General features: G+C 73.3%; 48 protein-coding genes, 5 tRNA genes and 1 riboswitch (1 of these 54 cut by a window edge). Of the genes, 22 read left to right on the forward strand and 31 right to left on the reverse strand.

The genetic code is table 11. The annotated features are described in order from the left end of the window. Window positions 1-323 carry the 5' end (the start) of a Leu/Phe/Val dehydrogenase gene (locus BMY40_RS25230; RefSeq protein ID WP_425443168.1) on the reverse strand. Its footprint begins 850 nt before the window's first position, so 323 of the gene's 1,173 nt are visible here — the first part of the coding sequence; its start codon is at window positions 321-323; the stop codon falls past the left edge of the window. Window positions 324-526: 203 nt separating this feature from the next. Between BMY40_RS25230 and BMY40_RS25235 the strand changes: the two genes are divergently transcribed. Both BMY40_RS25235 and bldC read left to right on the forward strand, forming a co-directional pair. Further along, window positions 527-1,387 (forward strand): DUF8083 family protein, encoded by an 861-nt coding sequence (locus BMY40_RS25235; protein ID WP_093663098.1) that lies wholly within the window; start codon window positions 527-529, stop codon window positions 1,385-1,387. Between the two features lie 511 nt (window positions 1,388-1,898). Then, the gene (gene bldC / locus BMY40_RS25240) at window positions 1,899-2,105 is read left to right on the forward strand and encodes a developmental transcriptional regulator BldC (protein WP_020869672.1); all 207 of its coding nucleotides are present in this window, start codon (window positions 1,899-1,901) and stop codon (window positions 2,103-2,105) included. 631 nt (window positions 2,106-2,736) lie between these two features. Here the strand turns inward: bldC and BMY40_RS28800 are convergent. The 3 genes from BMY40_RS28800 to hrpA form a co-directional block, all read right to left on the reverse strand. Beyond that, complete coding sequence (locus tag BMY40_RS28800; protein ID WP_093663099.1) at window positions 2,737-3,018, reverse strand: DUF6274 family protein; 282 nt, start codon at window positions 3,016-3,018, stop codon at window positions 2,737-2,739. Between the two features lie 132 nt (window positions 3,019-3,150). Beyond that, a tRNA-Asp gene (locus BMY40_RS25250) sits at window positions 3,151-3,225 on the reverse strand. A 93-nt stretch (window positions 3,226-3,318) separates the two neighbouring features. Next, on the reverse strand, window positions 3,319-7,365 hold the full coding sequence (gene hrpA, locus BMY40_RS25255; RefSeq protein ID WP_093663100.1) for an ATP-dependent RNA helicase HrpA: 4,047 nt from the start codon (window positions 7,363-7,365) through the stop codon (window positions 3,319-3,321). 106 nt (window positions 7,366-7,471) lie between these two features. On the opposite strand from hrpA, the gene BMY40_RS25260 reads away from it, so the two are divergent. Next, window positions 7,472-8,674, forward strand: coding sequence for a DUF3533 domain-containing protein (locus BMY40_RS25260; RefSeq protein ID WP_093663101.1), 1,203 nt, complete (start codon window positions 7,472-7,474; stop codon window positions 8,672-8,674). 25 nt (window positions 8,675-8,699) lie between these two features. On the opposite strand, the gene BMY40_RS25265 is transcribed toward BMY40_RS25260, so the two are convergent. The 5 genes from BMY40_RS25265 to BMY40_RS25285 form a co-directional block, all read right to left on the reverse strand. Continuing rightward, window positions 8,700-9,242: a DUF2087 domain-containing protein gene (locus tag BMY40_RS25265; RefSeq protein ID WP_093663102.1), complete on the reverse strand. Its 543-nt coding sequence runs from the start codon at window positions 9,240-9,242 to the stop codon at window positions 8,700-8,702. A gap of 209 nt (window positions 9,243-9,451) precedes the next feature. Next, window positions 9,452-9,525: transfer RNA gene (locus BMY40_RS25270), tRNA-Phe, on the reverse strand. A 4-nt stretch (window positions 9,526-9,529) separates the two neighbouring features. After that, window positions 9,530-9,604, reverse strand: a tRNA-Asp gene (locus tag BMY40_RS25275). Between the two features lie 38 nt (window positions 9,605-9,642). Then, window positions 9,643-9,715, reverse strand: a tRNA-Glu gene (locus BMY40_RS25280). Window positions 9,716-9,829: 114 nt separating this feature from the next. Beyond that, a complete protein-coding gene (locus tag BMY40_RS25285; RefSeq protein WP_093663103.1) occupies window positions 9,830-11,497 on the reverse strand; it encodes a metallophosphoesterase family protein in 1,668 nt (555 codons plus the stop codon). A 141-nt stretch (window positions 11,498-11,638) separates the two neighbouring features. On the opposite strand from BMY40_RS25285, the gene BMY40_RS25290 reads away from it, so the two are divergent. The 8 genes from BMY40_RS25290 (at window position 11,639) to BMY40_RS28165 (ending at window position 17,077) form a co-directional block, all read left to right on the forward strand. Then, window positions 11,639-12,001: a metallopeptidase family protein gene (locus tag BMY40_RS25290; protein ID WP_218158319.1), complete on the forward strand. Its 363-nt coding sequence runs from the start codon at window positions 11,639-11,641 to the stop codon at window positions 11,999-12,001. Next, the gene (locus tag BMY40_RS25295; protein WP_177214129.1) at window positions 11,998-12,519 is read left to right on the forward strand and encodes a FluC/FEX family fluoride channel; all 522 of its coding nucleotides are present in this window, start codon (window positions 11,998-12,000) and stop codon (window positions 12,517-12,519) included. Before BMY40_RS25290 ends, BMY40_RS25295 begins: the two co-directional genes overlap by 4 nt. Continuing rightward, window positions 12,516-12,890 carry a fluoride efflux transporter CrcB gene (gene crcB, locus BMY40_RS25300; RefSeq protein WP_093663140.1) on the forward strand — a complete coding sequence of 125 codons (375 nt, stop codon included), beginning with the start codon at window positions 12,516-12,518 and terminating at the stop codon, window positions 12,888-12,890. The genes BMY40_RS25295 and crcB overlap by 4 nt, the downstream gene beginning before the upstream one ends. A gap of 54 nt (window positions 12,891-12,944) precedes the next feature. Next, window positions 12,945-13,718 (forward strand): hypothetical protein, encoded by a 774-nt coding sequence (locus tag BMY40_RS28160; protein WP_093663105.1) that lies wholly within the window; start codon window positions 12,945-12,947, stop codon window positions 13,716-13,718. Window positions 13,719-13,969: 251 nt separating this feature from the next. Continuing rightward, complete coding sequence (locus tag BMY40_RS25310) at window positions 13,970-15,961, forward strand: DEAD/DEAH box helicase (protein ID WP_093663106.1); 1,992 nt, start codon at window positions 13,970-13,972, stop codon at window positions 15,959-15,961. A 208-nt stretch (window positions 15,962-16,169) separates the two neighbouring features. Then, window positions 16,170-16,242: transfer RNA gene (locus tag BMY40_RS25315), tRNA-Lys, on the forward strand. Between the two features lie 247 nt (window positions 16,243-16,489). Continuing rightward, window positions 16,490-16,846 carry a PRC-barrel domain-containing protein gene (locus BMY40_RS25320; RefSeq protein WP_093663107.1) on the forward strand — a complete coding sequence of 119 codons (357 nt, stop codon included), beginning with the start codon at window positions 16,490-16,492 and terminating at the stop codon, window positions 16,844-16,846. Between the two features lie 69 nt (window positions 16,847-16,915). Next, a complete protein-coding gene (locus BMY40_RS28165; RefSeq protein WP_177214130.1) occupies window positions 16,916-17,077 on the forward strand; it encodes a hypothetical protein in 162 nt (53 codons plus the stop codon). Window positions 17,078-17,123: 46 nt separating this feature from the next. Here the strand turns inward: BMY40_RS28165 and BMY40_RS25325 are convergent, their stop codons facing one another. From BMY40_RS25325 to BMY40_RS25380, 12 genes are all read right to left on the reverse strand, one after another. Beyond that, window positions 17,124-17,906, reverse strand: a complete 783-nt coding sequence (locus BMY40_RS25325) for a hypothetical protein (RefSeq protein ID WP_093663108.1) — start codon at window positions 17,904-17,906, stop codon at window positions 17,124-17,126. 35 nt (window positions 17,907-17,941) lie between these two features. Continuing rightward, window positions 17,942-18,472, reverse strand: coding sequence for a hypothetical protein (locus BMY40_RS25330; RefSeq protein WP_093663109.1), 531 nt, complete (start codon window positions 18,470-18,472; stop codon window positions 17,942-17,944). Beyond that, window positions 18,469-19,776, reverse strand: coding sequence for an MCE family protein (locus BMY40_RS25335; protein WP_093663110.1), 1,308 nt, complete (start codon window positions 19,774-19,776; stop codon window positions 18,469-18,471). Before BMY40_RS25335 ends, BMY40_RS25330 begins: the two co-directional genes overlap by 4 nt. Beyond that, window positions 19,773-21,191, reverse strand: coding sequence for an MCE family protein (locus BMY40_RS25340; RefSeq protein WP_093663111.1), 1,419 nt, complete (start codon window positions 21,189-21,191; stop codon window positions 19,773-19,775). Before BMY40_RS25340 ends, BMY40_RS25335 begins: the two co-directional genes overlap by 4 nt. Further along, window positions 21,188-22,315, reverse strand: a complete 1,128-nt coding sequence (locus BMY40_RS25345; RefSeq protein ID WP_093663141.1) for an MCE family protein — start codon at window positions 22,313-22,315, stop codon at window positions 21,188-21,190. The genes BMY40_RS25340 and BMY40_RS25345 overlap by 4 nt, the downstream gene beginning before the upstream one ends. Window positions 22,316-22,437: 122 nt before the next feature. Beyond that, window positions 22,438-23,445 carry an MCE family protein gene (locus tag BMY40_RS25350; protein WP_093663142.1) on the reverse strand — a complete coding sequence of 336 codons (1,008 nt, stop codon included), beginning with the start codon at window positions 23,443-23,445 and terminating at the stop codon, window positions 22,438-22,440. Then, on the reverse strand, window positions 23,442-24,542 hold the full coding sequence (locus BMY40_RS25355) for an MCE family protein (RefSeq protein ID WP_093663112.1): 1,101 nt from the start codon (window positions 24,540-24,542) through the stop codon (window positions 23,442-23,444). The genes BMY40_RS25350 and BMY40_RS25355 overlap by 4 nt, the downstream gene beginning before the upstream one ends. Beyond that, window positions 24,539-25,813, reverse strand: coding sequence for an MCE family protein (locus BMY40_RS25360; RefSeq protein ID WP_093663113.1), 1,275 nt, complete (start codon window positions 25,811-25,813; stop codon window positions 24,539-24,541). The genes BMY40_RS25355 and BMY40_RS25360 overlap by 4 nt, the downstream gene beginning before the upstream one ends. Window positions 25,814-25,816: 3 nt before the next feature. Further along, window positions 25,817-26,593: an MlaE family ABC transporter permease gene (locus BMY40_RS25365; protein ID WP_093663114.1), complete on the reverse strand. Its 777-nt coding sequence runs from the start codon at window positions 26,591-26,593 to the stop codon at window positions 25,817-25,819. 173 nt (window positions 26,594-26,766) lie between these two features. Next, window positions 26,767-27,537 (reverse strand): MlaE family ABC transporter permease, encoded by a 771-nt coding sequence (locus BMY40_RS25370; RefSeq protein WP_093663115.1) that lies wholly within the window; start codon window positions 27,535-27,537, stop codon window positions 26,767-26,769. Next, complete coding sequence (locus BMY40_RS25375) at window positions 27,534-28,496, reverse strand: ABC transporter ATP-binding protein (RefSeq protein ID WP_093663116.1); 963 nt, start codon at window positions 28,494-28,496, stop codon at window positions 27,534-27,536. Before BMY40_RS25375 ends, BMY40_RS25370 begins: the two co-directional genes overlap by 4 nt. Window positions 28,497-28,612: 116 nt before the next feature. After that, window positions 28,613-29,740 carry an RNA polymerase sigma factor gene (locus BMY40_RS25380; RefSeq protein ID WP_245770314.1) on the reverse strand — a complete coding sequence of 376 codons (1,128 nt, stop codon included), beginning with the start codon at window positions 29,738-29,740 and terminating at the stop codon, window positions 28,613-28,615. Window positions 29,741-29,982: 242 nt separating this feature from the next. Between BMY40_RS25380 and BMY40_RS25385 the strand changes: the two genes are divergently transcribed. The 3 genes from BMY40_RS25385 to BMY40_RS25395 all read left to right on the forward strand — a co-directional run bounded on the left by BMY40_RS25385 (window position 29,983) and on the right by BMY40_RS25395 (window position 34,116). After that, a complete protein-coding gene (locus BMY40_RS25385) occupies window positions 29,983-31,338 on the forward strand; it encodes an APC family permease (RefSeq protein WP_093663117.1) in 1,356 nt (451 codons plus the stop codon). 133 nt (window positions 31,339-31,471) lie between these two features. After that, a complete protein-coding gene (locus BMY40_RS25390; RefSeq protein WP_245770315.1) occupies window positions 31,472-32,644 on the forward strand; it encodes a PP2C family protein-serine/threonine phosphatase in 1,173 nt (390 codons plus the stop codon). Window positions 32,645-32,870: 226 nt separating this feature from the next. Then, a riboswitch (cyclic di-AMP (ydaO/yuaA leader) is annotated at window positions 32,871-33,048 on the forward strand. 12 nt (window positions 33,049-33,060) lie between these two features. After that, entirely contained in the window at window positions 33,061-34,116 is a 1,056-nt protein-coding gene (locus BMY40_RS25395; protein ID WP_245770316.1) for a M23 family metallopeptidase, read from the forward strand. Window positions 34,117-34,265: 149 nt separating this feature from the next. Here BMY40_RS25395 and BMY40_RS25400 read toward each other — a convergent pair whose 3' ends face one another. Beyond that, window positions 34,266-35,036, reverse strand: coding sequence for an antibiotic biosynthesis monooxygenase family protein (locus BMY40_RS25400; RefSeq protein WP_093663118.1), 771 nt, complete (start codon window positions 35,034-35,036; stop codon window positions 34,266-34,268). A 223-nt stretch (window positions 35,037-35,259) separates the two neighbouring features. On the opposite strand from BMY40_RS25400, the gene BMY40_RS25405 reads away from it, so the two are divergent. Next, complete coding sequence (locus BMY40_RS25405; protein WP_093663119.1) at window positions 35,260-35,970, forward strand: hypothetical protein; 711 nt, start codon at window positions 35,260-35,262, stop codon at window positions 35,968-35,970. Window positions 35,971-36,022: 52 nt separating this feature from the next. Here the strand turns inward: BMY40_RS25405 and BMY40_RS25410 are convergent, their stop codons facing one another. From BMY40_RS25410 to BMY40_RS25420, 3 genes are read right to left on the reverse strand one after another with little or no spacing between them, the layout of a single operon-like run. Then, window positions 36,023-36,511 carry a glutathione peroxidase gene (locus BMY40_RS25410; protein ID WP_093663120.1) on the reverse strand — a complete coding sequence of 163 codons (489 nt, stop codon included), beginning with the start codon at window positions 36,509-36,511 and terminating at the stop codon, window positions 36,023-36,025. A gap of 9 nt (window positions 36,512-36,520) precedes the next feature. Continuing rightward, window positions 36,521-36,742 carry a DUF397 domain-containing protein gene (locus BMY40_RS25415; RefSeq protein ID WP_093663121.1) on the reverse strand — a complete coding sequence of 74 codons (222 nt, stop codon included), beginning with the start codon at window positions 36,740-36,742 and terminating at the stop codon, window positions 36,521-36,523. Then, window positions 36,742-37,587, reverse strand: coding sequence for a helix-turn-helix domain-containing protein (locus BMY40_RS25420; protein WP_093663122.1), 846 nt, complete (start codon window positions 37,585-37,587; stop codon window positions 36,742-36,744). Before BMY40_RS25420 ends, BMY40_RS25415 begins: the two co-directional genes overlap by 1 nt. Window positions 37,588-37,774: 187 nt before the next feature. Here BMY40_RS25420 and BMY40_RS25425 point away from each other — a divergent pair, with 187 nt between their 5' ends. The 3 genes from BMY40_RS25425 to BMY40_RS25435 all read left to right on the forward strand — a co-directional run bounded on the left by BMY40_RS25425 (window position 37,775) and on the right by BMY40_RS25435 (window position 40,188). Then, window positions 37,775-38,428, forward strand: a complete 654-nt coding sequence (locus BMY40_RS25425) for an ATP-binding protein (protein ID WP_093663123.1) — start codon at window positions 37,775-37,777, stop codon at window positions 38,426-38,428. Further along, window positions 38,419-38,988 (forward strand): hypothetical protein, encoded by a 570-nt coding sequence (locus BMY40_RS25430; RefSeq protein WP_093663124.1) that lies wholly within the window; start codon window positions 38,419-38,421, stop codon window positions 38,986-38,988. Before BMY40_RS25425 ends, BMY40_RS25430 begins: the two co-directional genes overlap by 10 nt. A gap of 72 nt (window positions 38,989-39,060) precedes the next feature. Beyond that, window positions 39,061-40,188, forward strand: a complete 1,128-nt coding sequence (locus BMY40_RS25435; protein ID WP_093663125.1) for an MrcB family domain-containing protein — start codon at window positions 39,061-39,063, stop codon at window positions 40,186-40,188. Between the two features lie 112 nt (window positions 40,189-40,300). On the opposite strand, the gene trmB is transcribed toward BMY40_RS25435, so the two are convergent. After that, complete coding sequence (gene trmB, locus BMY40_RS25440; RefSeq protein WP_093663126.1) at window positions 40,301-41,035, reverse strand: tRNA (guanosine(46)-N7)-methyltransferase TrmB; 735 nt, start codon at window positions 41,033-41,035, stop codon at window positions 40,301-40,303. A gap of 293 nt (window positions 41,036-41,328) precedes the next feature. Between trmB and BMY40_RS25445 the strand changes: the two genes are divergently transcribed. After that, complete coding sequence (locus tag BMY40_RS25445; RefSeq protein WP_093663144.1) at window positions 41,329-42,144, forward strand: SAM-dependent methyltransferase; 816 nt, start codon at window positions 41,329-41,331, stop codon at window positions 42,142-42,144. 59 nt (window positions 42,145-42,203) lie between these two features. Here BMY40_RS25445 and lhgO read toward each other — a convergent pair whose 3' ends face one another. Continuing rightward, window positions 42,204-43,403, reverse strand: a complete 1,200-nt coding sequence (lhgO, locus tag BMY40_RS25450; protein ID WP_245770319.1) for an L-2-hydroxyglutarate oxidase — start codon at window positions 43,401-43,403, stop codon at window positions 42,204-42,206. A 328-nt stretch (window positions 43,404-43,731) separates the two neighbouring features. Next, complete coding sequence (locus tag BMY40_RS25455) at window positions 43,732-45,243, reverse strand: NsdA family TPR-like regulatory protein (protein ID WP_093663127.1); 1,512 nt, start codon at window positions 45,241-45,243, stop codon at window positions 43,732-43,734. Window positions 45,244-45,946: 703 nt separating this feature from the next. Here BMY40_RS25455 and BMY40_RS25460 point away from each other — a divergent pair. Beyond that, a complete protein-coding gene (locus BMY40_RS25460; RefSeq protein WP_093663128.1) occupies window positions 45,947-48,172 on the forward strand; it encodes an asparagine synthase-related protein in 2,226 nt (741 codons plus the stop codon). Between the two features lie 47 nt (window positions 48,173-48,219). Here the strand turns inward: BMY40_RS25460 and BMY40_RS29010 are convergent, their stop codons facing one another. Together BMY40_RS29010 and BMY40_RS25470 are read right to left on the reverse strand one after the other, a co-directional pair. Then, window positions 48,220-50,082, reverse strand: a complete 1,863-nt coding sequence (locus BMY40_RS29010; protein ID WP_093663146.1) for an NPCBM/NEW2 domain-containing protein — start codon at window positions 50,080-50,082, stop codon at window positions 48,220-48,222. A gap of 409 nt (window positions 50,083-50,491) precedes the next feature. Continuing rightward, on the reverse strand, window positions 50,492-51,358 hold the full coding sequence (locus tag BMY40_RS25470; protein ID WP_093663129.1) for a TetR/AcrR family transcriptional regulator: 867 nt from the start codon (window positions 51,356-51,358) through the stop codon (window positions 50,492-50,494). Between the two features lie 383 nt (window positions 51,359-51,741). Here BMY40_RS25470 and BMY40_RS25475 point away from each other — a divergent pair, with 383 nt between their 5' ends. Together BMY40_RS25475 and BMY40_RS25480 are read left to right on the forward strand one after the other, a co-directional pair. After that, complete coding sequence (locus tag BMY40_RS25475) at window positions 51,742-53,094, forward strand: NAD(P)/FAD-dependent oxidoreductase (protein ID WP_245770321.1); 1,353 nt, start codon at window positions 51,742-51,744, stop codon at window positions 53,092-53,094. Between the two features lie 181 nt (window positions 53,095-53,275). Further along, a complete protein-coding gene (locus BMY40_RS25480; RefSeq protein WP_093663131.1) occupies window positions 53,276-55,048 on the forward strand; it encodes a SpoIIE family protein phosphatase in 1,773 nt (590 codons plus the stop codon). Here the strand turns inward: BMY40_RS25480 and BMY40_RS25485 are convergent. After that, window positions 55,045-56,391, reverse strand: a complete 1,347-nt coding sequence (locus BMY40_RS25485) for an MFS transporter (protein WP_093663132.1) — start codon at window positions 56,389-56,391, stop codon at window positions 55,045-55,047. The two genes, BMY40_RS25480 and BMY40_RS25485, sit on opposite strands and share 4 nt — an antisense overlap. Window positions 56,392-56,549: the final 158 nt, after the last annotated feature.

Raw genomic sequence — 56,549 nt, forward strand, 5'->3', positions numbered from 1 at the left:
AGCCCGGCGAGCGCGTTCTTGTACGACATGCCGCGGGCGAGGTTGAGCGCGTCCCTGACGGCGGCCTCCTCCGGGTCCTCCTCGGAGGCGTACGCGTGGAAGCGGGTGCCGCCCAGGGCCGGGCCCAGGGCCGTGGAGTGGATGGCGATGACCGCCTTCAGGCCGGTCTCGCGGTCCTGGCAGAGGACGACCTGCTCATGCCCGCCCTGCTCGGAGTGGAACAGGGTGTGCAGGACCGAACCGGTGGTGTGCTGCGCGCTCACGGCGCTCTCTGAGCCGTCTCGGTGTCCGTCGACGCTGACGGCGGGACGTACGTCAGTCACGGTGGTGACTCCTGTATGTCGCGGAGGGGTGCCTTTCCAGCATCCTCCCGCTTGTGGCGGGGGGACGCGGGGCGGGCCGGTTGGCATGAGGGTACGGCCTGACGGCCCCCGGGAGTACGGGTGTGCAGTTGCGGTGCCACGATCAGGGTATTGAACTGCCGTTGTCCGCCCCCTCGGCCCGCTGTTCCGGGAGGAAGAATCCCTTGGCCCTCACTACTCCGGTGGCCGTCCCGTACGCGTCCTACCTGCGGGTCTACGAGCCGCTGGCCGCCTTTCCCGAGCCGGAGCGCTCCCACTGGGCCCGCTACGCCCGCCGCGGGAGCCTGCCGGGGGCGCAGGACGAGCTGCGCCGGTCGCTGGCGGACCTGGTGCCGGTGCCGCCCGTGGTGGTGCCGGTGCGTGAGAGCGCGGACGCCTTCGTGGCCGAGGTGGACGGGGTGCTGTGCGTCTGCCCCTGGCGGACCAGGCTGCGGGGCTGGCAGGCGCTGGCCGGACTCGGCGACGAGCTGCCGGCGCCGGTGCTGGACGCGGCGGTGCCGCCGGTGGTGCGGCGCGAGGCGGCGGCGGACTACGACCGCTGGCGGGAGCGGAATCCGGACGCCCGGCCGTGGATCCGCTCGGCGACCTGGCACGTGCCGGTGCGCTGGTTCGTGCTCTTCGCGGACGAGGAGCGCGAGTACGGCAAGGGGGCGGGCGGCGGCGCCGGCGGCGCGGGGGAGGGGCTCGTCCTGCGCTACCGCACCCCGATGGTGCAGGCGCGGCGGCGGGTGGCGCGCGCGCTGAAGGTGCTGCGCGAGGAGCTGGAGGACAGCCCGCTGGTCGACGGGCTGGTGGACGTCGGGCGCTGGCTGGAGGAGTTCCACCCGCGGTCGATGGTGGAGCTGGACTACGGCGGACTGGTGTATACCATCCCGGAGGAGCAGCTGGCCTCGGACCACTCCGCGGCCGACACCGCGGAGGGGCTGGCGGCGCTGCGGGAGGGCGACGGCGAGCGCGCGAGCGCGGTCTACGAGCGGCTGACCGAGCGCTGGCGGGCGGTACGGCACCGCGGGCTGGCCAGTTGAGGCGTTCCGCGGGCGCGGCCCCGGGGCATCGGGTCGCCCCGTGCGCCGCGAACCGGTTCGTTCCTGTCCGTTCCGGACCTTCGCACCGAGGGCGCTTCAAGGTGACCGACCGCACTTACCGGGGTCTTGCCCTGAAGGGCACCTCTCGTGCCAAAATAGGACAAGGAGTCCGGAGGGGGCTTCATCCGTCCAACTAAGGTCGGATCCATCGGTATTGCGCTCCTTTCCAGGGGGCTGGAGAGGTCCGCTCACGTTGTAACCGATCGTCACGATGGCGTGACCGTCCGTTATGACACGGTCCATCGGCTTCCGTCGAGGTTGGACACCTGAGAGGGCAATTCCGTCGGTTTGGCCGACGTGGCTGGACAGATGGTGTAGTTGTAGTGCCGAGGACAAGCCGTTCGTCCTATAACCGACTCGGCCCGCGTCCGCCATTTCGGGCAACGCGGGTCAAGGTGCAGAATTTAGAGGAAAGAACCGTGATGGTTCGGTTCTCCCGAGGAGGCCGCTCATGACCGCTCGCACCCCTGATGCCGAGCCGCTGCTGACCCCGGCTGAGGTTGCCACCATGTTCCGTGTGGACCCGAAGACGGTCACGCGCTGGGCCAAGGCAGGCAAGCTCACGTCCATCCGCACGCTCGGAGGGCACCGCCGCTACCGCGAGGCGGAGGTGCGCGCTCTGCTCGCGGGCATCCCGCAGCAGCGCAGCGAGGGTTGAACAACCCCGTGAATCGGGCGTGACGGGCCCCCATCCCGCTTCGCCGCCCGACTCTGTACCACCTTTCGGGCCGGTGTTCCCCCATGCGGCCTGAACGTCGATCGCGCTGGACTCCGCCGGGTCCAGCGCGATCTCCGCGTACCCCCTCGCTTCTTCGCGTCGTCGTCGCGCCGCAGGGCCCCTTGCCCGGAACCCGTTCCGGGCAAGGGGCCCTGCCGTGTTCCAGCCGGCCCTGCTCCGCGCCCGGTCCGCCGCCGCCGGCCGGAGGGGTCACGGGGGTGCGGGAGACGCCCGGAGGGCCCTGCGAGGCCCGTCCGCGGGGCCCCGGGCGGGGGGCGTGCGGAAGCATCGGGAGGGGCGCTCGGATGCAGTGCAATTGCACATATTAAATTTACCCGATGTAGGAAGGGGTTGAATTCCTTCCTCTGATCAACCGATTCGGTGACTCCCGTCACATGGCATGGGTCTTGCCTGCCCCAACTACCGTACGGTAATGGGAAATAAGCGTACGACGCCCGGTAATCGGACCTTCGGCCGGGTGCCGGTGCGCGCCCGGCCGCCGCTCGTGCGCCGCAGGGCCGCAGCCCGGTCGCGCGGGCGGTGCCGCGACCGGAGGGCCCGTCAGGTCCGCTCAGGCGCCGTCGGGCCCCGTCGGGCCCGGCCGGGTCCGACGAGGCGGCTCGAGGCCCTGTCCGGGCCGCACGAGCGGTGCGGGCGGTTCCGGGCGCGGGACGGAGGAAGGGGCCGCGGACGGTCCGCCGGGAGGCTCGCCCGCCGGCTCCATCGCCAGCCGCTGCAGCCGGTGGCAGACCGGGCAGTGCCGGGTGGCGTGGCCGTAACGGGTCGCGGCGGACAGATGGGCCCGCAGCAGGGCCCGTGTCTCGTGCCGCGGATACTCCGGAGTCGTCGGCATCGCGCCCACCTCCCTGTAGCAGGGGTACCCGCGGCCTGAGGAGCCGTCAAGACCGCCTGCGCGCCCGGGACGTCCGGGAGCGCGCAAAACGGCCAGTGGCCCGGATCCGCTGGGGATCCGGGCCACTCGATGCGGTCCTGACGGGATTTGAACCCGCGGCCTCCACCTTGACAGGGTGGCGAGCACTCCAAACTGCTCCACAGGACCTGGAAGCCGCAGCCGGGGCGCTCCCCGAGCTGCGAGAAGGACTCTACAGCAGCTCAGGGGCGCAAAGCGAACTCACCCAGAGTGCCGCTCCCGCTACCGGGCCGCCGGCGCCGCCGCGTCCACCGCCTTCACGATGCGCTTGTCCGAGACCGGATACGCCGTGCCCAGGGCGTGCGCGAAGTAGCTGACCCGCAGTTCCTCGATCATCCAGCGGATCTCCCGGGCCTCCCGCGGCACCGGCCGCCCCGGCGGGAACTGCTCCAGCAGCCACTCGTACTCGTCCCGCATCTCCTTCGCCTTCGCCATCCGGGCGCGGTCCCGGTCGGCATTGGTCGGGAGCTGCTGGAGACGGCGGTCCACGGCCGTCAGATAGCGCAGCAGGTCCGGCAGGCGCCGGGCCCCGTGGGCGGTCACGAAGCCCGGGCCGACCAGCTCCGTCAGCTGCTGCCGCACATCCGCGAGGTTCGGCGCCAGCGTCGGACTGACCGACAGCGGGGGCGACTTCATCCGCCGCTCGCACGACTGCCAGGCGGCGAGCACCTCGCGCACCTGCCGCACCGTCGCCACCGTCGCGTCGGTGATGTCGGCGCGCACGGCGTCGAAGAGCTTGCGGAAGCCCTCCTCGTCCCAGGCCGGGCCGCCGTGCGCCGCGATCAGCCGGTCGGCGGCGGCCGTCACGCAGTCGTCGAACAGCGCCTGGACGCTGCCGTGCGGGGAGGCGGCGAGGGAGAGCCTGTCCTGGTTGGTGAGCTTGGACTGGGCGAACTTGGCCGGATTGGAGGGGAGGTTGAGCAGGATCAGGCGGCGCGTGCCGCGCCACATCGCCTCGCGCTGCTCGTCCTCGGTGTCGAAGAGCCTCACGGACACCGAGCCGCCGTCGTCCACCAGCGCCGGGTACGCCTTGACCGGCTGGCCGGCCCGCCGGGTCTCGAAGGTGCGCGGCAGGGCGCCGATGGTCCAGGAGGTCAGCCCGGTGCGCTGCTCCAGGCCGGCGCCGGAGCCCTCACCGCCCTTCTCGCGGGCGGAGTCGAACGCCTTGGACAGCGCGGCCCGGGTGCGCGGCCGCAGGGCGTCCCTCAGCTCCTCCAGGTCCTTGCTCTCGGCGTCGCCGGACACCTTGCGGCGGCGCTCGTCCACGACCCGGAAGGTGATCTTCAGGTGGTCGGGGACCTTGGAGAGGTCGAAGTCGTCCGGGGCCACCCGCACCCCCGTCATCCGCGTCAGCTCCCGCGCCAGCACGGCCGTCAGGGGCTGGTTCAGCGTGCCCTCCGGGATGCCGCCGTCCTGCCCGGCGACGGTGTCCAGGAAGCGCCGGGCGTAGTCGGGGGCGGGGACGTAGTTGCGGCGGATCGGCTTGGGCAGCGAGCGGATCAGCTCGGTGACCAGATCCGCGCGGAGCCCCGGGATCTGCCAGTCGAAGCCCTCGGAGGCGGCCTGGTTGAGCACCTGGAGGGGGATGTGGACGGTGACGCCGTCGGCGTCCGCGCCCGGCTCGAACTGGTACGTCACCCGGAACCTCAGCCTGCCCTGGCGCCAGGTGTCGGGGTAGTCGTCCTTGGTGACCCGCCCGGCCCGCTCGTTGATGAGCATGGACTTCTCGAAGTTGAGCAGGTCCGGCTCCTCCTGGCGCCTGCGCTTCCACCAGGAGTCGAAGTGCGCCCCGGAGACGACGTGTTCGGGGATGCGCCGGTCGTAGAAGTCGAACAGCGTCTCGTCGTCGACGAGGATGTCGCGGCGGCGGGCCCGGTGCTCCAGCTCCTCCACCTCGCCCAGCAGCCTGCGGTTGTCGTGGAAGAACCGGTGGTGGGTGCGCCAGTCGCCCTCCACCAGGGCGTTGCGGATGAACAGCTCGCGGCAGGTCTCCGGATCGATGCGCCCGTAGTTCACCTTGCGCTGGGCCACGACGGGCACGCCGTACAGCGTCACCTTCTCGTAGGCCATCACCGCCGCCTGCTTCTGCTCCCAGTGCGGCTCGCTGTAGGTGCGCTTGACCAGGTGGCCGGCGAGCGGCTCGATCCAGTCCGGGTCGATCTTCGCGTTGACCCGCGCCCACAGCCGCGAGGTCTCCACCAGCTCGGCCGACATGATCCAGCGCGGCGGCTTCCTGAACAGCGCGGAGCCGGGGAAGACGGCGAACCTGGCGCTGCGCGCACCCAGGTACTCGTTGCCCTTCGCGCTCTCCCTCCCGCTCTCCCCCGGGGAGTTCTTCCCGCTCTCCTTGACGTCCTTGAGCCCGATGTGCGACAGCAGGCCCGCCAGCAGCGACTGGTGGACGCGGTCGGCGTCCGCGTCCTGGTCGTTCATGTGGACGCCCATGGACTTGGCCACCTGGCGGAGCTGGACGTAGATGTCCTGCCACTCGCGTATGCGCAGGTAGTTGAGGAACTCGGACCTGCACATGCGGCGGAAGGCCGAGGAGGACAGCTCCTTCTGCCGCTCGCGCACGTAACGCCACAGGTTGAGCAGGGCGAGGAAGTCGCTGTTCTCGTCGCGGAACCGTGCGTGCTGCTGGTCGGCCTGCTGCTGCTTGTCGGCGGGGCGTTCGCGCGGATCCTGGATGGACAGCGCCGCGGCGATCACCATGACCTCGCGGACGCAGCCGTTGCGGTCGGCCTCCAGCACCATCCGCGCCAGCCGCGGGTCGACGGGGAACTGCGCCAGCTTCCGGCCCGTCTCCGTCAGGCGCTTGCGCGGGTCCTTCTGCTTGGGGTCGAGCGCGCCCAGCTCCTCCAGCAGCTGCACACCGGCCTTGATGCTGCGGTGGTCCGGCGGGTCGATGAAGGGGAAGCGCTCGATGTCGCCGAGCCCGGCGGCGGTCATCTGCAGGATGACGGAGGCCAGGTTGGTGCGCAGGATCTCCGGGTCGGTGAACTCCGGGCGGGAGAGGAAGTCCTCCTCGGAGTACAGCCGGATGCAGATGCCGTCCGAGGTGCGGCCGCAGCGGCCCTTGCGCTGGTTGGCGCTGGCCTGCGAGACCGGCTCGATCGGCAGCCGCTGGACCTTGGTGCGGTGGCTGTAGCGGGAGATGCGGGCGGTGCCGGTGTCGATGACGTACTTGATGCCGGGGACGGTCAGCGACGTCTCGGCGACGTTGGTGGCCAGCACGATCCGCCGCCCGCCGTGTTTCTGGAACACCCGGTGCTGCTCGGCGTGCGACAGCCGCGCGTACAGCGGCAGCACCTCGGTCGAGCGCAGATTCCGCTTGTTCAGCGCGTCGGCGGCGTCGCGGATCTCCCGCTCGCCGGAGAGGAAGACCAGGATGTCGCCCGGCCCCTCGGCCTGGAGCTCGTCGACCGCCTCGCAGATGGCGGTGACCTGGTCCCGGTCGGGGTTGTCCCCCTCTTCCTCCAGCAGCGGCCGGTAGCGGACCTCCACCGGGTACGTACGGCCGGACACCTCGACGATCGGGGCGTCGCCGAAGTGGCGGGAGAAGCGCTCGGGGTCGATCGTCGCGGAGGTGATGACGACCTTGAGGTCCGGGCGGCGGGGGAGGAGCCGGGCGAGGTAGCCCAGCAGGAAGTCGATGTTGAGACTGCGCTCGTGCGCCTCGTCGATGATGATCGTGTCGTACCGGCGCAGCTCGCGGTCGGTCTGGATCTCGGCCAGCAGGATGCCGTCCGTCATCAGCTTGACCAGGGTGTCCTCGCCCACCTGGTCGGTGAAGCGGACCTTCCAGCCCACCGCCTCGCCCAGCGGGGTGCGCAGCTCCTCGGCGACGCGCTCGGCCACCGTGCGGGCCGCGATCCGGCGCGGCTGGGTGTGCCCGATCAGCCCCTTCACCCCGCGCCCGAGCTCCAGGCAGATCTTGGGGATCTGGGTGGTCTTGCCGGAGCCGGTCTCGCCCGCGACGATCACGACCTGGTTGTCGCGGATCGCCTCGAGGATCTCGTCCTTCTTCTGGCTGACGGGGAGCTGCTCGGGGTAGTCGATCGCCGGCACGGCGTCCCGCCGGGCGGCCACGCGCAGCTCGGCGCGCTCGACCTCGGCGGCGATCTCCGCGAGCACGGCGCGCCGCGCCTCCGGCTTGCGGATGCGGCGGGCGCCCTCCAGTCGGCGGCCGAGCCGCTGCTGGTCGCGCAGCATCAGCTCGGGCAGTCGTTCCAGGACGGCGGGGAGGCTGGGATCAGACACAGTGGACATACGGCCTCCAGGATCGCACCCGCACCGAGTGCCGGGCGAATCAATTCACCGCTCCTCGTGACCGGTGTGCGGTGTTGTGGGCGAAATGACTGTCTAGGGTGAGCGCATGAGCGACCGGCGCCACCCCCTCCCCGAAGGCCCCGACGGTCCCGAAGGTCCCGACGGCCCCGCCCGTACCGGCCGCCCCGACGACTCGGGCGGCCCCGACGGCTCGCGCACCGCGCACGGCTCTCATGATGCCCGCGCCGGGCGGGGAACCGGAGAGGGCCGCCGAAGCGGGGGCGCCGCCGGACGGTGGCGGCGCTTCAGGGAGTCGCCCTTCCTGCCCGCCACCGTGCTGTCGCTGCTCATCGCCGTCGCGGCCGGGCTCTTCGCCGGCTCGTACACCTACGCCATGGCCGACCCCACCCCGCGCCGCATCCCCGTCGCGGTCGTCGGCGCCACCGAGAGCGCCGCGGCCCACCGGGAGCGGGCGGAGGCCTTCGCCGACGCCGTGGGCGAGGACCTGCGCTCCTCCCTGGAACTGCACGAGTACCCCACCGCCGCGGCGGCGGGCGAGGCCCTGGAGTCGCAGCGGGTCTTCGCCGTGCTGCGCATCCCCGCCGGCCCCGACCGGGAGCAGCCGGTGCTGGAGGTCTCCAGCGCCTCGGGAGCCTCCGTCGCCGAGCTGCTGACCGAGGCCGCCCGCTCGGTGGGCGAGGAGACCGGGCTGCGGGTGGCGGTGCGCGACGCCAAACCGCTGGACCCGGGCGACCCGCGCGGCCTGGCCCTCTTCTACGTCACCCTCGCGGCGGTGGTCACCGGCTTCATCGGGGCCATCCAGATGAGCGTCCACGCCAGGGACCTGAACCCCTCCGAGCGGATCGCCTTCACGGCCGCCTACTCGCTGCTCGGCGGCTTCGCCATCGCCGCGGCCGTGGACTGGCTGCTGAACGCGGTCGACTTCCCCTTCGTCCACTCCTGGATGGTCCTCGCCCTGACCATGTTCACCTCGGGCATGGTCTTCACCATGTTCCAGGCGCTGATCGGGCGCTGGGCCATGCTCCCCACCTGGGGTCTGATGGTCCTCATCGGCAACCCCTCCTCCGGTGGAGCGGTCTCCTGGCCCCTGCTGCCCTCACTGCTGGGCACCGTCGGCCGCTGGCTCCCGCCGGGGGCCTCCGTCAACGCCCAGCACACGGCCGTCTACTTCCCCGACCACCTGCATGTGCAGCCCTACCTGGTGCTGGCCGCCTGGGCGGTCGTCTCCTGCGCCGTCTTCTGGATCCGGCGCCACCGGCACCCGGGCGGCAGGGACGGCGGCTCCTGACCGGCCCGCGGCCCGCGGCGCCCGCTCAGGGACGCCAGTACCGGCCGTCCTCGCGCCTGAGCAGGCACTCGTCGATCAGATAGCGCCGCACCGTCACATGGTCGGTGCCCCCGCCCTCGCACCACGTGCGCAGCCGGTCGTCCACCTCGCGCTCGCCGTAGACCCGGCCGGTCTCGAAGGAGCGCTCCACCACATGCTCCAGGACCGGCAGCCGCCTGCCCTTCCTGGCCGGCAGACGGACGATGCGCCCGCCTCGTACGGACCGGTGGAGCGGCTCCCCGGCGGCCTCCGCCTCCCCGCTCTCCCTGCTCCTCTCCGCGCTCCGGGCGCGGGCGAGCTCCCGGAACCGCCCGGCCTCGACGCGCAGCCCGCCGTTCCCGTCCCCTCCGTCTCCCCCGGCGACGAGCCCGCCGTCCCGCAGCCGCCGCACGGCGACCGCGGCCTCGCGCACGGACAGCCCGGCGGACGCGGCCACCTCCGGCACGCTTCCGGCCCCCAGCACCAGTGCGGCGAAGGCGCGCAGCCGCTGCGGTTCGGCGAACAGTCCCGCGAGATCTCCAGACGTCATGGCCCCACCCTGCCACCGGCCCGCCCCGCACCGCCTCCGGTTTTCCGGCGGCGGCGGCACGCGCGGAAGCCCACCCCGCCGCCTGCCGTCCGAGCGGGTGAGGGACGCCGGGCGCTCACCGGGTGGATGCCGGGCCGCCGGCGTACGGATTGGCCCGGGAACGGTGAAAGCCCCGCTCCGGAGACCCGGATCGGGGCTTTCACCTGCGGTGGCTGGGGCCGGGGTCGAACCGGCGACCTTCCGCTTTTCAGGCGGACGCTCGTACCAACTGAGCTACCCAGCCGCAGCGGTCCTGACGGGATTTGAACCCGCGGCCTCCACCTTGACAGGGTGGCGAGCACTCCAAACTGCTCCACAGGACCAAGCGATGCACGAGCACTAGTCTCGCACAGGTTGTGCGTGCCCCCAACGGGATTCGAACCCGTGCTACCGCCTTGAAAGGGCGGCGTCCTGGGCCACTAGACGATGAGGGCTGATGGCCCACCTGGGCGCTTCTCAGCGCGTCGGGGACGTGAGAAGCATATGGGATGGCGGGACGGATCGCCAAAACGGATTTCCGGCGGGGCCCGGGCGGGCCGTCCGGCGGGCTAACCGGCGGGCTGTCCCGCGGGCTCCCCGGACGGTGACCGGGACGGGGACGGTGCCGGGGAGGGCGAGCCGGAGGGGGACTCGGACGGAGAGCCGGACGGTGACGGAGACGGTGACGGAGACGGGGACGGGGACGGGGAGCCGCCCGGCTCCACCTCCTCCGGCAGGTGGCGGCTGACCTCGGCCGTCGTCAGGCCCAGGCCGCCCAGGGTGATCTCGTCCCACGCCTGGAGCCGCTTGGTGTCCCGGTCCAGGTAGAGCACCGAGGTCATCACCTTCTGCGGCTCGTCGCCCTCCACGGCCCGCAGCCCGCCGCCGCCCGTGGAGCCCTCGATCATCAGCCGGGTGCCCTCCTCCATCACCCGGGCCTCCCGCCGGTGGACGTGGCCGGCCAGCACCAGGGGCACGTCGCCGTCCGTCTGCTGGGCCGCCACCGGGTTGTGCGCGACGGCGATGTGCACCGGCCTGTCCGCCTCCGCGCTCTTGCGCAGGGCCGCGGACAGCTTCCGGCCCGCGGCGCGCTCGGCCGGGTCGCCCTCGGCGACCACCGAGCGGTCCGGGGTGAACTGCGGGTCGCCGATGCCCGCGATCCGCAGGCCGCCCACGGTCACCGGCTTCCCGTCGTCCAGGACGTGGGTGTTGTCCAGCTCCTCGATGTACTTCTGGGTGGTGCGCGAGTCGTGGTTGCCGCGCACCCACACGTACGGCGCGCCGAGGTCCTCGACCGGGTCCAGGAAGCCGTTCTCGGCGGCGGTGCCGTGGTCCATGGTGTCGCCCGCGTCGATGATCACGTCGATGTCGTACTGCTCGACCAGCGATCTGATGATGTGCCACGCGGCCGGGTTGAGGTGGATGTCGGAGACGTGCAGCACGCGGATGGTGCTGGGGTCCGGCTGGTAGGCGGGGAGCGTGGACGTGGCGTCGTAGAGCTTGGTGACGTTGGTGACCAGGCGCGCCAGTTCCTGCTGGTAGACGTCGAACTCGGTGACGATGCTGCGCGCGTTGCCCACCACGCTCGGGGCGCTGGCCAGCAGTCCGGAGAACTTCGGCTCCAGCAGCGACTTCGGGTTCCACGTCGCGTAGGCGCTCGCGCCGGAGGCAGCCAGGAGCGCGAGCGCGAGGCCGCCCGCCGCGAGCGCGCGCCGCGGGCGCCGGTAGACGGCCAGGCCGAGTGCCGTGGCGCCGGCGACCGCCGCGACGGAGGCCTTCACCGCCAGGTCCCGTGTGCCGGACTGCACATCGCGGGTGATCTGCTCCTCCAGGCCGCTGATCCGCTCCGGGCGGTCTATCAGTGCCTGGGCGCGTTCGGGGTTGAGCTGGTCGATGTCGACGTCAAGAGCGAGCGGTGCGAGGTGGCTGTCCAGTTCGAGCGCGCCCAGCGGCGGCACGCTGATCTCGGTGCCCCCGGACAGCGAGGGGCGCAGCGACATCCGGGTGTCCACCGGTCCCACGGTGGTCTTCACGCTGCCCACGACGAGCAGTCCCAGCCAGGCGCCGAGCAGTGTGACGGCGGCCAGCGCGAGCGCGCGGGCGTACGGGTGGGGGGTGTGGCTCAGGGAGTACACCGGCGCGGGCCGGTGCGCCCGGAAGCGGCGCCGCAGAGCACGGGGAACGGCTGCGGCCCAGCGGGCGGGAGCCCGGAGCGGCCGGAGGGGTTCTCGGCTCATGCCGTGCCATATGCCCGTCCGGGTGGCGACTATGCGGCGGCCGCCCGGCGTCCGTGCGGCGGCTGCCCGGTACGCCGCTCCGTGCACCGCTTCGCGCACTGCTTCGTGCGCCGCCCGCGCGCCGTGGCGGACAATGGGCGCGTGCTGGAGATGACGCGCGAGGAGTTCGAGGAACTGGTGGCCGAGGCGCTCGACCGGATCCCGCCGGAGCTGACGCGGCTCATGGACAACGTGGCGGTGTTCGTGGAGGACGAGCCGCCCGCCGAGGATCCCGAACTGCTCGGGCTCTACGAGGGCACGCCGCTGACCGAGCGCGGCGAGTGGTACGCGGGCGTCCTGCCGGACCGCATCACCGTCTACCGCGGGCCGACCCTGCGGATGTGCGAGCGCGACGGCGGCGACCGGCAGATGGTCGTCGAGGAGGTGGAGATCACCGTGGTGCACGAGATCGCCCACCACTTCGGCATCGACGACGAGCGGCTGCACGACCTGGGATACGCGTGAGCGGAGCTCCGGGGGAGGCCCCGGACGGCGGGGTGACCGACCCCGACGTCGATCTGCGCGTACCCGCCCACCGCGCCGAGACCGCCGGGGCGCACGCGGTGGCCGTCCTCGCCGCCGTCGCGGCGGGCGGTGCGCTCGGCGCCTGTGCCCGTTACGGCCTGACGCTGCTGTGGCCCGTGGCGCCCGGCGGCTTCCCCTGGTCCGTCCTCGCCGTCAACGCCGCCGGGTGCGCGCTGATCGGCGTGCTGATGGCGCTGCTGGAGGAGCCCGGCGGGAGGGCATCCGACGGGAGGGGGCCCGGCGGGGCGCGGCCGCGCCATCCGCTGGCTCGGCCCTTCCTGGGCACGGGGGTCCTGGGCGGCTTCACCACCGTCTCCGCGTACGCGCTCGACGCCGTACGGCTGCTGGAGGAGGGCGCCGTGGGCGCCGCGCTGCTGTACCTGGGCGCCACCCTGGCCGCCGCCCTCGGCGCCGTGTGGGCGGCCACCGCCGCGACCCGGGCGGCGGTGGCGCGGTGAGCTGGCTCCTGGTGGCGCTCGGCGGCGCGGCGGGCGCGTGCCTGCGGTACTCGGTGGACCGCGCGGTGCAGTCGCGGCACGAGTCGGTCCTCCCCAGGGGCACCCTCACCGTCAACGCCGCCGGCAGCCTGCTGCTGGGTCTGGTGACCGGGGCCGTCGAGGCGGGGGCGGCGGGGCCGGGGGCCGCCGCGCTGCTCGGTACGGGGCTGTGCGGCGCGCTGACGACGTACTCGACCTTCTCCTACGAGACGCTGCGGCTGGCCGAACGCGGTCACGGGCGGGCGGCGCTGGTGAACGCGGCCGTCACGCCGCCGGTCGCCCTGGGGGCGGTGTGGGCGGGTCTGGAGCTGACGCGTTACCTGTCGGGCTGACGGGAGTTGGGCAGGGGGAGCCCGCCCGACCCCCGCCTCCCGGAGGTGCCGCCCGTGCGCCCGTCCCGCCCCGTCCGCCGTGAACCCATCCGCGAGCCCGCCCGCGGGCCCGCCCGCGGGCCCGCTCGTACGGACGCCCGCACCGGCGTCCGTACGGCCGCCGGTGCCCTGCTGCTGGCCACCCTCAGCGGCTGCATGACGGTCGGCTCCTCCGGTGGCGAGGGGGAGGGCGACCGGCGGCAGCCGGCCGGGCACCGGGTCTCCAGGGACGCCGGCGACCCGCGGCCGGGCAGTGCGGTGGCCCCGCGCGGCGGAGGCGGGGAGCGGGGAGCGGGGCACGGAGGGCAGAGCGGGCGGAAGGGCCGGGGCGGCGGCGAGGACGGGCCCTCGAAGCGGGCGTCCGGCCCGTCGTCCTCCTCCCCCTCGCCGTCCTCCGCCGCCCCGTCGGCGGGCGCTCCGCGCCCGAAGAAGCCCTCCCCGTCGGCGAGTTCGGGCACCGGCGGGGGGCGGACGACCGCCCCGGCCACCCCCTCGCGCACGGCCGCGCCGCCGCCCGCGGACCCCACGACCCCGACCGCCGAGCCCACCCCGTCGCAGGGGAGCGGCGGAGGCGGCGGAGGTGCCGGCGGGGGTGACGGCGACGGCGGGGGCGGTGGTGCGGAGGACGGCCCCGGCGAGGGGGCGGACGCCGGAGCGGAGGGGCTTCCCGGGTTGTCGGAGCGGTACGGAATGAACGGGGGGCCGTCCGTCGTTCACTCCTCGTACGACATCCACGGATCCGGCGGCCCGCAGGACTCAGGCGAACGTCTCGGCTCCGTGGACCGGTAGACTTCACCCCAGGCGGTCGCCACCGCCGTTCCTCCCGTCCCATCGGCAGCGCGGACAAGAGATTTGCGCTCGGGGAGGGGAGGTCGTATGGTGGCAGATCGTTTGCTCCCATTTGCCCGGCGCCGTGAATCAGTAGCGCGCCGTGTGGCGCGTTCCTCACCTGAGCCGTGGCTGACCGCATCGAGGCGGTCTTATGCGAAAACACGGAGTTGCGGGCGCGTGCCATGTGACTCCGAGAGGTTTGTTTCCGCATGTCTGTGACCACCCCCGACGTCGTCCTGCCCGAGGACGAGCCGACGACCACGTTCGCCGACCTCGGCCTGCCCGGCGAGATCGTCCGCAAGCTCGCGCACAACGGCGTCACCGTCCCGTTCCCGATCCAGGCCGCGACCATCCCGGACGCGCTGGAGGGCAAGGACGTCCTCGGCCGCGGCCGCACCGGCTCCGGCAAGACGCTCAGCTTCGGCCTGCCGCTGCTGGCCCGCCTGGCCGGCGGGCGCACCGAGCGCAAGCGCCCCCGCGGCGTCATCCTCACCCCCACCCGTGAGCTGGCCATGCAGGTCAGCGACGCGCTCCAGCCGTACGGCGACGTCCTCGGCCTGAAGCTGAAGGTCGTCTGCGGCGGCACCTCGATGGGCAACCAGATCTCCGCCCTGGAGCGCGGCGTCGACGTCCTCGTCGCCACCCCGGGCCGGCTGCGCGACCTGATCAACCGCGGCGCCTGCTCGCTGGACGACGTGGAGACCGCGATCCTGGACGAGGCCGACCAGATGGCCGACCTGGGCTTCCTGCCCGAGGTCACCGAGCTGCTCGACCTGGTGCCGGCCGGCGGCCAGCGGATGCTGTTCTCCGCCACGCTGGAGAACGAGATCGACACCCTGGTGCGCCGCTACCTCGTCGACCCCGTCCACCACGAGGTGGACGCCGCCCAGGGCGCGGTCACGACGATGAGCCACCACGTGCTGATCGTGAAGCCGCGCGACAAGGCGCCGGTCACCGCCGCCATCGCCGCGCGCAAGGGCCGCACCATCGTCTTCGTCCGCACCCAGCTCGGCGCCGACCGCGTGGCCGAGCAGCTGCGCGAGGCGGGCGTGCGGGCGGACGCGCTGCACGGCGGCATGACGCAGGGCCTGCGCACCCGGACGCTGGCCGACTTCAAGGACGGCCGCGTCAACGTGCTGGTCGCCACCGACGTCGCCGCGCGCGGCATCCACGTCGACGACATCGACCTGGTGCTCAACGTGGACCCGGCCGGCGACCACAAGGACTACCTGCACCGCTCCGGCCGCACCGCCCGCGCGGGCCGCTCCGGCACGGTCGTCTCGCTGGCGCTGCCGCACCAGCGGCGGCAGATCTTCCGGCTGATGGAGGACGCGGGCGTGGACGCCTCGCGCCACGTCATCGGCCGCGGCGACGCCTTCGACGAGGACGTGGTGGAGATCACCGGCGCCCGGTCGCTGACCGAGGTGCAGGCCGAGTCGGCGCTGAACGCCGCCAAGCAGGCCGAGCGCGAGGTGGCGGAGATCACCCGGCAGCTCGAGCGCGCGCAGCGCCGCGCCGCCGAGCTGCGCGAGGAGGCCGACAAGCTGTCGGCGCGCGCCGCCCGCGAGCGGGGCGACGACCCGGAGGCGGCCGTTGCCGCGGTCGCCGAGGCGACCGAGGCGGCGGTGGCCGAGTTCACCGCCGAGGCCGACGCGGCGGAGGCGAAGGCCGAGGCCGAGGCGCGCCGGGCGCGCGAGGAGCGGTCGTACGAGCGCCGCGACGAGCGGGGCAACTTCCGCCGCGACCGCGACGACCGCCGCCCGTACGGCCGTGACCGCGACCGCGACGACCGCCGTGACGACCGCGGCGACCGGCGCCCGTTCAACCGGGACCGGCGCGACGACCGCGGCGACCGCGACGAGCGCCGTCCGTTCAACCGCGACCGCCGTGACGACCGGGGCGGCTTCCGCCGGGACAACGACCGGCGCGAGTTCGGCCACCGCGGCGGCGGCGACCGCCCGTTCAACCGGGACCGCGACGACCGCCGTCCCTTCAACCGCGACCGCGACCGTGACGACCGCCGCCCGTACGGCCGCCGTGACGACCACCGCGGCGGCGGCTACCAGGGTGGCGGCTACCAGGGTGGCGGCTACCAGGGTGGCGGCTACCAGGGCGGTGGGCACCAGGGCGGCGACCACCGCGGCGGCGGCCGCTCGTTCGACCGCCGTGCGGACAAGCCGCGCTGGAAGCGCAACGGCTGACGCCTGACGGCCGGAAGAACCCGGGGCCCGCTCCGAAGCACCGCTTCGGAGCGGGCCCCTTCCGGTTCCGGGTCCGGTTTCCCTTCCGGTTCCGCGCCCACTCGTCCGGGTGCGCCCGGCCGTCCGGGCGCGGATACGACGCGACGTGCCGTCACACTGTGCCAATGCCTTCGAAGCGCGGCGCCTCTCCGGGCTATGCTTCGGGGGCGGGCCGTTAGCTCAATTGGCAGAGCAGTGGACTTTTAATCCATTGGTTGTGGGTTCGAGTCCCACACGGCCTACTCACCGGGTCTGCCGCGGCGGACCCGGCAGGCGGGTTCGGCGCCCCGGCCGTTCGATCGGCCGGGGCGCTTCTCCTTTCTCCCGCCGTCTCCCGGGAGGTTCCGCGTCCTCCCCTGCTGCCCGGGATCATTGAGGGGGAAAAGCTCCCTCGTGCCGGAAAAGTCACTTCGGCGTAGCATGGGCTCGGAGCCGGGGCGCCGTTGGTGCGGCGGCTTCGGAGGCCGACTCCGCCCAGGGAGCTGAGCGATGATCCGTCCAGCAGACATCCGCGAGTGGCGCGGCCGCGACGTCGTCGACGCGACGGGGCACAAGGTCGGCCCGCTGGAGGCCGTTTACACCGACACGGCGACCGACGAGCCCGCCATGGCCACCGTCCGGACCGGGCTGCCCACCCGCCAGCGCCTGGTGTTCGTGCCCCTGGACGAGGCGGTCGCCGGGCCGGACTACATCAGGGTCCGCTACGACAAGGCACTGGTGAAGAAGGCTCCCTCCATCGGCACCGACGACGTGCTGCCGGCCGAGGAGGAGGAGCCGATCTTCAGGCACTACGGAATCGACTACCGCCCGGGTTCCGCGGGCGAGCGGCGGCTGGCACGCGGCTGAACGGCCTGACGGCCGGATCGCCTGACGGCCGGACGATGGTGAAGACGGTGCGAAGGAGGCACAGACGACATGGCGCTCTTCCTCTTCCTGCTCCTCGTCGCGGCCGTTCTGGGGGTGCTCGGCGCGGTGGTGGAGGGACTGCTCTACCTGCTGTTCATCGGTGTCGCGGTCCTGGTGATCGCGGTTCTCGTCGCCTCCCTGCAGCGCTCCCGCCGACGCGCAGGCCGCTGAGACGGCCGCTGAGACGGCCGCTGGGGCGGCCACAGGGACGGCCGGGCTACAGGGCGTCGACCGCGCTCACCTTCCAGCCCTGGGATGTGCGGGTGAGGGTCATGCGGACGCGGTTGAGGTCCAGCCGGGAGCCGCCGGAGACCTGAGTGCTCTCGGTGACCTGGTTGACGAAGAGCAGCACGACCACCCTGTCCGGCGAGGAGGAGACGACGGACGCCGCCGGGGCGCCGCCCTCGGGCCCGGCGACCGTCGCCTTGACGATCCCCTTGTACTTCTCGGCCGTCGGCGCGACCACCTTGGCGGTCGTCCTCTCGTACTCGTCGCGGAAGGAGCCGGTGAGGTGCTTGCGGGCCGCCGCGAAGTCGCGGTCCAGGCGCTTGTGGTGGTACGAGAGGATCACCGGCGCCGCCTTGCGGGCCGCGGCCAGGGCTTCCGAGCGTGCCTGGTGGGTGAGTTCGGCCTCCCGGTGGCGCAGGCCGAGGACGGCGGAGGCGGCCATGGCGGTCAGGACGAGGAGCGCCAGGACCGCGAGGAGGCGCCCGCGGCGGGGGGCCGGTCCGGCCGCCGCGGGTGTGCTTCCGGTTCCGGGCTTCCCCGGCTTCTCACCGGGGTCCCGGCGGCGCGCCTCCGCGCGGGCCGGCCGGAGCACCCCCGGCCGGGTGCGCTCGGCGCGGTCCGCGCGCCCCGTACGCCCCGCGCGGTCCGTACGCTCGGTGCGCTCCGTACGCTCCGTACGCTCCGCGTCCGCCCGCGCCCGCTCGGCGCGTCTGGCCGCGGCGCGGGTGGCGGCGGCGGTGACGGAGCGGTGCCGGAGAGTCGGTTTCGCCATGGTGGTCCTCCTCGCTGGTGCGGTGTGCGGCCGGCTCAGCCGACGAACTCGATGTCGGAGGTCAGCCACCGCCCGTCCTCGTGCACGAGGTCGAGCTGCAGGCGGTAGTTGCGTACCTGGCCCTCGGGGGCGGCAGTGTTGGTGACCCTGCTGTCGGCCACCACCAGGACGCGGGCGGAGCGCTCGTCGGCGCGGACGACACCGGCCTCCAGGACATGGCCCTTCGAGACCGACTTGTTCTCGGCCACCAGCTTCGTCAGCTCCTCGGTCTGCGCGGCGAACTGCTCCCTGAAGTCGCCGGTGGCGCCCTTCAGGACGTTCTCGCCGTCCCGCTCGTAGTGCCGGTAGTCGATCGAGGTGAAGTTGACGGTCATCTGCCGGGCCGCCGCCAGCACGTCGCGGTGGCGCCTGTCCTCCTGGTGCCGCTGGTAGAGCTGGAGGCCGAAGTAGGAGGCCAGGCCCGTCAGCAGGACGGCGAGGGCGGTGAGCACCGTGAGCAGGAGCCTGCCGCGCCGCACGGTGAGGGAGTGCAGCGCCGCGCGGGCGGCGGACAGCCGGGCGGTCATGCCACGGGTCCTACGAGCAGCCATTGCCAGGAGTCCTTTCCGAACAGGCTCTGCGCCCCGCCGGTGGCGCCGATCCGGACCACCTGGCCGCCGGGCGCGGCGGCCAGGCCGGTCTCGGGGTCGTAGGGGGTGACGTACGACGGGGCGCCGGACGGGGACTGGGAGGGGGAACGGGACTGGGACGTGGAGGATGAGCCGGACGGGCGGGGCGCGTTCTGGGCGCCGCGCACCGACGTCTCGCCGCCGCGCGGGGCCGTGCAGCGGGCCGAGGTGTTCGCCGGGCGGTGGCCGGTGTCGGAGGGGTCGCGCCACCGGGTGCCCTCGTAGCCCTGGCGGCACGACGGCGGCTGGTCGGCGTTGAGCACCATGCCGAAGTGGATGGTGCCGTCGCCGGGTACCACGGTGGAGCTGCCGGCGACCACGGCGGGGAAGGTGACGAGCGTCTGCTCGATGGCCGGGAGCCGGGCGACACCGATCTGGGCTCCGCTGATCAGGTTGCCGAGCAGCACCGGCAGGGCGGAGCGGTTGTCCTTCAGCAGCGAGTCCAGTTCGCGGGCGGCGGACGTGCCGCCGCCCAGCAGCTTGCGGAAGTCGCCGTCGCTGGCCTTGAGCTGGGCGGTGAGGTCGGCCAGGTCCCGGGAGAAGGACTTGATCGACGAGCCCTTGTCCGTCTGGGTCTTCAGGGCGGTGCGGGAGTCCTCGATCAGCTTCACCGTCTGCGGGAGGGCGTCGTCCGCCGAGCCGATCAGCTTGTCGCCCGAGTCCACCAGGCGGCTCAGGTGCGGGCCGGTGCCGGCGAAGGCGTCGCCCAGTTCGTGGACGGTCACCCGCAGGTCCCGCCGGTCGACGGAGGCGACCAGCCGGTCGAGGCTGAGGACCATGTCCGTCGTGGGCAGCGGCACCCGGGTGTCGCCGCGGGGGATCGTGCTGCCGTCGCGCAGGACCGGGCCGCCGCGGGTGCGGGGCTGGAGGTCCACGAACTGCTCGCCGATGGCGGAGCGGTTGGCCACCACGGCGAGGGTGTCGGCCGGGATGCGCGGGCCGTCCTCCATGCGCAGCTCCACCGAGACGCCTTCGGAGCCGGACAGCCGCAGTTCTCCCACACGGCCCACGGGGACGCCGCGGTAGGTGACCTCGGCGCCGCTGAAGATGCCGCCGGACTCGGCGAACTCGGCCCGCACGGTGTAGCCGCGGTCCAGGAGGCGGTCGGCCAGCCCGGCGTACTCGGCGCCGACGTAGGAGACGCCGACGGCGGTGATGGCGGCGAACGCGGCCAGTTGCGTCTTGACGGTACGAGTGATCATCCCCAGATCCCCTTCGTCATCAGGTCCGCGAGCGCCCGGTCCACGCCGTCGGCGCGGTACGCGTCGGCGTGGAGCGGGGCGGGGGCGTGGTACGCGGCGGGGCTGCCCGTGCAGACCGGCGGGCACAGCGGGCCGCCGCCCCCGTCCGGATCCCCGTCCGGCTCTCCGCCGGGGGGCTCGGGCAGCCCGGGGACGTCGGGGACGTCCGGGGTGCCGGGGACTTCGGGGAGCCCGGGCACGTCCGGCAGTTCGGGTACGCCCGGCGGCTCCGGGATGGCGGGCGGCTCCTCGGGCGGGCGGGGGGTCCGCGGGTCGCCGGGGCCGTCGTCCAGGTTGCCGTAGAGGCTCTTGAGGTCGAGGTCGGCGGTGACCTCCAGATTGACGTAGTCGCCCCGGATGGAGTCCACGACGTTGCGGGGGAAGGGATAGGTCGTCATCAGCTCCAGGGCGTTGGGCAGATCGTCGCCCGCCGCGTTCAACTGCTTGAGGATCGGCCGCAGATGGCGCAGGTTGGCCACCAGGTCGTCCTGCGAGGCGTTGATCACCCTGGTGCCGGCGGTGCCGAGCCTGGACAGGGCGCGCAGCATCTTCGTCAGGTCGCCGCGCTGGTCGGCCAGGACCTCCAGGGCGGGAGGGATGTCGTCCAGGGCCTTCCCGATCGTCTTCTCCTCCTTCCTCAGCCTCTTCGACAGCCGGTCGATGCCCTCGATCGCGCGGACGATCTCGTCGCGCTGGTCGTCGAGGCCGCCGATGAAGGTGTCCAGTTCCTCCAGCAGGGCCTTGATACGGTCCTCGCGGCCGTCCAGCGTGCTGTTCAGCTCCTTGGTGATCGTCTTGAGCTGGGCCACGCCGCCGCCGTTGAGCAGCGCCGACAGGGCGGACAGCACTTCCTCGATCTCCGGGTGGCGGTCGCTGCGGGACAGCGGGACGCGGTCGCCGTCGCCGAGCCTGCCCGCCGGCTCCACGCCGGCCGGCGGCGCGGACAGGGAGACGTACTTCTCGCCGAGGATGCTGGTCTGGCGGAGCTCGGCGACGGCGTTGCCCGGCAGCTTCACCGAGTCGGAGATCCGCAGCCGCACCCGGGCCTTCCAGCCGTCGAGCTCCACCTTCTCGACCGCGCCCACCGTGACGTCGTTGACCTTGACCGAGGACTGCGGCACCAGGTCCATGACGTCCCGGAACTCGACGGTCACGCGGTACGCGTCGTCGCCCGTGGCGGCGCCGCCGGGCAGCGGTACGTCGTGCAGCCCGCCGAAGCCGCAGCCGGACAGCAGCAGCGATCCCGACAGGGCCCCCAGCAGGGCTGCCCCCGGCAGGGGACGGCGGAGCAAGGGACGGCGGGGCGCGGGGCGGCCGAGCGCGGGACTGCGGAGCGCGGGACGGCGGGACGCGGAGCCGTACGGGTGCGCGCTCATGCCCGGGCCTCCAGGATTCCGCCGAGCGTCCGGTCGATGCCGGGCGCCCCCGCCGCAGGTCCGTCGCCCAACGGCCTTGCCGAGTCGGGCAGTTCGGGAAGGGAGTCGAACAGCTCGCGGATGTCCGCGCAGTCCTTCCCCGCCCGGCCGTCCTCGCCGGCGGTCCTGAGCAGCGAGCACAGCAGGGAGGCGGGGTCCTGCGGGAAGTGCGGGTTGTTCCGGGTGTCGAGGGTGCCGGAGGCCGGGTTGTAGGCGAGGTCCAGGTTGGAGAGCCCGGCGGGGGCGACGTCGACGAACTCCTCCAGGGCGGCGCGCTGTTCGACCATGATGCGGGTGACCTTGCTCAGCCCCTTCACATTGGAGGTGATCGACTTCTCGTTGTCCCGGACGAAGGCGGACACGTCCGCCATCGCGGCCGCCAGGTGCCTGATGGCCTTCCCCAGGTCCTTGCGCTCGCCGGCGAGCTGGTCGGCGACGTCGGCCAGGCTGTCGTTGAAGGCCCGGACGCTGTCGTCGTCGTCCGCCAGCGCCGAGGTGAACACCTGGAGGCCGCGCACGGTGTCGAACAGGTCCCCGCGGCCGTCGGAGAGGGTGGTGACGGCCTCGGAGAGGTCCTCGACGGTCTGGTGGATCCTCTCCCCCTGGCCGTCCAGAGTGTCGGCGCTCACTCCCAGCAGCCGGGAGAGCGAGCCGTCCTCGTTGGCCCCCTCGGGGCCGAGCGCCTCGGCGGTGGTGTGCAGGCTCTCGTAGACGCGGTCGAGTTCGACGGGCACGGCCGTGCGCTCCTCGGGGATGACCGCGCCGTCCTCCAGCGCCGGGCCCTTGCGGTAGACCGGCAGGAGCTGGACGTAACGGTCGCTGACCACCGAGGAGTTGATGATCGCGGCCTTGGCGTCCGCCGGGATCCTGCGGTCGGCCGGCAGCTCCAGCCGGACGCGGACCCGGTCGCCCTGCGGGGTGATCTCGGTGACCTCGCCGACGCGTACGCCCAGGACGCGCACGTCGGAGCCGGGGTAGATGCCGACCGTGCGCGGGAAGTAGGCGGTGATCCGAAGGTCGTCCTGCCGGGGCCACAGCACGACGGCCGCTCCGGCCAGGACCGCCAGGGCCAGGACGAGCGCCAGGCGGCGCGCGGCCGGCCGGCGTGCGGCGGGGACCCGGCCCGCGAGGCGCCGCAGCGGGGCCGGGAGGGCGAGCCGCCGGGTGAGCCGGGGCAGTCGGGGGATCCGGGCGAGAGCGGGCCGCCTCATCGTCCACCTCCCGGCGGCACGTCCGCGGAAGGCCCGCCCCCGGGCGCCATGGGGGCGGGGGCGACCAGGTTCTGGACGTAGCTGTCGAACCAGGGGCCGTTGCCCAGGGTGTTGGTGAAGACGCGGGCGAAGGGCGCGAGCAGCTTGACGCTGCGGTCGAGGCTCTCCTGGTTGCGTTCCAGCATGGTGACCACCGTGTCGAGGTTCTTCAGGGCGGGGCCGAGCTGCGCGCGGTTGTCCCGGACCAGCCCGGAGAGCTGGATGCCGAGCGCCGAGGCGTTCCTCAGCAGCGCGTGGATGACCCTGCGCCGCTTGCTGATCTCCCGGAACAGCTTGTCGCCGTCCTTCACCAGGGTGGTGAAGTCCTCGGCGCGGTCCGCCAGCACGCCGCTGACACCACTGGCGTTCTTCAGCAGCTCGCGCAGTTCGGCGTCGCGGGACGCCACGGTCCTGGAGATCTTCGACAGGCCCTTGATGGACGCCCTGACCTCGGCCGGGGAGTCCTCGAAGGTGGCGGAGACGGTGTCCAGGGCGTCGGCCAGCCGCTCGGTGTCGACCTCCTCGGTGGTGGTGGTCAGATCGCTGAACGCCTCCACCACGTCGTAGGCCGGCACGGTGCGGTCCAGCGGGATCTCGCTCCCCGGCTCCAGCCTGCCGGGCCCGGCCGGCTCCAGCGCGAGGTACTTGGCGCCCAGGATCGTCTTGACGCGGATGGAGGCGCCGGTGCGGCCGCCCAGCTCCGGCCCGTCCTCGACCCGGAAGGAGACCTTGACGTGGTCGCCGTCGAGTTCGACGGCGTCGACCTTCCCGGCCTTGACGCCCGCGATGCGCACCTCGGCGCCCGGCCTGAGCCCGCCTGCCTCGGAGAAGGCCGCGCTGTACCGCTCGCCGCCGCCGATCAGCGGCAGGTCGTCCGCGTTGAACGCCGCGCCGACCAGCAGCGCGATCACGGTGAGGCCGACGGCCCCGACCGTCAGGGGGTTGCGTTCCCGGAAGGGGATCACGGCCGGCACCTCCCCTGCTCGACGCGGAACCGGGGCGTGACCGCCTCCGCGGTCTCGGGCAGGACGATCCGGCCGTCGAAGTCGCACAGGTAGAAGTTGAACCAGGAGCCGTAGGTGGCGGTGGCGGTCAGCTTGTCGAGTTTGTTCGGAAGTCGCTTCAGGACGCCCTCCACGGTCTTCTCGTTGTCCTTGAGCGTGCCGGCGAGTTCGCCGAGCTCGGCGATGTCGGTGCGCAGCGGCGGGCGGCTCTCGTCGATCAGGCCGGTGGTGGCCGCGGTGAGGTCGTTGATGCCCGTCAGCGACTCCCCGATCGCCTTCCGGTCGCCGGACAGGCCCGAGACCACCCGCCGCAGCTGGACGAGGAGGCCGGAGAAGCGGGTGCTGCGCTCGTCCAGCGTGTCCAGCACGGAGTTGAGGTTGTCGATCACCGAGCCGATCAGCTCGTCGCGGTCGGCGAGGGTGGTGGTGAGCGAGGCGGTGTGGGCCAGCAGGCTGCGCACCGTGCCGCCCTCGCCCTGGAAGGTCCTGATGATCTCGGTCGCGAGCTTGTTGACGTCCTCGGGGCTCAGCGCGGCGAACAGCGGCTTGAAGCCGTTGAGCAGCACGTTGAGGTCGAGCGCGGGCTGGGTCCGCTTCAGGGGGATGAGCCCGCCGGGAGGGAGCCGCCTGCCGTCGCCGGCGCCCTCCGTCAGCGCGATGTACCGCTGCCCGACGAGGTTGCGGTAGCGGATGACGGCGCGGGTGCTGGTGAGCAGCGGCCGGTCGCGGGAGACGGTGAAGACGACCTCGGCGAGGGTGCGCGTCCCCTTGCCGCCCTTGCCGCTCTCATCGGCCTCGCCGCTCTCGCCGCCCCTGCCGTCCCCGGTGCCCTCCTGCCGGATCCTGATGGACTCCACCTCGCCCACCCGGACTCCGGCCACCCTGATGTCGTCACCCTCCTCCAGGCTGGTGACGTCGCTGAACACCGCCCGGTAGGTGTCCTCGGGGGTGAAGGAGATGGTGACGATGGTCGCCGCCAGCACTGTGGTCGCCAGTACGGTCACCACCGTGAAGAGGCCGAACTTCACCAGCGGCGCCGTGACGCTCCTGGAGTTCACGCGACGCTCACCTCCGTTCCGCGGGCCATCGGGCCGAAGAGCAGGGTCGTGACGGCGGGCACCTCGTCGGCGGGCACGCCCATGACCGGGGCCACCAGAGCACCGAGCACCCGCTGCTCGGGTCCGGTGGCGGACACCCGGCCCGGGGCCCGGCCCGGACCGGAGGAGGCCGCGCCCGCGTGGCGGGCGTCCGAGGTGCCGTCCTCGAACCGGCGCTGGGGGGCGGGGACGGGCGGGTCGGGCATGCCCGCGCAGTGCGGGCCGCGGCGGTCCTCGTAGCGGGGCTCCTCGCCGGGGCGGTAGCCGGGCCGGACGGGGGCGACCTCCAGCGTGATGTGCATCCGCCCGCCCTCGAACGCCTTCTCCAGCCGCTTGTCCTGCTCGACCAGGCCCTCCAGCAGGCACGGGTACTCGGGGGAGTAGCGGGCGAGCAGGGCCAGGGTCGGGCGGGAGACGCGGCCCAGGGTGACGATGCGGTCGCCGTTGTCGTCCAGGAAGGCGCGGCCGGTGCCGGCGGCGGTGGTCGTCCCGGTGAGGAACGACGCCAGGGTCCGGCGCTTCTCGACCAGCGTGCGGCTGGTGGTGAGGGCGTTGCGCAGCACCCTCATCAGGTCGGGCGCGGCGTCCCCGTAGATCTCGGCCACGTCGGCGAAGCGGGAGATGTCCTCCTGGAGCGAGGGCAGGTGCGGGTTGAGGCGGCGCAGGTAGCCCTCCAGGCGGACGAGGTTGTCGCCGATCTCCTCGCCGCGCCCCTCCAGGGCGGTGGCGAAGGCCGACAGGGTGGCGTTGAGCCGGCCGGGCTCGACGGTGCGCAGCAGCGGCAGCAGGTCGTCCATCAGCCGCTGCAGCTCGATGCCGACCCTGGTGCGGTCCTGGGTGATGACGTCTCCGGCGCGGATGGGCCGCTCGGAGGGGTTCTCGGGGATGACGAGGTCGACGTACTTCTCGCCGAACAGCGTCTTGGGCAGCAGGCGCGCGTGGACGTCGGAGGGGATCAGGGGGGTGTGCTCCGGCTTGAGCGCGAGGTCGAGGGTCGCCTTCTCGCCGTCGGCCCGCACCTCGCGGACCTCGCCGACGATCAGTCCCCGCAGCTTGACGTCGGCGCGCTCGCGCAGCTGGTTGCCGAGGGTGTCGGCCTCCAGCGTGACGGCGACCACCGGGGTGAACGCCTGCCGGTACACCGCGACGGTCAGCGAGAGCAGCAGCGCGAGCACGGCGGTGAAGGCCAGTCCGTACAGCCGCAGCCGGGCGGCCGGTGTGGTGTTCGGCATCGGCTACCCCGCTATCCGCACGGTCGTGCTGGCGCCCCAGATCGCCAGGCTCAGGAAGAAGTCCAGGACGTTGACGGCGACGATGGAGGTGCGCACCCCGCGGCCGACGGCGATGCCCACGCCCGCCGGGCCGCCCGTGGCGTGGTAGCCGTAGTAGCAGTGGACGAGGATGACCACGACGGCGAAGACGATCACCTTGCCGAACGACCACAGCACGTCGACCGGCGGCAGGTACTGCTGGAAGTAGTGGTCGTAGGTGCCGGTGGACTGCCCGTGGTAGACGGTGGTGATGGTCCGGGCGGCGAGGTAGGAGGAGAGCAGCCCGATCACGTACAGCGGGATCACCGCGACGAATCCGGCGATCATGCGGGTGGTGACCAGGAACGGCAGCGAGGGGACGCCCATCACCTCCAGCGCGTCGACCTCCTCGCTGATCCGCATGGCGCCGAGCTGGGCGGTGAAGCCGGCCCCGACGGTCGCGGACAGGGTCAGACCGGCCACCAGCGGCGCGATCTCGCGGGTGTTGAAGTAGGCGGAGAGGAACGCCACGAAGTTGGAGGTGCCGAGCTGGTTGAGCGCGGCGTACCCCTGGAGGCCGACCTCGGTGCCGGTGAAGAAGGAGAGGAAGGCGATGACCCCGACGGTGCCGCCGACGACCGCCAGCGCGCCCCGGCCGAAGCTCACCTCGGCCAGCAGGCGCAGCACCTCCTTCTTGTGGCGGCGCAGGGTGCGTCCGGTCCAGGCCAGGGAGCGCCCGTAGAAGGCCACCTGGGTCCCCATCTCCTCCAGGGAGCGGGCGGGGGGACCGAGGAGACGTTTCGGCAGTCCCGCCGGTCCCGACGGCCCCGCCGGTGCGGGCCGCGCCGTCCGCGGCTGTTCCGGCGGCTGTTCGGAGGGCTGTTCGGGCGTCTGCCGCGACGGCAGTCTCGATGGCTGTGCCACTGGTCGTCTCCCTATCCCCGCTGCGGGACGATCTGGAAGTACGCCGCGGTCATCACGAAGTTGGTCACGAAGAGCAACATGAAGGTGATGACCACCGCCTGGTTGACCGCGTCGCCCACGCCCTTGGGCCCGCCCTTGGCGTTCAGGCCCTTGTGGGCGGCGACGATCGCGGCGATGGCCCCGAAGACCAGTGCCTTCAGCTCGGCCGCCCACAGGTCGGGGAGCTGGGCGAGGGTGGTGAAGGAGGCCAGATAGGCGCCGGGGGTGCCGTCCTGGAGGATCACGTTGAAGAAGTAGCCGCCGCAGACCCCGACCACCGAGACCAGCCCGTTGAGCAGGGCGGCGACCAGCATCGTCGCCAGCACCCGGGGCACCACCAGGCGGTGGACCGGGTCGATGCCGAGGACCTCCATGGCGTCGATCTCCTCGCGGATCCTGCGGGATCCGAGGTCGGCGCAGATCGCGGTGCCGCCCGCCCCGGCGATGAGCAGCGCGGTGACGATCGGCGACGCCTCCCTTAGCACCGCGAGCACCGAGGCGGCCCCGGCGAAGGACTCGGCGCCCAACTGCCGCGTCAGGCTGCCGATCTGCAGGGCGATCACGGCTCCGAAGGGGATGGAGACCAGGGCGGCGGGCAGGATCGTGACACTGGCGACGAACCACGCCTGCTGGATGAACTCCCGCCACTGGAAGGGGCGCCGGGGCAGGGCGCGCAGGACGTCCAGGGCCAGGGCGAACAGGGCGCCCGAGTGCCGCAGCCCCTGGGCGGGCGAGAAGCTCACGCTCCCTTCACCCCCTCCCGCGACCACACTTCCGCCTCGCGCTCCGCGATCGCCTCCCAGCGGGGCGGCCGGACGATGCCGGGGCTGGGCAGCAGCCGCGGGGACACGCCCTCGCCCGAGGCGCCCTTGCCGCCGCGCGGCCCGCGGTGCTCACCGGCGTCGAGCTCGGCCAGCTCCTGCTCGACCTGGGCCGCGTCCTTCTCCTCGGCCATGCCGATCGGGCCCTGCATCCGGCCGTGGAGGAACTGCTTGACCACCGGTTCGCCGCTGGCCAGCAGGGTGTCCCGGGGCCCGAACATCACCAGTTCGCGCCGGAACAGCAGCCCGATGTTGTCCGGCACCTGCCGGGCGGAGGCGATGTCGTGGGTGACGATCAGGAACGTCGCGCCGGTCTGCGCGTTCAGGTCCACGATGAGCTGGTTCAGATAGGCCACGCGCACCGGGTCGAGGCCGGAGTCGGGCTCGTCGAACAGGATGATCTCCGGTTCCAGAACGAGCGCCCGGGCCAGGCCCGCCCGCTTGCGCATGCCGCCGGAGATCTCCCCGGGCAGCTTCTCCTCGGCGCCGATCAGGCCGACCATGTCCATCTTCTCCAGGACGATCCGCCTGATCTCGCTCTCCGGCCTGCGGGTGTGCTCCCGCAGCGGGAAGGCGATGTTGTCGTACAGGCTCATCGAGCCGAACAGCGCGCCGTCCTGGAAGAGGACGCCGAACAGCTTGCGCACCTCGTACAGTTCGCGCTCGCGGAGCCGGGTGACGTCCCTGCCCTCGATCGTGATCGAGCCGCGGTCCGGCCGCAGCAGGCCGACGAGGGTCTTGAGGAAGACCGACTTGCCCGTGCCCGAGGGACCGAGCATCACCGAGATCTCACCGGCCGGAAGCGTCAGGGACACGTCCTGCCAGATGACCTGTCTGCCGAAGGACTTGGTCAGCCCTTCGACACGGATCTCGACACCCATCCGTTCCGCCCTCCAGCCGTGGAGCAGGTGCGTACACCCGCTCTACGGGGAGGGCCGGGACGTCCGTCGCCGGAGGCATGGGGTTTTTCGTTCTCCGCCCCGTGCGCCGGGTCCGGTCAGGGGAGGGCGCCGACCGGATCCTCGGCCGGATCCGCGGTGAGGCTCCCGGCCGCCTTCCCGGCCGCCTCCTCGACCGCGTCCCCGACGTCCCCGGTGGTCCCGGACAGCTCGTCGGGGACGACGGAGCCGCCGGCCGCCGCGTCCGGACCGCCGAGGCCGCCGCCGGGCAGGGACGGGGCCTCCGGCCGGGGGAGTGCGCCGGGTTCCAGCCGCGGAAGCCCGCCGGCCTCCGGCACGCCGGTCTCCTCCGGCAGCCCGGGCAGCTCCGGCAGGCGCGGCGGTTCCGGGAGCACCGGCGCACCGCTCGCGGCGGACTCCGGCTCCGCCCCGCGGCCGCTCTCCGCCGCCCGGTCCACCGTGTGCCGCGCCACTTCAGGGGCGGGGCGGCCGGGGGCCGCGGGCCGGTCCGGCCCGTCGTCCGCCGCGGGCCGCTCGGCGGCCGGGGCGGCGCCGGCCCGGGGAGGGAGATGGCCCTGCGGCCGCTCCGAGGCGGGCAGCGCGAGGCCCAGGACGGCCACCACGGTCGCCGTGGACACCGCCCCCGCCGTCTGGAGGCCTCCCGTGACGGGCGCCTTGCCCCGGCCGAGCAGCCACGCGGTGAGGGCCAGCGTCCCCGCGAGCGAGGCGCGCATCGTACGCCGGGCCCGGGCCAGCAGCGACTCCACCGTCCGGTAGCTCAGGCCCATCTTCCGGGCGACCTGCCCGACGTCCAGGTCCTCCGCCTTCAGCCACAGGGCCTCCGCCTGGCGCGGCGGCAGCTCCACGCTGCGCGTCGCCACCCAGGAGGCCTCCGCACGGTCGCACACCACGTCCTCGACCGGCGGCGCGCCGGGGGCGGCGAGCGTGGAGCGGCTGCCCACCTCGGCCTCACGGCTGATCTGCCGGTGCCGGTCGACGCACAGCCGCACGGTCACCGTCGTCAGCCACGCGCCCAGGTGCTCGTCCTCCACCTGCGGGTTCTCCCAGGCCCTCAGCAGCGCCTCGTGGACCGCGTCCTCGGCGTCCTCCAGGCTCGGGGACCGCCGCCTGGCCACCCTCAGCAACTGCTCGCGGTGGCTCCACAGGAGCTGCCACCGCTCCTCCGCATCGCCGCCGGGACGCGCCGGCCGGCTGTCTCGCGCCATACGCTTCCTCCGCACCATCGGGACCGAACCGCCGGGAACACGGAACGTGCCTGCTGAGGAGGCCGACCGTCCTCCCAGCCGACATTACCGTCCGGTACTCGCGGTGGGGAGGGGGCTGCGTCCGCCGGATCGGACGCGGCGGGGGCGTCCGGCGGCGTCCGGCGGCGTCCGGCGGAGCCGGCCGGAAGGCCCGGACTCCCGGCGGCTCCCGCGGACTTCCACGGAGAGGATGGAGACCGACCATGAGCGGATCACCGGCCCAGGGGCCTTCCCAGGGACCTGCCCGGGAACCGGCGGAGGCCGGAGCCGGGACGGGGGCGGGGACGGACGGGAGGCTGCTGAGGCGGCTGGGCACCGGCGACGCGGTGGTGATCGGCCTGGGGTCGATGATCGGCGCGGGCGTCTTCGCGGCCTTCGCCCCGGCGGCCCGGGCGGCCGGGGCCGGTCTGCTGCTCGGCCTGGCGCTGGCGGCGGTGGTCGCGTACTGCAACGCGACCTCCTCGGCCCGGCTGGCCGCCCGCTACCCGGCCTCCGGCGGCACCTACGTCTACGGCCGCGAGCGGCTGGGCCCGTTCTGGGGCCATCTGGCCGGCTGGGGCTTCGTGGTCGGCAAGACCGCCTCGTGCGCGGCGATGGCCCTGACGGTGGGTCTGTACGTGTGGCCCGAACAGGCGCACGCGGTCGCGGTCGCGACTGTGGTGGCGCTGGTGGCGGTGAACTACGCGGGCGTTCGGAAGACCGCCTGGCTGACCCGCGCGATCGTGACGACCGTCCTGGCTGTGCTGGCCGCCGTCGTGGTCGTCTGCCTGACCTCCGGCGACGCGGACGCCGCACGGCCGGCCTTCTGGTCCTCGCCGTCCGGGGCGGAAACGTCCGGCGGCGTCTCGCCCGGCGGTGTGCTCCAGGCCGCGGGCCTGCTGTTCTTCGCCTTCGCCGGATACGCGCGCATCGCCACCCTCGGCGAGGAGGTGCGCGATCCGGCCCGCACCATCCCCCGGGCGATCCCCCTCGCGCTGGGCATCACCCTGGTCGTCTACGCCGCCGTCGCGGTCGCGCTGCTCGGCGTGCTGGGCGGCGACGCGCTGGGCCGGGCGACCGCGCCGCTGGCCGACGCGGTGCGCGCGGCGGGCGTACCGGAGCTGGTCCCGGTCGTCACCGCCGGGGCGGCGGTGGCGGCGCTGGGCTCGCTGCTGGCCCTGATCCTCGGCGTCTCCCGCACCACCCTGGCGATGGCCCGAGACCGGCACCTGCCGTCCGCGCTGGCCGCCGTGCATCCGCGCTCCGGCGTGCCGCACCGGGCCGAGCTCGCCGTCGGCGCGGTGGTGGCGGTGGTGGCCGCCACGGCGGATCTGCGCGGCGCGATCGGCTTCTCCTCCTTCGGCGTCCTGGCCTACTACGCGGTCGCCAACGCCTCCGCCTGGACCCTGGGACCCGGCGAGGGGCGCCCGCCGCGGATCGTGCCGGCGGTGGGGCTGGCCGGGTGCGTGGTGCTGGCCTTCGCCCTGCCGCTCGCCTCGGTGCTCCTGGGGGCGGCGGTACTGGCGGCCGGTGCCGCCTCGTACGGGGTGCGCCGCGCGGTCGCCGCCCGCCGGGCGTAGGTTCCCGGAGCCCGGAGCCCGGAGCCCGGAGCCCGGAGCCCCGGTGCTCCAGCGCTCCGGCGTCCCCGCCCGGCGTCGTCCGGCCGGACCTGATCGACTCGCCGGGACGCCGGGCATCGGGAAGATTGGAGGGGTGCACGGCGACGGGCGGCAGGAGACGGGCGGGGGCAGGATCCGTGTCCGCGCCGTCCCCGTTATCGGCCGCCCGCCCTGGATGCTGCCCCTGCTGCTGGTCCTGCTGGGGGTGGCGGTCAATCTGCTGACCCCCGTCAACGTCTTCCTGAGCGCGCCGTTCATCGCGGCGTGCCTGGTCGCCGCGGCCCTGTGGACGTTCGGCGGCACGGTGGTCACGGTGGCCGCCTCGACGGCCGTGGTCCTCGCCCTGCTGGTGCGGGCCGGACTGCCGTCGGCGGAGAACACGGTGCGGCTGGTCACCAATGCCACCGTCAGCGCGCTGGCACTCGTCATCAGCCGCGTTCTGCACCACAGCGACATCAGTGTGGCCTCGGCCCACCGGGTCGCCGAGGCCGTCCAGCTCGCGGTGCTGCCCGTGCCGCCCGGCCGGGTCGGCGACCTCCGAATCGCCGTCCGCTACGAGGCCGCGCAGGCGCACGCCCGCATCGGCGGCGATCTGTACGGCGTGGAGCGGACGCCGTACGGGCTGCGGCTGCTGGTGGGCGATGTGCGCGGCAAGGGGACGGACGCCGTCGGCACGGCCACCGTCGTGCTCGGCGCCTTCCGGGAGGCGGCCGAGACCGAGGAGGACCTGGCGGCGGTCGCCGACCGCATCGAGCACGCCCTGATCCGGGAGGCCGGGCAGCGCGAGACGGGGACGGGCCGGTCGGAGGAGTTCGCCACGGCCGTGCTCGCCGAGATCCCGGCCGGGGAAACGGGGAGCCTGCGGATCGTCAACCGGGGCCATCCGCCGCCGGTGCTGCTGACCGGGGATGGAGAGGTGCGGCTGCTGGAGCCGGACACGGAGGCGTACGCGCTGCCGCTGGGGCTGGGGGACCTGGCGGGGGCCTCCGGGAGCGGGCGGACCGGACCGGTGCCCTTCCCGCCCGGCTCCCTGCTGCTGCTCCACACCGACGGCCTGACGGAGGCGCGGAACGCGGCGGACGTCTTCTACGACCCGGTGGAGGGGCTGCGCGGCCGGCGCTTCCCCGGGCCGGCCCCCCTGCTCGACCACCTCCTCGCGGACGTCGACGCGCACACCCGCGGGCGCCGGTCCGACGACCTGGCGCTGCTGGCGGTCATGCGCGACCCGGAGCCCCCGGAGCCCCCGGCCGCCGGTGACCGTCCGTAGTTGACGTACGCCCCTCCGCATAACATCTGAGGCAACGTCAGAAGGTGTGGCGTGCGTCTCATGCGCCGATCCGGCGGTCGACTCGCCCGAATTGGCCCGCCAATGCCCCGATAGTCCTCCGTCAAGAAAGCCCCATGTCCAAAGAGGGGACTTGGAATCCGGAGCGCACCTCTATTAACGTTCGATAACGCAGCGCGGTCGTCACTGTCGCCGAAGAGGGCGGCACCGTGCGCCGTCGCCGAATCCCGCACGCGCGGCCCCGCCAACAGCGAGGACGCGTCCAGGGAACCGGGGAACCACCAATTGGGGTGAATCGGAGTCATACGGCGTGCCCGTATGGATCCGTAGGAGACCTTCCTGCTCCGAACCCGTCAGCTAACCCGGTAGGCGAGAAGGAAGGAAAGGAGAGCGCCCCAGTGGCGTCCAGCAGCCCGGCCCCCGAGGTCTCGTACGACCCGCACACCGCCGCTTTCACCCCTTTCGGCCCGGAAAGCGACGGCGACCGGCCGGTGTGGAACCCGACCGAGGAGTCCGTCCGCCCGGTCCGCGGCCGGCACCGCGTCGCCAAGCAGCGCAACGGCATGGCCCGCAGCGGAGCGGTCCTCGGCGTCGGCATGATCGCCGCCGTCGGCGCGGGCGGCATAGCCACCGCCAAGGACAAGTCCCCGGTCGCCATCTCCCTGCCGGACGTGGACCTCGGTGCCGTGGCCGAGGGCATCCCCGTCGTCGGCGGCATGGTCTCCGGCGACGACGACAGCGGCCCCGCCCCGCAGGGGGAGGCCACCAGCCCCTTCGGCGGCACCGTCACCCAGGCCGGCCTGGACACCTCCGACGCCACCACGACCGTCGTGACGGCGGACGCCGGCGAGGCGCTGCGGGCACGCATCCTCCAGCAGGCCGACCAGCAGCAGACCGGCGCCGCCCAGGCCGCGCTCGAGAAGGCCGCCGAGCAGGCCGCGGACCAGGCGGCCGGCGAGGCCGCGGACCAGGCCGCCGCGGAGGAGGCCGAGCGCAAGCGCAAGGCCGCCGAGGAAGCGGCGCGCAAGGCCGAGGCCGAGCGCCTGGCCAAGCTCGCGGCCAGCTACACCCTCCCCCTCACCTCGTACCAGCTCACCTCCACCTACGGCCAGTCCGGCTCGATGTGGGCCAACAACCACACCGGCCTGGACTTCGCGGCCCCCACCGGCACCCCGGTCAAGGCGGTGCACAGCGGCGAGATCGTCGAGGCGGGCTGGGCGGGCTCCTACGGCTACCGCATCATCCTCAAGCTCGACGACGGCACGGAGATCTGGTACTGCCACCTGTCCTCCATGACCGTCACCACCGGCAAGGTGACCACCGGCGACGTCATCGGCCGCGTCGGCTCCACCGGCAACTCCACCGGCGCGCACCTCCACCTGGAGGTCCGTCCCGGCGGCGGCGACCCGATCGACCCGCTGACCTGGCTGCGGAGCAAGGGCCAGTCCATCTGACGGCGGTCCGGCCGGCGGCCCGCGGGCCACGCCCGCGCTCCCGCGCGCCGGCTCCCACACCCCCGGCGGCCCTGGTGGCTCATCCCCCCCGACACCAGGGCCGCCGGTCCTCCTCCGCCCGCACGCGCCCACCGCGCCCACCGCGCCTGTCATGCCTGCCGTGCCGCCGCCGCGGCCCGCTCCGCCGGTTCCCCGGGACGCTCGGTGGAGAACAGCAGCCGGTAGCGCGCCACATCACTGCTCACCAGCCCGGGGAAGTTCCGCACCCGCTCCCACAGCGGCGACGGCGTACCGACCCCCTCGCCCGGCGCCTCCAGCGCGTCGATGTGCGCCTGCTCGCTCTCCCACTCCGCGTAGTTGACCACGCGTGTGCCGTCCGTGCTCAGATGGAAGTGGGCCGAGATGCCGCCGGGCGGCAGGCTCCCGTCGGCTCTGTCCTCCTCGATCGCCGCGGCCACGGTGTCCACCCATGCCCGCTGCCGCGCCTCGTCCGGCCCCTCGAACCCGACCTCCACGACCACCACGCAACCCGGCTCGGGCCGCTTTCCCTCCCGCCCCCGTCCGTCCCGCTCCTGCGGCAGGCTGCGGTAGCGCCGGGTGCGGGTCAGCCGCAGCCGCTCGATCCCCGGCACCGCGTCGTCGATCTCGTCGTTGCGCTCCTGCCGGTGGGTGCGCACGTACTCCTCGTACGCCTCCTCGCCCGTCCACTGGGAGTAGTGCAGCAGCGTCCGGCCGTCGGTCCCCGCGTAGACGCCGTACGACAGCATGTCCGGCGTCGGCCACTCCCGCTTCCCCCAGGTGGCGGCGATGGCGTCCGCGGCGGCCCGCTGCCGCTCGGGCGTGCCGACGTCCCAGACGCTGATGAGGACGGCTCCGGCCTCGGGGCGGGCGGGGTCGGGATGTACGGGTGTCGCGGACATGGGCTTACCTCCTCGTCGGTCACAGGGCGTGCCCCCGTGTCACGGAACCACCCTCACAGTTGAAGTCGCCTTTAAGTCAAGGAGATCCGGGCCGGTCTCCCCGGCCTTGGGCAGTCCGGCCTCCTCACCGGCGACCTGCGCGCCTTCTTCCGCCCGCCGCGCCGGCGCCCGGACGGGCGGTTAGCCTCGCCTCCGACCGGTACGGCGGGAAGCGGGGCTGACCATGGGGGCCAAGACGGACGGCACGAACGGCGCGACCGGAGATGCCGGGGAGGGCTCCTCCCCGCGTCTCACCAGGGCGGTCTGGTGGTTCGTGTTCCACACGGCGTGCGCCACCGCCGCGGTGGCCCTGGCCTACCTCGCCCCGGCAGCGCCGCTGAACCAGTGGCTGCGGGGCCCGGCCACCCTGACCGCCTGCCTCCTGATCCCGCTGGCGGCCCTGCTGGTGCCCGTGCTCGAACCGCGCTCCGTCCCGTGGAACCGGCGCAAGGCCGCCTGGCAGCTCGCCTTCCCCGTCCTCACCGGGGCCGTGCTGGGCGTCACCGCCGGGCAGGCCGGACACGACGACGGACTGCGGGAGCGGGGGCGGTGGACACAGGCCGTGGTCGTGGAGAAGAGGAACGGGAAGACCGACCGGTGCGTCCTGCGCGACCTCTCCGGCCGGGAGATCTCCCCCGACCTGACGCAGGGCAGCGGCTGCGAAAGGCACGTGGCGGAGGGCGACGTCCTGCGCGTGCGCCACGACCCCGAGGGCGCGGCCGAGCCCGCCACGGACGGGGACACCCCGTCGTACGACGGCGTCCTGGTGGGGGCCGCGCTGGTGCACGTGCTGATGGGAACCTGGGGCAGCGCGCGCATGCCGCGCCTGAACCCGGCGGAACCGGCGAACCCGGGGACCGGCCGCCGGTCCGCGCGGACCGGCGGCCGGCCGTGAACCGTCCGCTCCCCCGGGGCCGTTCACGGCCGGCCGCGAACAGTCACCGGAATCAGGCCGGCAGCCGCTCCTCGATCGCGGCGACGACCTCCGACGCCTCCGGCTCGGTGCGCGGGCGGAACCGGGCGGCGGGGGTGCCGTCCGCCGCGACCAGGAACTTCTCGAAGTTCCACTGCACGTCCCCGGCCTGCCCCTCGGCGTCGGCCAGCTTCGTCAGCTCGGCGTAGAGCGGGTGCCTGCCGTCCCCGTTGACGTCGGTCTTCTCCAGCATCGGGAAGGTGACGCCGTAGGTGGCCGAGCAGAACGTCCCGATCTCCTCGGCGGTGCCGGGCTCCTGGCCCATGAACTGATTGCACGGCACGCCGACCACGGTGAACCCGCGGTCGGCGTACTTCTTCTGCAGCCGCTCCAGGCCCTCGTACTGCGGGGTCAGCCCGCACTTGGACGCGACGTTGACGATCAGCAGCACCTTGCCCCGGTGCTCGCCGAGGGTGGTGGGCTCGCCGGCCAGGGTGCGCAGGGGGATGTCGTAGAGGCTCATGCGCCCTGTCTAGCAGAGTTCGCGTCCGCGCCCGCCGTGAGCCTTGACACCCTCCAGGAACGTTTCCCACGCCCCCGCCGGAAACCTCAGCACGGGCCCGCCCGCCACCTTGCCGTCCCGCACCGCCACGCTCCCCGGCCCGTACGCCGCCTCCACGCACTCGGTCCCGCTGCCGCCGCTGTGGGAGGACTTGAACCACTCGGTCCAGCCGTCTATGGACTGCCGTCGCATCAAAGCTCCTCGCAGGCTCGCTCGATGATGGCCGCCGACGCCGAGATGTCCAGCGCCTGCGCTCGCAGGTATTCGAACGCCAACCTATAGCGCTCCAGTTCCTCCGGCTTCTCCATGAACAGGCCACCGCCGAGGATGTCCACATAGACCACATCCAGCGCGGGTGTGGGACCGCCCAGCACCACGAAACTCCCCACCGCGGCCGCGTGCGCTCCGGCTGCGAACGGGAGGATCTGCACTGTGATGTGAGGAGACTCGGCGCACGTCAGCAGGTGCCGCAACTGCTCTCGCATGGTGTCGCGTCCGCCCACCATCCGCCTGATCACGGCCTCGTCGACCACCGCCCAGATGTGCGGCGGCTCCTCCCGACTCAGCAACTCCTGCCGCTTCATGCGGATGTCGACCATGTGCTTCACCTCCTGCTCCGTGCAGCGCATCTCAGAGGCACGGTGTACGGCCTCGGCGTAGGCACGGGTCTGGAGGAGACCGGGAACGTAGACGCTCGCGTAGTGGTCCTCGCGTACGACCTCGTCCTCAAGCGTGAGCATGAGGTTCATCGACTCCGGGATGGGGTCGGCGAGCGAGCGCCACCATCCTTGGATCTTGGCGCCCTTGGCCAGCTCGACCAGTGCCTCGCGTTCCTCGTCGGTGGCGTCGTACTGGCGGCAGAGCGCGTCCACGACCGGCCACTTGACCGGACCTTCCTTGGTCTCATAGCGGCTCAGTGTCGCTTTGGAAACGCCTACGAGGGTGCCCGCCTCCTCCAGCGTGAGGCCCTTGCGCTCGCGCAGGCGGCGGAGATCGGCGCCCAGTTGACGGCGTCGGGTCGTCGGTCCAGCAGCCATGGTCAAGGCCTTCCTCTGTCGATCCCCCAGAGCCTGCACGGCCCGGCCACGCGGGCGCAACCACGGCGTGCGCCAGGGGGCGCGCGGTTTGGAGAACGCTTCCGTCGATACTGGATGAGAGTTTCATAAAGAGAATGAAAGTGTCAGTCTGAGAGAGCAACGACGGCATCCCGGAAAGGTCGCAGGCATGCTGAAGAACGAGTGCGCGGTACCGCGAGGCGGGCTGACCGTTCCTCTCCTGGCACGGCCCGAGGAGCTCTCGCGCCTGAGGCGGTTGACCCGCTCCTACCTTGAGCTGTGGGAGTTGGAGGCCCTCGCCGACACCGCCCAGCTCTGCGTCAGCGAACTGGTCGCGAACGTCATCCTGCACATCGGCGAAGGCACGCCGATCACACTGCGCTTCTCGGCTCACGGGTGGCGCCTGCGTATCGAGCTAACAGACCCCGAGCCCCACCGGATTCCCGTCCTTCTCTCGGCCTTGGAAGAGGCGGAGTCGGGACGCGGCATGGCGCTGCTCGACGCGATTGCCGCCGACTGGGGCGTCGCCCTCCACGCGGACGGCAAGGTCACGTGGTGCGAGTTGGACACCGTCCCCGGTGCCCCGGAGCACCTGCCCGAAAACCCGCGCCCCGTTGGAGCGGACGTTCTCCTCAACCTCTACGGCCGCACGGAGCCGACGTCCGGCCGTCTGGGCGATGCCGTCACCGAGGACGCGGCCGTCCGGCTGATCGCCGATGTCCTCCACTGGCTGAGCGCCCACGGCCACGACCCGGACACCGCGCTCGACCACGCCCAGACGCGTTTCGAGGCGATGACGGCGGAGACCAGCCGGTGGAACTGACGGATGAGACGCTTTCGGACGTCGTGGCAGAGCTGGGGGGAGTTGACCCGGGACAGTGGGACTCGAGTGACCTCGTCCCCCTTGTCATGACAGCTCAGAACAACGGCCTCCTGGATGGCGTCGCCGTTCAGGAGTTGATCCCCCTGAGCCGGCGAGATGACAGTTTCCTGATCACTGTCGTGATCACCGAGCGTGTCACCGTCTCCTCCACGCCTCTTCACTGGAGAGAAGTGGCTCCTGCTCCGGAACTCAGGGGAAGTCGCGCAGTGCGGCAGCTTCTGGAGCGGATTGGCCGGAACGCGGCAGATCTCCGGGAGGACTTCGCCACCGATGCCGTACTCAGAGAGTCGACGGGGCTCGCACGCCTTGATGAGTTGGTACGTGCGGCGAGATGCCTTGAGGCTCGCTGGAAGGAAGAGTCTCAGCGGTTCCTAGATGGCGAGGAGAACGTCGCGGACAGTGACCTGCGGGCGTACGACCAACTGAGGTGCACCCGTGCCTTCGAAGCATGGGAGATCGCTGGCTTCTTGGCTTCCTGTCCGGGGCTGAAAGTTGACTGAGCGCGTCTTCCCTTCGCGATGATGTGCGCTTCCTGTGTGCCTAGGTGAACATGAGGCTGCCAGTATCCGCGCATGGACATACGGCAGTTGCTCATACAGGTCGCGGAGCGGTACGACCGAACCGCCGGGACAGGCAAGGACGTTCCGGGGCAGCAACTTTTGCGCAAGGTCAGCAAGATGGAAATAAGACTTCCTCGCGGGCTCAGGATGGAAGGAAACGGAGGAAAGGGGACCGCCGCTCTTTCGCCATGGATTGGTGTCTTTGACCCTAGAGTCAGTGATGACTCTAGGGAAGGTCTCTATTTGGCCTACATCTATGCCTCCGATATGGGATCTGTGTCGCTGACGATCCAGCAAGGGATCGAGAAGCTTGCCGAATCAGGAAAAAATGGTAGTAAATTGGGGAGGGGTGGTGAGTTGCGTAAGGTGGTGAGTGACAGGGCTCGCCAGATTCGTGATCACATTCCCGCAGGCATCATTGCAGGCTGGGATCCGCATCTTGACTTGAAGGCCAGGCCGAAGGATTGGCGTCCGCGGGCCTATGAGGCTGGAAACGTACTGGCGCGCAGATATCGCATACTGGACATGCCGATGGAAGAGGTTCTGCGTGGCGATCTCTGGCGCGCTGCCGAGATTCTTCGCTATGCGGCGAGCATCGAACGAGACCTCTGGCGTCATCAGGAGTCAGAGCGGCTGCACGTCAACTACCAGGGGAAATCGAAGCATGATCCCGCCGTGGAAGTAGAAGGACTTGAAGGCTTCAAACCCAAGGATAGCGGTTCTTACGTAGTGGAAATAAAGAGGCGCGTGCAATATAGAAGCAGGAGTCACGAGGTACTTCTCAATAGCTTCGCACTCTATATTGAGGGGCGCGGCTTTACGCCCATAACTGTGGGAATGCATCCACGTGATCTTGTCTTGAAGAAGTTGGGTAAAGAGTGGCTAGTTGAGGCCAAGGTGATCAAGGATGGAAACCCGACGAAGGCTGTCAGGGAGGCGGTAGGGCAACTCCTTGAGTACAGATACTTCCTCCACTCCAAGGGAGAGGGGGAGCTTGGCTTGGTTGGGCTTTTTACGGAGAGCATCGGCGTGTTCGCCGAGTATCTGGAAAGTCAGGGGATCGCTTCCATATGGAAGGCCGCTAGCGGCGCTTGGGAGGGGTCAGCCCTGGCGCGTAAATGGGGACTAACTGAAATTTAACTTCAGGCTCGACCTGAACGTGCTGAGGCCCTTGCGTAGAAGGTTTCGCTCAACACTGGTTGTCAGAGCTTCGGGAGCCTTGCGGCCGGGCCCGCCCGGCCGCCGGGCCCCGTCAGGGGAGGCGGCGGAAGAGGAGGTCGCGGACGACGTGGCCCTTGTCCAGGCCCTGCCGCTCGAAGCGGGTGAGCGGCCGGAAGTCCGGGCGCGGCGCGAAGCCGCCGTCCGGCTGTGTGTTCTCCAGGGCCGGGCAGTCGGTGAGGACCTGGAGCATCTGCTCGGCGTACGGCTCCCAGTCGGTGGCGCAGTGCAGCAGTCCGCCCGGCCGCAGCCGGGAGGCGGCCAGCTCCACGAACTCCGGCTGGATGATGCGGCGCTTGTGGTGGCGCTTCTTGGGCCACGGGTCCGGGAAGAAGACGCGGATCCCGGCGAGGGAGCCGGGGTCGAGCATCTCGCGCAGCAGGATGATCGCGTCGCCGTTGGCGACCCGGACGTTGGACAGCCCCTCCCGTTCGGCCTGCCCCAGCAGGTTGCCCTGGCCGGGGGTGTGGACGTCGGCGGCGAGGATGCCGGTGGCCGGATCGTCGGCGGCCATCCGCACGGTCGCCTCACCCATGCCGAAACCGATCTCCAGGACCACGGGCGAGCCGGGCGGGAGGGTGTCGAAGAGCTCGTCGAGGTCGAGGCGGCGGTCGCCGTCGATCTCCACGCCCCACTCCGGCCACAGCCGCAGCAGGGCGTCACGCTGGGCGGCGGTGACGCGGCTGCGGCGCGGCTGGAAGCTGCGGATGCGGCGCTCGTGGCGGTCCCCGGCGGGGTTGGCGGAGGGGCCGGTGCCGTCGGGGAACATGGCGCTCTGCGCGCTCCGCGTGCCCTGTGAGCCCTGGACGCTCTGCGTGTTCGGGGCGGGGGCCGCGAGCGCTCCGCGCGCTCCGGGGTGCGTTTCGGGTGCTTCTGCCACTTCGGTGGGCTGGGGGGTTTTCTCGGACACAGTGCGTACGAGTCTACGGCCGCCGGCCGCGGACCCCGGCGGCAGCGGAGGGCCGGACCGGGGAGGATCCCACCGCGGCCCGGGGGTGGGTGGGGGCTGAAACGGTGTGGGATCGTGTGCCCCTCACGATCGGCACCGAGGAGGCGGACGGGATGGCGGACGGAACGGCGGACGGAACGGCGCGGCCGGGCGGCGGAAGCGGGATCGACAGCTCCCGGCCCCACTCGGCCCGGATCTGGAACTACCTGGCGGGCGGCAAGGACTACTACGAGGTCGACGCGGACGCCGCCGAGAAGGTCCTGGCGGCCTTCCCCGGCATGCGCGACATCACCCGCACCTCGCGCGCCTTCATCGGGCGCGTGGTGACGCACCTGGCCGGGCAGGAGGGGATCCGGCAGTTCCTGGACATCGGCACCGGCCTGCCCACCAGGGACAACACCCACGAGGTCGCCCAGCGCACCGCGCCCGAGTCCCGGATCGTCTACGTCGACAACGACCCCCTGGTGCTGGTGCACGCCCGCGCCCTGCTCACCAGCTCCCCCGAGGGCGCGTGCGACTACGTCGACGCCGACGTCCGCGACCCCGACCGCATCCTGGCCGAGGCCGCGCGGACGCTGGACTTCTCGCGCCCGGTCGGGCTGATGCTCATGGGCATCCTGGGCCTGGTCCCCGACTACGACGAGGCCCGCGCGGTGGTGCGGCGGCTGGTCGAAGCCCTGCCGCCGGGCAGCTTCCTCGGCCTGAACGACGGCTCCACCGCCGACCCGGTCTACGTCCAGGCCATCGAGAACCACAACGCCCGGGGCACCGCCACTCCCTACACCCCGCGCAGCCCCGAGCGGATCGAGGGCTTCTTCGAGGGGCTGGAGCTGCTGGAGCCCGGCGTCGTCTCGTGTTCGCGGTGGCGGCCGGAGGGCGAGCCCGGACCGGAGACGGCCGTGTACGGCGGGCTCGCGCGCAAGCCGTAGGGCCGCCGCGGCCCCGAACGGCCGCGGCTCCGGACAGCGGGGCCGCGCCCGGGCGGGCCTCAGCGGGTGGCGTCCAGCGCCGCCAGCGCCCGCCGCGCCACCTCGCGGCCGATCGGCAGGGACGCCGTCGCCGCCGGGGAGGGCGCGTTGAGGACGTGGACGGTGTGCGGGGCCTCGGTGATCAGGAAGTCGTCGACCAGCGTGCCGTCCCGCCCGACCGCCTGGGCCCGCACCCCGGCCGGGGCGGGGCGCAGATCGGCGGCCTCCACCTCCGGCAGCAGCCGGCGCACCGCCTCGGTGAAGGCCGCCTTCGACAGCGAGCGGCGCAGCTCCCCGGCCCCGTAGCGCCAGTGGCGGCGGGCGATGTGCCAGAAGCCGGGCCAGCCCAGCGTCCCGGCCAGGTCGCGGGCGTCGGCGGTGCGCCGTCGGTAGCCCTCGCGGGCCAGGGCGAGCACGGCGTTGGGGCCGATGTGGACCGAGCCGTCGATGCCGCGCGTGAGGTGGACGCCCAGGAACGGGAACGCCGGATCCGGCACCGGGTAGACCAGGCCCCGCACCAGGGAGCCGCGTTCCGGGGCCAGCTCGTGGTACTCCCCGCGGAACGGCACGATCCGCACCGGCGGCGCGTCGCCCGCCAGACGGGCCACCCGGTCGCAGTGCAGCCCCGCGCAGTTGACCATGGCGCGGGCCCGCACCACCGCGCCCGCGGCCGTACGGACGGCCACGCCCACACCCGGGCGGCGGTCCACGGCGGTGACCTCGGCGCCGTGGCGTACCTCGGCGCCGGCCGCCTCCACCAGGCGGGCCAGCTCGGCGGCGACCGCGCCGTAGTCGCAGACGCCGGTGGTGGCCACGTGGATGGCCGCCAGGCCGTTCACATGGGGCTCGTACTCGGCGATCTGGGCCGGGCCCAGCTCGCGCACCGGGATGCCGTTCTCCCGGCCGCGCTGCACCAGCGCGTGCAGCCGGGGCAGCTCCGCGCGCTCGGTGGCGACGATCAGCTTCCCCGTCACCCGGTGCGCGATGCCGTGCTCGGCGCAGAACTTGACCATCTCCGTCGCGCCCCGCACCGCGAAGCGGGCCTTGAGCGAACCGGGGCGGTAGTAGACGCCGCTGTGGATCACCCCGCTGTTGCGGCCGGTCTGGTGCAGGGCCGGGCCGGCCTCCTTCTCCAGCACCACCACCCGCGTACCGGGCCGGGCGCGTGTGAGCGCGTATGCCGTCGACAGGCCGACGATCCCGCCGCCGACCACCAGCACGTCGCAGTCGTACGCCGCCCGCCGGGCGGCCGGCGCGCGGCCGGACGGGGAAGGGGAGGGGGAGGAGGCGGCCGAGGAGACAGTGGACACGTCCTCCATCATGGCCCGGACCGCCGGCGGACAACCGTCCGGCCGCACGCCGGAGATGTGAACGGATCATGGGGGAGGCCCGCCCGGCCCGCCCCCGGGCGCACCGCCCGCACCCGACGTACCGGGCGTACGGCGCCCGCCGGGCCTCCCCGGCCCCGCGAGCGAGGCGGAGGAGGCGGAGGAGGCAGGCGAGGCGGATGGGGCGGGTGCGGTGAGCGCGGCGGGGCGGGGCGCCGCGTCACGCCGGCGCGGCGAGCAGCGGGCGGGCCCGTTCCCGCAGCTCCGCCACACGCGGCTCGTCGCCGTACGGCTCCAGCCGGTGCAGCAGGTCCCGCACGTACTCGGTCGTCCGCGCCGAGGAGATCCGCCCGGCGACCTCCACCGCCCGCGTGCCCGCCGCGCAGGCCGCGTCCAGATTGCCCGACTCCAGCTCCGCGACCGCCGACACCACCAGCCGCAGCCCGTGCGAGCGGACGAACTCCTCCGTCGGCCGCGACAGCGCCTGCTCGGTGAAGCGGCGCACCTGGCGCGGGGCCTTCAGGTCGCGGTAGCACTCGGCGGCGTCGGCGGCGAGGCGGTCGTAGGAGTAGAAGTCGAGCCAGGACGGGTCCGGGTCGCCGTCGCGCGAACGCTCCAGCCAGCCCTCGGCCGCCGCCAGCGAGGTGCCGCAGGCCGCCGAGTCGCCGGCCTTGGCCAGGGCGCGGGCCTCGACCAGGTGGAAGAAGCTCATCGTGCGGGCCGTGGCCAGGCCGCGGTTGCGCTCCAGCGCCGCCTGCGCCAGGTCCACGCCCTCGTCGGCGAAGCCGCGGTACGTTGCCTGCAGCGACATCGACGCCAGCACGTACCCGCCCAGCGGCACGTCCGCCGCCGCCCGGGCCAGCCGCAGCGCCTGGATGTAGTAGCGCTGCGCGGCCTCCTGCTGACCGGTGTCGAAGGCCATCCACCCGGCCAGGCGCGTCAGTTCGGCGGTGGCGCCGAACAGCGAGCGCCCCACCTCGTCGCTGTAGGAACCCAGCAGCAGCGGGGTGGCGTCCACCCGCAGGCACTCGGGCACCATCGACGAACGCCAGTCGCCGCCGCCGTACTTGGAGTCCCAGCGCCGGGCCTCCTGCGCGGCCTCCCGAAGCTTGGCCACATCGCTGTGGCCCACGCGCAGGGACGTGAGGGCGGGCGGGTACGGGCGCTGCTCGTCGGCGGGGCCGGGCAGCGGGCCCGCACCCGCGGTCCCGGGCCCGGCCGGGACGATTCCGGCAGTCCCGGTCAGGGCCGACGCGTCCCGCGCCACCGAGCTGTCGGCGGGCTTGATGAGCCAGCGCGAGGTGGGCACGGCGTAGGCGCTCACCGAGAACGAGCCCGCCAGCGACTGCCACACGCCCCCGCCCCCGCCGCGCCGCCCGGCCGGATCCAGCCGGTACAGCTCGGTGGCCGACCGCACGGCCGAGCCGACGTCGCGGGGGAAGGCCAGACCGACCTCCGGGGCCGGATCGGCGTCCGCCAGGCCGATCTCGTGCAGCGGGACGGGACGCCCCAGCTTGCTGCCGATCGCGGCGGCGATCAGATGGGGGGCCACGCCCTGCGGCACCATGCCCTTGGACACCCAGCGGGCGACCGACGTCTTGTCGTAGCGGAGGGTCAGTCCTCTCTGCGCGCCCAGATCGTTGACCCGGCGGGCGAGCCCGGCGTTGCTGATTCCGGCGAGGGCGAGGACGGCACCGAGTTTCTCGTTCGGCCCGCGTGGCTCCCTGGACATGCGCACCCCTGACACACACCGACGGCCACCCCGTGCCGCGCACACGGGGCATTCGTCAACCCAGCGTAGTTCGCCGCATCCCTACCGTTAAGGGCCGTCTTCCGGGATGGCGGGATTCGTGCAGGCTCCGCGGAACGCGGACCGGCGGCGCGCGAACGGCGTGCGGGGCGCCGACGGACGCTCCGGGCCGCGCCGCGCATGCTCCCCTGGCGTGTGCTCCGGGTGTGTGCCGATGCGCCCGCCCGTGCGCTCTGTGCGGCCCGCGGGGGAGGCGTTTCCATGGGTGCTGCGTGGGTCGGCCCACCGCACTGGTACCGGTGGGCTGGGGGAATGCCGTCGTCCCATTCCCCGCGGACGGCGGTCCGGTCCGGGAGGTGACGAAGCCTCCCGGACTGCCGGCGAAGTGCCGGTGAAGTGCCGACAGCGCGCCGACGAGATGCCGAAGATGATTCATTAGGCATATCTCACGGCAAATATTTGGCCGAATGACGCCGCTCCCGGCGGAGTCGTCCGGCGGACCGGTACGGCGCCGGGGTCCGGCGCCGACTTCCGTGTGTCCGCGTCCCCCTGCGCCTCCCGTACGCCCATCCCGTGGCAGCATGGTCCGCAGCGACGGCGGTTGACGGCTGCCGACGGTGACCCGCCACCGATCGGCCGCCGCCGACGGCGAGTTACCGAGTCACGGGGCCATGCGGAGGCGACGATGCGGTGGTTGGTGGGATGGGCCGCAGACCACGCCTCCGGCGCGGGCGGCGCGGCCAGACCGGGGCAGACGATCCAGCCGGTGGGCGCGCGGCAGTTGTGGGACGGCCCCGACCCGCTGTGGGCGGTCGGCGACTGGCGGCCCGACGAGGTGCGCCTGGTCGAGGCCGACGGCGGCGGCAGACTCGCGGTGCTGGGCTCCTGCGGCGCTTCCGACGAACAACTGCGCATCGGACTGTTCGCCGCCCGCGGCGGCGCCCTGCGCCACCTGACCGCCTGGCCCGGCAGCTACACCGCCGTCGTACGCGTCGGCCGCCGCGTCACCATCACCACCGACCTCGCCGGCGCCCGGCCCGTCTTCCACACCCCGTGGGCGGGCGGCACCGCCTACGCCACCGCCGCGCTGCCGCTGGCCGACCTGATCGAGGCGCAGCTCGACGTCGGACACCTCGCCGCCCTGCTCGCCTGCCCCGACGCACCCGAGGCCCTCGGCGACGGCACGCCGTACGCGGGGGTGCGCCGCGTACCGCCCGGCCACGCGCTGGTCATGCGCGACGGCCGCAGCCGCGAGACCGTCAGCTACGAACCCGCCGTGCCCACCGTCGTCGCCGCGCCCCCCGTGGACGCGGAGGCGGCGGTCGCCGGGGTGCGCGAGGCTCTGGTGGAGGCGGTACGGGTGCGGCTGGCCGCCCCGCGCCACGCGCCCGTGCCCGACCTCGGCAGCCTCGACCCCGGGCCGATCCCCGGCATGGGACCGGCCCAGCGGCGCGCGGACCGCCCGGGGGGCGGGCGGGCCAGGGGCCCCGCGCCCGGCATAGGCGCCGACCTGTCGGGCGGCAGCGCGTCGGCGACGCTCGCGCTGCTGGCCGCCGGACTGCCCGGCGTCCCGGGCACGATGTACGGCACACCGGGTACGTCGGCGGGCGAGCGGCTGCTCGCCGTCACCTTCAACGACCTCACACTGGACCCGCTTTCGGGACGCGAGGCCGAACTGGAACGCGCCCGCAGCATCGCGGAGAACCCCCGGCTGCACCACGTCGTCGTCGCCGCGGGCGAGGAGGCCCTGCCGTACGCGGGCCCCGACGGCGGCCCGCTCGCCGACGGGCCGCTGACCGACGAACCGGGCCCCTCGCTGGTCGTCGCCGAGCGGCACCGGCGGCGCCTGGCGGCGGGCAGCGCGGACCACCTGTCCGGATACGGCGCCCGCGAGGTGCTCGACGCGCACCCGGCACGGCTGGCGGACCTGCTGCTGGACCGGCGCCGCCGCCATCTGCTGAGGCCGGTCACGGCGCTGGCGAAGGCGGAGGGCGCGACCGGGCGCTCGGTGCTCGTGCCGCTCACCGTCTACCGCGCGGCACGGAGGCTGGCCCGTACGCCGTACCGGGACGGTGTGCTGGAGACGGCGCGGCGGCTGCGCGAGCGGGACGTCACCGGGAGCGGGGCGGGCGCGGGCGCGGGAGCGTGGGGGACGAGCGGCGCGTGGGGCGCGGGTCGTGCGGGTCGCGCGGGCGGTGCGGCTCACGAGCCCGGGGCCGGGGTGCTCGACGCCTCGCTGTCCGCCCTCGCCTGGTGCCGCCCGGGACCGGCCGCACGCTGGCTGACGGGGGAGGTGCTGGCCGAAGTATCGATTCGGCTGGAGCAGGCGGCCCTCCGCCCGCTGCCCGGGGAGTCCGGCACACGCCCGGGGGAGCGGCGGGCGCGGGCGGCGCTCGCCCGGCTGGCCGCCGACCACCGGATACTCGAACAGGCCGCGGAGGTCCGCAGCCAGCGGCTGCACGCGCCCTTCCTGGACAACCAGGTCGTACGCGCCTGCCGCGCCCTGCCCGAGGCGCTGCGCGTACAGCCGGGGGCGCGGGCGGCTGTGCTGCGCGCCGTCCTGGCGGGGGCGGGCGTCCACGAACTGCCGCCCGGCTGGGGCACCCCCTCGCGTGCCACCCACACGGCGGCGGCGCGGACCGGGCTGCGGTCCCGCGTCGGCGACCTCATCGACCTCTTCGACGCGCCCCTGCTGGCCGACGCGGGACTGGTGGAGGCCCGGGTCGTCCGCAAGGCCCTGCGGGCCGCGGCCGAGGGCGAATCGCTGCCGCTGGACGGGCTGGCGGAACTGGTCTCCACCGAGGTCTGGCTGCGCCGGCTGCTGGCCCGCCGGGGCAGCTGCTGGACGGGCACGGCCACCGAGCGCCGGCGCGCGGTGGCCGGAGGAGTACCGCAGCGCCCCAGTCTGTGAGCCGGTCCGCGCCCGGACCGGCTCGCGGGCACCGGCCGCGGGACGGGTCAGCGGCAGCCGAACCGTGCCTGGACCCAGTCCGCCATGACCGCCGAGTCCAGCACGCCGTTCGGCTCGACCACCAGCCGGAGCGTCCGCACCCCGGCCAGGGGCACATGGACCGGCACCGGCTCCTCGCCCCGCCGGACGACGCCCGACTCCCACAGCCGGACCCCGTCGCCGTGCACGGAGAACCGGACCGCGCCCCGCAGCGCCGTCAGGTCGTCCACCCCGGCGAGCGCGTCGAACGAGGTGCAGGCGCCGCCCAGGTCGACCGTCACGGAGGAGCGGGCGGACACCGTCACCCCGTAGCCCCGGTCCCGGCCGTTGACGCGCAGCTCCGAGCGCTGCCACAGCCAGCTGCTGCCCTCCCGTACGTAGGGGCCGTCCGAACCGCCTCCACGGGGCAGCCGGTCGAGCCGGTGGACGGTGGCCGCGGACGGCCGGGACGTCGGTTCGGGCGCCGGTCCGGACGTCGGACCGGCCGCCGGGCCGTCCGTCCCGCCGGGCACCGGACCGGAACCGGCCGAGGATGTCCCGGCTCCGGGCGCCTGCGCGGATCCCGCCGCGGACGGGGCACCTGGCCCCGGCTCCGGTTCCGAGAGGCTCCCCGGCGGGTCCGCCTCCCGGTCCGGGACGCCCTTCCCCCCGTCCGCGGCCTCCCGCGGCAACACGGTCTGCGCCCTCGAGCGCCCCGTCCCCGCTCCCGTCTCGGCTCCCGTCTCCGCCCCGCCGGGCGCACCGGCCGCCGACGGCCGTGCTCCCGGCCCCTGGTACGGGCCCCGCGGCCGCTGGCCGTCGGTCACCAGCGCCAGCGTCAGCGCGGTGGCCACGGCGGCGGCCATCACCCCCGCCGTGACGCCCGCCTTCGCGGTCGATCCCAGGCCGTCGAACACGGCGCCGCCACCGGCCGTGCCGTCCAAGCCTCCGGACGAGGCGGCCGGGCCCACCGCTCCGGCCGGGCCCACCAACGGGTACGCCTCCGCGGCGCACCCCTCCTCCACACCGCCGTGCACCCCGTACGCCTGCACCCCGTACACCTGTGCCGCATACGCCTGCGCCGAACCCACCACCGGATACGGCGAGTACACATCCGCACCCCAGCCCACGACCGCCAACGGCAGCATCACCCGGAGCCGTTCGCAGACGTCCCTGGCGCCCAGCGCCGCCGACCGGCAGCCGGCGCACCGCTCCAGATGCCGGCGCAGCCCCCGGTCCGCCCGCGCCCGCAGCCCTCCGCGCACATACGTCCCCAGCCGGTCGGCACGGCGCGCGCAGTCGCCGCCCGCCGCCCGCGCCCCGGCGGTGTGCGCCGTGAGGTAGGACTGCTGTAATCCCTCCTTCGCCCGCTGCGCCAGCGTCACCACCGCGTCCTCAGTCACACCCAGCAGCGGTGCGACCTCCCGCGGCGCCTCCTCCTCGATCACGGTGTGCCACAGCACCACCTGCCACCGCTCGGGCAGATCGCGGAAGGCACGCACCGCGGTGGACCGCTCGGCCCTGCACATGGCCCGCACATGCGCGTCCGCCCCGAAGGACTCGCCGCCGCCCGGCGACTCGGCCGCCGCCGCGAAGACCGCGAAGTCCTCGACGAGCAGATCCCAGCCGCTCGTCCCCGTCCAGGCCGCCGCCACGTCCCGGACCGCCGCCAGCAGATGGGTGCGCACCGCCGTGTCCGGCCCCGCGCCACCGCGTACGGCCAGCAGCGTCCGCGCGAAGACCTCGTCCGTCAGGTCGTTCGCGGTCGCCGCGTCCCGGCAGCAGTGGCGTACGTACCGGCGCACCGCGTCGGCGTGCCGCCGGTACAGCTCCTCGTACGCCCCGGTGTCCCCGCCGCGCATCCGCGACACCAGTTCCGCGTCGCCGGGCACGGCGTCCGCAGGCCCGCCCGCTCCGTCCACGTCCCGCGAACCGCGAGGCTCCTCCCGCCCGTCAGCGCCCAAAGCGAGAACCCCCGTACACACAGTCGCCACCGAACACCGGTAAAGCGTGTCACGGCGAGGGCCGCGCGTTCCCGGCCGTGCGCCTCAATCACCCGTCCGGGGTGGGAAACCGCAAAACGGTGCGCACGCGGTGTTCTCACGAGGTATGGGAGCCGAGCGGCGGCGATGCGAATCTGACCGAAAAGCGACGCTCCACCGCCGCACCGCCCGCGTCCGACTACCGCACGGCCCCGTCCGGTGTCCGGCACGGCCTGCCGAAAGAATCACCGGCAGCGTCTGCCGGCGGAACCTGCCGACAGGGGCTCGCGGACCGCGGGCCGGAGCCCCGGACCCCGCCTCAGGCCCCCACGGGCTTCGCGTGCCGCGGTCTGAGCCCCTCCAGCAGGATGTCGAGCAGCCGAGCCGAGGCCGCGGCCTGCTGCACCGCGTTCGGCAGGGACGGCGCCGCCGTGGCTATCACCAGCAGCACGTCCGCGACCGTCACATCGGACCGCAGCTCACCGGCCGCCTGCGCCCGCTCCACCAACCGCCCGACGACATCGAGGAGTTCGGAGACGCCCGTGTCCTCCTCGGTGCTCCCGGTGCTCCCGGCGTTCCCCCGCTCCCTGCCGTCCACCAGCCGCAGCCCGGGCTGTCCGTGCCCACCGCCCCGCGGCGTATGCGCTCCCCCCGGGACGGCACCCGCGCCCCCGGCCGCACCCTCCGGCTCGTCGGCGAACGACCCGACCCGCAGTATCCGAGGCGGCAGCAGCCGCCCGGCACCCGAATCCACCGAGGCGCGCAGGAACCGGGAGAGCGCCGACCACGGCTCCTCCTCCTGCCCCAGCGCGGCCCGGGCCTGCTCGGTCAGCCGCGCCGTCTCCTCCTGCGCTATACGCCGGACCAGTACGTCCTTGCTGGGAAAACGCCGGTAGACCGTGCCGACCCCGACCCGTGCCCGGCGCGCGACGTCCTCCATCGGAGCGCCGTAGCCCAGCTCGCCGAAGACCTCGCGGGCGGCGCGCAGCACATGCTCCAGATTGCGCTGGGCGTCGACCCGCAGCGGAGCCGTACGTCCGCTCCCCCTGACGCTCCCGCCGTCGGCCGTACGCGCGGCCCCGCGGCCTCCGCCCGCCCCGTCCACCGGACCCGCCCCGCCGTCCGCGGAAGAGTCGGCGACGACGGCGGTCGACCAGCGAGAGCCCTGAATGCCCTGAATATGCATGTTGTGTTCCCCCGGTTGTATGGCAGCCTCCCCCCGGAGGCCCCCCGCCCTGTGCCGCCGGGACACGGTCATGACTTCGCCCGGCGTGCTACGAACATAGTTGAGCCCCGGTCACGAGAGAAGGGGGATGTTCCGCCACCTCCGCCCCTCGATCGGAGTACGCCGTTCAGCCCCCCTCCCCACCCCCTCCCGGACCCCCCTCGCACACCCGCTGACCTGCGCCGTCCCACCATCCACCGCGGACCGGCGAGCCCCGGACCCGATCCCTCCGCCGGTCATACGTTTCCCGGGACCTGTGGACAAACGTCCGCCCGCGGGTGCGTCATGGACAGGTGACGAAGGAACCCGCGCGCATTCTCGTGGTCGGCGGCGGCTACGTCGGCATGTACACCGCCCTGCGCCTCCAGCGGCGCCTGAAGCACGAACTGAGACGCGCGCGGGAGGGCTGCGGGGGTGTACAGGTCGTCGTACTCGCCCCCGAGCCCTACATGACCTACCAGCCGTTCCTGCCCGAGGCGGCCGCCGGCTCCATCTCCCCGCGCCACGTCGTCGTCCCCCTGCGCCGCGTGCTGCCCCACTGCAGGGTCGTCATCGGCGAGGCGAAGTCCATCGACCACGCCCGGCGCACCGCCACCGTCGAGACCCTCGCCACCGAGCACGCCGGCACCGGCCCCGTCGAGGTGCCCTACGACGAACTCGTCCTCGCCCCCGGCTCGGTCTCCCGCGCCCTCCCGGTCCCCGGCCTCGCCGACCACGGCATCGGTTTCAAGACCGTCGAGGAGGCCATCGGCCTGCGCAACCACGTCCTCGAACAGCTCGACATCGCCTCCTCCACCCGCGACCCCGCCGTCCGCGACGCCGCCCTCACCTTCGTCTTCGTCGGCGGCGGCTACGCGGGCGTCGAGGCGCTGGCCGAGCTGGAGGACATGGCCCGCTACGCCTGCCGCTACTACCACAACATCCGCCCCCGGGACATGAAGTGGATCCTCGTCGAGGCGACCGGCCGCATCCTCCCCGAGGTCGGCGAGGACATGGGCCGCTACGCCGTGCGCGAACTGCGCGGCCGCAACATCGACGTACGCCTGGAGACCCGCCTCGACTCCTGCGAGGACCGCGTCGCCCAGCTCAGCGACGGATCCCGCCACCCCTGCCGCACCCTCGTGTGGACCGCGGGCGTCAAACCCCACCCCCTGCTGGAGAGGACCGACCTCCCCCGCGACGGACGCGGCCGGCTGCGCTGCACCGCCACCCTGCGCGTCGAGGGCACCGAACACGCCTGGTCGGCGGGCGACGCCGCCGCCGTCCCGGACCTGGCGGCGGCGGGATCGTCCCGGGCCCGGGGCCCGGAGGGAGGGCCGGCCCCGGAGTGCGCCCCCAACGCCCAGCACGCGGTACGCCAGGCGCGCCTCCTGGCCGACAACCTGGTGGCGTCGCTGCGCGGCCGGGAACCGGCGCGGTACGAGCACTCCTACGCGGGCTCCGTCGCCTCGCTCGGCCTGCACAAGGGGGTCGCCCATGTGTACGGCCGCAGGCTCAAGGGCTACCCTGCCTGGTTCCTGCACCGCGCGTACCACCTGAGCCGGGTGCCGACGGCCAACCGCAAGGCGCGCATCCTCGCGGAGTGGACGCTCGCCGGTCTGTTCAAGCGTGAGATCGTCTCGCTCGGCTCGCTGGAGCACCCGCGCGCGGAGTTCGAACTCGCCGCGGGCACCGGCCGCCACCCCGAGGGGCCCTGACACCTGTCGGTGCCGTCGGTCACACTGGACGTGTGACCATGGGTGGGCCCGCGTCAGCTGAGAGTCACCGGCGGACGCGGCCGACGCGACGGGCCCCCGGCACGGCGGGTACGGGCATCCGCACGTACCCGCACGCACACACCAGACACGAGAACATCGGAATCGGATCGGACCGCACGCAGTGAACTTCACGCGCTGGAGCGCCCGGCTACCCGGCACGCAGCGGCAACGACGCCTCGCCGCCAGGGCCGTACGGCGCCCGCCCGAGGCACCGGCCCCCTCCGGGGCCGTCCCGGCCGCCCGGGACGAGCACGGCGAGCCGTCCGCTCCGGACGCCGAGGGAGCGAGACGGGGGGCGGGACAGGGAACGGGACACGGCCTCGACGCCCTGCCCGCGCAGGACCTCTCCGCGCAGGGCCTGCTGGACCAGGTCCCCGCCCTGGTCGCCCTCGTCCACGGTCCCGACCACCGCATCGCCTTCGTCAACGACGCCTACGCCGCGGCCTTCGGCCCCCGCGCGCCCGGCGCCCCCGCCCGCGAGGCCCTGCCGGAGCTGGCCGAGCTGGGCCTCCTGCCGCTGATGGACCAGGTCCTGCGCAGCGGCAGGCCCCGCACGGTCAAGTCCCGCCGGGTGGAAGGCCGGACGGGAAGGCGAGGGGGCGGGGACCCCGGAGCCGTCGGCGGCGGTACGCGCCCGGGGTACTACACCTTCACCTGCACCCCCGTCGAGCTGAAGGGCCCCGGAGCGCGGCGCGGCGTCCTCGTCTTCGCCGCCGAGGTGACCGATCAGGTCGAGGCGGCCGAACGGCTGCGCGTCAGCGAGCGCCGGCAGCGCGAGGCGGCCGTCACCCTCCAGCGCAGCCTGCTCCCGCAGCAGCTGGAGCAGCCCGACGACCTCCGGGTGGCCGCCACGTACCGCCCGGGCGGCACCGACGCGGCGGTCGGCGGCGACTGGTACGACGTCATCACCCTGGGCGCGGGCCGCACCGCCCTGGTCATCGGCGACGTGATGGGCCGCGGGGTGCGGGCGGCCGCCGTCATGGGGCAGCTCCGCACGGCCGTGCGCGCGTACGCCCGGCTGGACCTGCCGCCCCACGAGGTGCTCCAGCTCCTCGACGGACTCGCCGCCGAGATCGACCCGAACCAGATCGCCACCTGCGTCTACGCCGTCCACGACCCCAACGAGGGCCGCCTGGTGTACGCCTCCGCAGGCCATCTGCCGATCCTCGTCCGGGACCCGGACGGCACGGTCCACCGCGCCGACGAGTCCACCGGCCCGCCGCTGGGCACCGGCGGCTGGCTGCACACCTCCGCCTCCGTCCCCTTCGGCGAGGGCTCGGCCGCCGTGCTCTACACCGACGGCCTGGTCGAGCGGCGCGACGCCGACATCGACCAGGGCATCGAGGTGCTGGAGGAGGCCTTCGCCGGAGCCACCGGCAGCCCCCAGGTCGTCTGCGACCGGCTCCTGCGGGCCCTGGGCATCACCGCCGAGCACGACGACGACGTCGCGCTCCTGGCCCTCCAGCACCCGGTCCGCACCGGCCACGACGCGGAGCTGTTCCACAACGCCGCGCTCGATCTCCTGGGAGGGGTCGAGGCCGCCCCGCGCGCCCGCGCCTTCGCCTCCGGGGTCCTGACGAGCTGGCGGTTCCCCAGGGGCCTGCACGATCTGGGTGTGCTGGCCGCCAGCGAGCTGGTCGCCAACTCCCTCCAGCACGGCACCCCGCCGATGTGCCTGCGGCTGCGCCGCACCGACCGCCGCCTGATCGTCGAGGTGACCGACGGCGACGACCACCTCCCGCGCCGCCGCCGTGCCGAACCGGCGGACGAGAGCGGCCGGGGCATCTCCATCGTCGCCACCATCGCCTCCGCCTGGGGATCTCGCCGCACACCGGGTGGCGGAAAGGCGGTGTGGTGCGAGTTCGCGCTTCCCCCGGAGGCGGTCCCGCGCTAACCGGCCCGGACCGTACGGGCCGGCTCGGCGGACCGTGTCGCCGGAACGGGCCGGACCTCCTCGACGGGCCGGACCGGCATCGAGGCGGCGACCACCAGGGACGCCCTCAGCGGGTTGTCCTGCTCGGCGGTCAGCCTGCGGCCCAGCAGCAGGGCCAGCACGGTGACGCCGAGCGAGCACAGCACCAGCATCACGATGTACGGCCCGTGCAGCGTGGCCCCCATCGGCCCGCCCACCGCCGGACCGATCGCCAGCGCCAACTGCTTCACCAGGGCGAAGGCGGAGTTGTACCGCCCGACCATCCGGGCCGGGGCCAGGTCCGCCACCAGCGGCGCCACGGTCGGCGACAGCATCGCCTCGCCCAGCCCGAACAGGGCGTATGTGGAGATGATCGCCGCGACGGCCAGCGCATGGCGGTCGGCCACCAGCCCGGACACCCCGGCCACCAGCCACGCCACCGTCCAGATCAGCCCGACCAGCGCCATCACCCGGCTGCGCCGCCGCCGCTCCACCAGCCTGAGCACGACGAACTGCGCCAGCACGATCACGGCGGTGTTCGCGGCGAGCGCGACCCCCAGCGTCGCCGGGGAGATCCGCGAGGCCTCGACCGCGTACGCCGACAGCCCGGACTCGAACTGCCCGTAGCAGGCGAAGAACATCACGAAGCCGAGCGCGGACAGCGTCACCATCGCCCGGTCGGACAGCAGCGCCCGCAGGCCGTCCCGGGCCGCGGTGCCGTCCTCGCCGCCGTGGGAGGGGCACTCGACGCGCGGCCCGTCCGGCAGCCGTACGGTCGCCACGGTCGCGCCCAGGACCAGGTACATCGCCGACTCGATCCCGAACAGCAGCAGGAACGACGACGGCCGGTCGGTGTCCACGACCAGACCGCCCAGCAGTCCGCCGACGCCGAGTCCGAGGTTGTTGAGGAAGAACTGCGTGGCGAAGGCGCGCGAGCGTGTCGCTGTGGTGGAGGACCACACGATCATCGTGGCGAGCGCGGGCTGGATCACGGAGAGGCCCGCGCCGAAGACGGCGGCGGACACGTACATCGCCACCGTGCCTTCGGAGAGGGCGATGCCGAGTGAGCCGGCCGAGGCCAGGACCGTTCCCGCGACGGCGACGGGCAGCGGACCGCGCCGGTCGATCACCCGTCCGGTGAAGGGCAGCACCACCAGCGCGGCCACGGCGAAGAGCGCGAGCACCGTCCCCGCGGCGGCCGCGCCCAGATTCCGCACCTGGGCCACGTAGACGAACATGAACGGGACGGTGAAACCGTTGCCGAACGCGCTCAGCGCGTTCCCCGTCTGGATCCGGCGCAGCGCCGCGCCCGTCGCGGTGGTCACACTCACCTGCCTCTGAGTCCGGTGCCGCTGGGGCACGCATGGGATGGAACGCATGGGTGGAGGAAGAAGCCCGAAGGAAGACTTCGAAGCTAAAGTTCGATGCTAAAGAGTACACAGCGAAAGACTTCGAAGCGAACGAGTTCATGCCATACTCCGGT

Origin of the sequence: Streptomyces radiopugnans, assembly GCF_900110735.1 — a bacterium.
Lineage (GTDB): Bacteria > Actinomycetota > Actinomycetes > Streptomycetales > Streptomycetaceae > Streptomyces > Streptomyces radiopugnans.

Bases quoted from the DNA above. Each gene is read 5' to 3' on its own strand.
- bldC (WP_020869672.1), top strand. From the start codon at position 1,899: ATGACCGCTCGCACCCCTGATGCCGAGCCGCTGCTGACCCCGGCTGAG.
- BMY40_RS28800 (WP_093663099.1), bottom strand. From the start codon at position 3,018: ATGCCGACGACTCCGGAGTATCCGCGGCACGAGACACGGGCCCTGCTG.
- hrpA (WP_093663100.1), bottom strand. From the start codon at position 7,365: ATGTCCACTGTGTCTGATCCCAGCCTCCCCGCCGTCCTGGAACGACTG.
- BMY40_RS25260 (WP_093663101.1), top strand. From the start codon at position 7,472: ATGAGCGACCGGCGCCACCCCCTCCCCGAAGGCCCCGACGGTCCCGAA.
- BMY40_RS25265 (WP_093663102.1), bottom strand. From the start codon at position 9,242: ATGACGTCTGGAGATCTCGCGGGACTGTTCGCCGAACCGCAGCGGCTG.
- BMY40_RS25285 (WP_093663103.1), bottom strand. From the start codon at position 11,497: ATGAGCCGAGAACCCCTCCGGCCGCTCCGGGCTCCCGCCCGCTGGGCC.
- BMY40_RS25310 (WP_093663106.1), top strand. From the start codon at position 13,970: ATGTCTGTGACCACCCCCGACGTCGTCCTGCCCGAGGACGAGCCGACG.
- BMY40_RS25320 (WP_093663107.1), top strand. From the start codon at position 16,490: ATGATCCGTCCAGCAGACATCCGCGAGTGGCGCGGCCGCGACGTCGTC.
- BMY40_RS28165 (WP_177214130.1), top strand. From the start codon at position 16,916: ATGGCGCTCTTCCTCTTCCTGCTCCTCGTCGCGGCCGTTCTGGGGGTG.
- BMY40_RS25325 (WP_093663108.1), bottom strand. From the start codon at position 17,906: ATGGCGAAACCGACTCTCCGGCACCGCTCCGTCACCGCCGCCGCCACC.
- BMY40_RS25330 (WP_093663109.1), bottom strand. From the start codon at position 18,472: ATGACCGCCCGGCTGTCCGCCGCCCGCGCGGCGCTGCACTCCCTCACC.
- BMY40_RS25335 (WP_093663110.1), bottom strand. From the start codon at position 19,776: ATGATCACTCGTACCGTCAAGACGCAACTGGCCGCGTTCGCCGCCATC.
- BMY40_RS25340 (WP_093663111.1), bottom strand. From the start codon at position 21,191: ATGAGCGCGCACCCGTACGGCTCCGCGTCCCGCCGTCCCGCGCTCCGC.
- BMY40_RS25360 (WP_093663113.1), bottom strand. From the start codon at position 25,813: ATGCCGAACACCACACCGGCCGCCCGGCTGCGGCTGTACGGACTGGCC.
- BMY40_RS25365 (WP_093663114.1), bottom strand. From the start codon at position 26,593: ATGGGGACCCAGGTGGCCTTCTACGGGCGCTCCCTGGCCTGGACCGGA.
- BMY40_RS25375 (WP_093663116.1), bottom strand. From the start codon at position 28,496: ATGGGTGTCGAGATCCGTGTCGAAGGGCTGACCAAGTCCTTCGGCAGA.
- BMY40_RS25380 (WP_245770314.1), bottom strand. From the start codon at position 29,740: ATGGCGCGAGACAGCCGGCCGGCGCGTCCCGGCGGCGATGCGGAGGAG.
- BMY40_RS25385 (WP_093663117.1), top strand. From the start codon at position 29,983: ATGAGCGGATCACCGGCCCAGGGGCCTTCCCAGGGACCTGCCCGGGAA.
- BMY40_RS25400 (WP_093663118.1), bottom strand. From the start codon at position 35,036: ATGTCCGCGACACCCGTACATCCCGACCCCGCCCGCCCCGAGGCCGGA.
- BMY40_RS25405 (WP_093663119.1), top strand. From the start codon at position 35,260: ATGGGGGCCAAGACGGACGGCACGAACGGCGCGACCGGAGATGCCGGG.
- BMY40_RS25410 (WP_093663120.1), bottom strand. From the start codon at position 36,511: ATGAGCCTCTACGACATCCCCCTGCGCACCCTGGCCGGCGAGCCCACC.
- BMY40_RS25415 (WP_093663121.1), bottom strand. From the start codon at position 36,742: ATGCGACGGCAGTCCATAGACGGCTGGACCGAGTGGTTCAAGTCCTCC.
- BMY40_RS25420 (WP_093663122.1), bottom strand. From the start codon at position 37,587: ATGGCTGCTGGACCGACGACCCGACGCCGTCAACTGGGCGCCGATCTC.
- BMY40_RS25425 (WP_093663123.1), top strand. From the start codon at position 37,775: ATGCTGAAGAACGAGTGCGCGGTACCGCGAGGCGGGCTGACCGTTCCT.
- BMY40_RS25435 (WP_093663125.1), top strand. From the start codon at position 39,061: ATGGACATACGGCAGTTGCTCATACAGGTCGCGGAGCGGTACGACCGA.
- trmB (WP_093663126.1), bottom strand. From the start codon at position 41,035: ATGTTCCCCGACGGCACCGGCCCCTCCGCCAACCCCGCCGGGGACCGC.
- BMY40_RS25445 (WP_093663144.1), top strand. From the start codon at position 41,329: ATGGCGGACGGAACGGCGGACGGAACGGCGCGGCCGGGCGGCGGAAGC.
- BMY40_RS25455 (WP_093663127.1), bottom strand. From the start codon at position 45,243: ATGTCCAGGGAGCCACGCGGGCCGAACGAGAAACTCGGTGCCGTCCTC.
- BMY40_RS25460 (WP_093663128.1), top strand. From the start codon at position 45,947: ATGCGGTGGTTGGTGGGATGGGCCGCAGACCACGCCTCCGGCGCGGGC.
- BMY40_RS25470 (WP_093663129.1), bottom strand. From the start codon at position 51,358: ATGCATATTCAGGGCATTCAGGGCTCTCGCTGGTCGACCGCCGTCGTC.
- BMY40_RS25475 (WP_245770321.1), top strand. From the start codon at position 51,742: ATGTACACCGCCCTGCGCCTCCAGCGGCGCCTGAAGCACGAACTGAGA.